This window comes from Pseudomonas nicosulfuronedens (assembly GCF_005877905.1).
Taxonomy (GTDB): Bacteria; Pseudomonadota; Gammaproteobacteria; order Pseudomonadales; family Pseudomonadaceae; genus Pseudomonas; species Pseudomonas nicosulfuronedens.
This window is the reverse complement of sequence record NZ_SWDV01000001.1, coordinates 165,267-219,331: the sequence shown is the minus strand read 5'-3', so window position 1 is coordinate 219,331 and position 54,065 is coordinate 165,267. Positions and strand designations below refer to the sequence as shown.

The 54,065-nt window shown below is 66.0% G+C and carries 59 protein-coding genes (2 of these 59 cut by a window edge); 37 read left to right on the top strand and 22 right to left on the bottom strand.

Annotated elements, in window-relative coordinates; translation table 11 throughout:
* Positions 1-503: the 3' portion of a DUF1826 domain-containing protein gene (locus FAS41_RS01115; protein WP_138519878.1), read on the top strand. The gene continues 130 nt to the left of window position 1, outside the view; only the last 503 of its 633 coding nucleotides appear in the window; the start codon falls outside the window, past its left edge; the stop codon is at positions 501-503.
* A gap of 137 nt (positions 504-640) precedes the next feature.
* Here the strand turns inward: FAS41_RS01115 and FAS41_RS01110 are convergent, their stop codons facing one another.
* A complete protein-coding gene (locus FAS41_RS01110) occupies positions 641-997 on the bottom strand; it encodes an NADH:ubiquinone oxidoreductase (RefSeq protein WP_138519877.1) in 357 nt (118 codons plus the stop codon).
* Between the two features lie 77 nt (positions 998-1,074).
* Here FAS41_RS01110 and FAS41_RS01105 point away from each other — a divergent pair, with 77 nt between their 5' ends.
* Together FAS41_RS01105 and FAS41_RS01100 are read left to right on the top strand one after the other, a co-directional pair.
* Positions 1,075-2,037: a CobW family GTP-binding protein gene (locus FAS41_RS01105; protein WP_138519876.1), complete on the top strand. Its 963-nt coding sequence runs from the start codon at positions 1,075-1,077 to the stop codon at positions 2,035-2,037.
* 85 nt (positions 2,038-2,122) lie between these two features.
* Positions 2,123-3,145 (top strand): energy transducer TonB, encoded by a 1,023-nt coding sequence (locus tag FAS41_RS01100; RefSeq protein ID WP_138519875.1) that lies wholly within the window; start codon positions 2,123-2,125, stop codon positions 3,143-3,145.
* Between the two features lie 66 nt (positions 3,146-3,211).
* Here FAS41_RS01100 and FAS41_RS01095 read toward each other — a convergent pair whose 3' ends face one another.
* The 3 genes from FAS41_RS01095 to lptM all read right to left on the bottom strand — a co-directional run bounded on the left by FAS41_RS01095 (position 3,212) and on the right by lptM (position 5,380).
* Complete coding sequence (locus FAS41_RS01095; protein WP_138519874.1) at positions 3,212-3,718, bottom strand: nucleoside 2-deoxyribosyltransferase; 507 nt, start codon at positions 3,716-3,718, stop codon at positions 3,212-3,214.
* A 2-nt stretch (positions 3,719-3,720) separates the two neighbouring features.
* Positions 3,721-4,803: a calcium:cation antiporter gene (locus FAS41_RS01090; RefSeq protein WP_138519873.1), complete on the bottom strand. Its 1,083-nt coding sequence runs from the start codon at positions 4,801-4,803 to the stop codon at positions 3,721-3,723.
* A gap of 97 nt (positions 4,804-4,900) precedes the next feature.
* Positions 4,901-5,380: an LPS translocon maturation chaperone LptM gene (gene lptM, locus FAS41_RS01085; protein WP_138519872.1), complete on the bottom strand. Its 480-nt coding sequence runs from the start codon at positions 5,378-5,380 to the stop codon at positions 4,901-4,903.
* A 196-nt stretch (positions 5,381-5,576) separates the two neighbouring features.
* Here lptM and FAS41_RS01080 point away from each other — a divergent pair, with 196 nt between their 5' ends.
* Both FAS41_RS01080 and FAS41_RS01075 read left to right on the top strand, forming a co-directional pair.
* Complete coding sequence (locus tag FAS41_RS01080; RefSeq protein ID WP_138519871.1) at positions 5,577-6,527, top strand: adenosine deaminase; 951 nt, start codon at positions 5,577-5,579, stop codon at positions 6,525-6,527.
* Between the two features lie 210 nt (positions 6,528-6,737).
* Positions 6,738-7,418 carry an SDR family NAD(P)-dependent oxidoreductase gene (locus FAS41_RS01075; protein WP_138519870.1) on the top strand — a complete coding sequence of 227 codons (681 nt, stop codon included), beginning with the start codon at positions 6,738-6,740 and terminating at the stop codon, positions 7,416-7,418.
* Positions 7,419-7,546: 128 nt separating this feature from the next.
* On the opposite strand, the gene FAS41_RS01070 is transcribed toward FAS41_RS01075, so the two are convergent.
* On the bottom strand, positions 7,547-8,449 hold the full coding sequence (locus FAS41_RS01070; RefSeq protein ID WP_246084799.1) for a LysR substrate-binding domain-containing protein: 903 nt from the start codon (positions 8,447-8,449) through the stop codon (positions 7,547-7,549).
* A 74-nt stretch (positions 8,450-8,523) separates the two neighbouring features.
* On the opposite strand from FAS41_RS01070, the gene FAS41_RS01065 reads away from it, so the two are divergent.
* Complete coding sequence (locus FAS41_RS01065; protein ID WP_138519869.1) at positions 8,524-9,456, top strand: AEC family transporter; 933 nt, start codon at positions 8,524-8,526, stop codon at positions 9,454-9,456.
* Positions 9,457-9,716: 260 nt separating this feature from the next.
* Here FAS41_RS01065 and FAS41_RS01060 read toward each other — a convergent pair whose 3' ends face one another.
* The 6 genes from FAS41_RS01060 to FAS41_RS01035 form a co-directional block, all read right to left on the bottom strand.
* Positions 9,717-11,246, bottom strand: a complete 1,530-nt coding sequence (locus tag FAS41_RS01060; protein WP_138519868.1) for an APC family permease — start codon at positions 11,244-11,246, stop codon at positions 9,717-9,719.
* A gap of 109 nt (positions 11,247-11,355) precedes the next feature.
* On the bottom strand, positions 11,356-12,372 hold the full coding sequence (locus tag FAS41_RS01055) for a heme-dependent oxidative N-demethylase family protein (RefSeq protein WP_138519867.1): 1,017 nt from the start codon (positions 12,370-12,372) through the stop codon (positions 11,356-11,358).
* A gap of 14 nt (positions 12,373-12,386) precedes the next feature.
* Entirely contained in the window at positions 12,387-13,355 is a 969-nt protein-coding gene (locus FAS41_RS01050; RefSeq protein WP_138519866.1) for a PDR/VanB family oxidoreductase, read from the bottom strand.
* A complete protein-coding gene (locus FAS41_RS01045) occupies positions 13,352-13,951 on the bottom strand; it encodes a dimethylamine monooxygenase subunit DmmA family protein (protein WP_138519865.1) in 600 nt (199 codons plus the stop codon). The genes FAS41_RS01050 and FAS41_RS01045 overlap by 4 nt, the downstream gene beginning before the upstream one ends.
* A 400-nt stretch (positions 13,952-14,351) precedes the next feature.
* Positions 14,352-15,788 carry a sigma-54 interaction domain-containing protein gene (locus FAS41_RS01040; RefSeq protein WP_138519864.1) on the bottom strand — a complete coding sequence of 479 codons (1,437 nt, stop codon included), beginning with the start codon at positions 15,786-15,788 and terminating at the stop codon, positions 14,352-14,354.
* Between the two features lie 10 nt (positions 15,789-15,798).
* Positions 15,799-16,920, bottom strand: coding sequence for a PAS domain-containing protein (locus FAS41_RS01035; RefSeq protein WP_138519863.1), 1,122 nt, complete (start codon positions 16,918-16,920; stop codon positions 15,799-15,801).
* Between the two features lie 362 nt (positions 16,921-17,282).
* Here FAS41_RS01035 and FAS41_RS01030 point away from each other — a divergent pair, with 362 nt between their 5' ends.
* Positions 17,283-17,645 (top strand): PilZ domain-containing protein, encoded by a 363-nt coding sequence (locus FAS41_RS01030; protein ID WP_088415807.1) that lies wholly within the window; start codon positions 17,283-17,285, stop codon positions 17,643-17,645.
* Between the two features lie 199 nt (positions 17,646-17,844).
* Here FAS41_RS01030 and FAS41_RS01025 read toward each other — a convergent pair whose 3' ends face one another.
* The 7 genes from FAS41_RS01025 to FAS41_RS00995 are packed head-to-tail and all read right to left on the bottom strand — an operon-like array spanning position 17,845 to position 24,147.
* The gene (locus FAS41_RS01025; protein ID WP_138519862.1) at positions 17,845-19,941 is read right to left on the bottom strand and encodes a flagellar biosynthesis protein FlhA; all 2,097 of its coding nucleotides are present in this window, start codon (positions 19,939-19,941) and stop codon (positions 17,845-17,847) included.
* A 2-nt stretch (positions 19,942-19,943) separates the two neighbouring features.
* A complete protein-coding gene (gene flhB, locus FAS41_RS01020; protein WP_138519861.1) occupies positions 19,944-21,077 on the bottom strand; it encodes a flagellar biosynthesis protein FlhB in 1,134 nt (377 codons plus the stop codon).
* A complete protein-coding gene (fliR, locus tag FAS41_RS01015) occupies positions 21,070-21,870 on the bottom strand; it encodes a flagellar biosynthetic protein FliR (RefSeq protein ID WP_138519860.1) in 801 nt (266 codons plus the stop codon). Before fliR ends, flhB begins: the two co-directional genes overlap by 8 nt.
* Positions 21,871-21,874: 4 nt before the next feature.
* Entirely contained in the window at positions 21,875-22,147 is a 273-nt protein-coding gene (locus tag FAS41_RS01010; protein WP_138519859.1) for a flagellar biosynthetic protein FliQ, read from the bottom strand.
* 22 nt (positions 22,148-22,169) lie between these two features.
* A complete protein-coding gene (gene fliP, locus FAS41_RS01005; RefSeq protein ID WP_138520029.1) occupies positions 22,170-22,937 on the bottom strand; it encodes a flagellar type III secretion system pore protein FliP in 768 nt (255 codons plus the stop codon).
* A gap of 2 nt (positions 22,938-22,939) precedes the next feature.
* Positions 22,940-23,311 (bottom strand): flagellar motor switch protein FliN, encoded by a 372-nt coding sequence (locus tag FAS41_RS01000; RefSeq protein ID WP_138519858.1) that lies wholly within the window; start codon positions 23,309-23,311, stop codon positions 22,940-22,942.
* The gene (locus FAS41_RS00995) at positions 23,308-24,147 is read right to left on the bottom strand and encodes a FliM/FliN family flagellar motor switch protein (RefSeq protein WP_138519857.1); all 840 of its coding nucleotides are present in this window, start codon (positions 24,145-24,147) and stop codon (positions 23,308-23,310) included. The genes FAS41_RS01000 and FAS41_RS00995 overlap by 4 nt, the downstream gene beginning before the upstream one ends.
* A 473-nt stretch (positions 24,148-24,620) precedes the next feature.
* Between FAS41_RS00995 and FAS41_RS00990 the strand changes: the two genes are divergently transcribed.
* The 17 genes from FAS41_RS00990 to FAS41_RS00910 all read left to right on the top strand — a co-directional run bounded on the left by FAS41_RS00990 (position 24,621) and on the right by FAS41_RS00910 (position 39,261).
* The gene (locus FAS41_RS00990; protein ID WP_246084802.1) at positions 24,621-26,000 is read left to right on the top strand and encodes a sigma-54 dependent transcriptional regulator; all 1,380 of its coding nucleotides are present in this window, start codon (positions 24,621-24,623) and stop codon (positions 25,998-26,000) included.
* 25 nt (positions 26,001-26,025) lie between these two features.
* Entirely contained in the window at positions 26,026-26,361 is a 336-nt protein-coding gene (gene fliE, locus FAS41_RS00985) for a flagellar hook-basal body complex protein FliE (RefSeq protein WP_138519855.1), read from the top strand.
* 9 nt (positions 26,362-26,370) lie between these two features.
* On the top strand, positions 26,371-28,065 hold the full coding sequence (gene fliF, locus FAS41_RS00980; protein WP_138519854.1) for a flagellar basal-body MS-ring/collar protein FliF: 1,695 nt from the start codon (positions 26,371-26,373) through the stop codon (positions 28,063-28,065).
* Positions 28,043-29,083, top strand: coding sequence for a FliG C-terminal domain-containing protein (locus FAS41_RS00975; RefSeq protein ID WP_045213334.1), 1,041 nt, complete (start codon positions 28,043-28,045; stop codon positions 29,081-29,083). Before fliF ends, FAS41_RS00975 begins: the two co-directional genes overlap by 23 nt.
* A gap of 6 nt (positions 29,084-29,089) precedes the next feature.
* Entirely contained in the window at positions 29,090-29,788 is a 699-nt protein-coding gene (gene fliH / locus FAS41_RS00970) for a flagellar assembly protein FliH (RefSeq protein WP_138519853.1), read from the top strand.
* 1 nt (position 29,789) lies between these two features.
* Positions 29,790-31,121: a flagellar protein export ATPase FliI gene (gene fliI, locus FAS41_RS00965; RefSeq protein ID WP_138519852.1), complete on the top strand. Its 1,332-nt coding sequence runs from the start codon at positions 29,790-29,792 to the stop codon at positions 31,119-31,121.
* On the top strand, positions 31,121-31,543 hold the full coding sequence (locus FAS41_RS00960) for a flagellar export protein FliJ (RefSeq protein WP_138519851.1): 423 nt from the start codon (positions 31,121-31,123) through the stop codon (positions 31,541-31,543). Before fliI ends, FAS41_RS00960 begins: the two co-directional genes overlap by 1 nt.
* Positions 31,544-31,724: 181 nt before the next feature.
* Entirely contained in the window at positions 31,725-32,009 is a 285-nt protein-coding gene (flgM, locus tag FAS41_RS00955) for a flagellar biosynthesis anti-sigma factor FlgM (protein ID WP_138519850.1), read from the top strand.
* Complete coding sequence (gene flgN, locus FAS41_RS00950) at positions 32,006-32,446, top strand: flagellar protein FlgN (RefSeq protein WP_138519849.1); 441 nt, start codon at positions 32,006-32,008, stop codon at positions 32,444-32,446. The genes flgM and flgN overlap by 4 nt, the downstream gene beginning before the upstream one ends.
* A gap of 366 nt (positions 32,447-32,812) precedes the next feature.
* Positions 32,813-34,162 carry a flagellar filament capping protein FliD gene (fliD, locus tag FAS41_RS00945; RefSeq protein ID WP_138519848.1) on the top strand — a complete coding sequence of 450 codons (1,350 nt, stop codon included), beginning with the start codon at positions 32,813-32,815 and terminating at the stop codon, positions 34,160-34,162.
* Positions 34,159-34,557 carry a flagellar export chaperone FliS gene (gene fliS, locus FAS41_RS00940; RefSeq protein ID WP_138519847.1) on the top strand — a complete coding sequence of 133 codons (399 nt, stop codon included), beginning with the start codon at positions 34,159-34,161 and terminating at the stop codon, positions 34,555-34,557. The genes fliD and fliS overlap by 4 nt, the downstream gene beginning before the upstream one ends.
* Positions 34,541-34,858: a hypothetical protein gene (locus tag FAS41_RS00935; RefSeq protein ID WP_138519846.1), complete on the top strand. Its 318-nt coding sequence runs from the start codon at positions 34,541-34,543 to the stop codon at positions 34,856-34,858. Before fliS ends, FAS41_RS00935 begins: the two co-directional genes overlap by 17 nt.
* Positions 34,859-34,861: 3 nt before the next feature.
* Positions 34,862-36,025, top strand: coding sequence for a flagellar hook-length control protein FliK (locus FAS41_RS00930; protein ID WP_138519845.1), 1,164 nt, complete (start codon positions 34,862-34,864; stop codon positions 36,023-36,025).
* A gap of 44 nt (positions 36,026-36,069) precedes the next feature.
* Positions 36,070-36,558 carry a flagellar basal body-associated FliL family protein gene (locus FAS41_RS00925; protein WP_138519844.1) on the top strand — a complete coding sequence of 163 codons (489 nt, stop codon included), beginning with the start codon at positions 36,070-36,072 and terminating at the stop codon, positions 36,556-36,558.
* Between the two features lie 6 nt (positions 36,559-36,564).
* Complete coding sequence (locus tag FAS41_RS00920; RefSeq protein WP_138519843.1) at positions 36,565-37,326, top strand: FliA/WhiG family RNA polymerase sigma factor; 762 nt, start codon at positions 36,565-36,567, stop codon at positions 37,324-37,326.
* Between the two features lie 13 nt (positions 37,327-37,339).
* On the top strand, positions 37,340-38,212 hold the full coding sequence (motA, locus tag FAS41_RS00915) for a flagellar motor stator protein MotA (protein ID WP_138519842.1): 873 nt from the start codon (positions 37,340-37,342) through the stop codon (positions 38,210-38,212).
* Positions 38,209-39,261: an OmpA family protein gene (locus FAS41_RS00910; RefSeq protein WP_138519841.1), complete on the top strand. Its 1,053-nt coding sequence runs from the start codon at positions 38,209-38,211 to the stop codon at positions 39,259-39,261. Before motA ends, FAS41_RS00910 begins: the two co-directional genes overlap by 4 nt.
* A 5-nt stretch (positions 39,262-39,266) precedes the next feature.
* Here FAS41_RS00910 and FAS41_RS00905 read toward each other — a convergent pair whose 3' ends face one another.
* From FAS41_RS00905 to lafA, 3 genes are all read right to left on the bottom strand, one after another.
* Positions 39,267-39,755, bottom strand: coding sequence for a hypothetical protein (locus FAS41_RS00905; protein ID WP_138519840.1), 489 nt, complete (start codon positions 39,753-39,755; stop codon positions 39,267-39,269).
* Positions 39,743-40,582, bottom strand: a complete 840-nt coding sequence (locus tag FAS41_RS00900; RefSeq protein ID WP_246084798.1) for a winged helix-turn-helix domain-containing protein — start codon at positions 40,580-40,582, stop codon at positions 39,743-39,745. Before FAS41_RS00900 ends, FAS41_RS00905 begins: the two co-directional genes overlap by 13 nt.
* A 292-nt stretch (positions 40,583-40,874) precedes the next feature.
* Positions 40,875-41,756 carry a lateral flagellin LafA gene (lafA, locus tag FAS41_RS00895; protein ID WP_138519838.1) on the bottom strand — a complete coding sequence of 294 codons (882 nt, stop codon included), beginning with the start codon at positions 41,754-41,756 and terminating at the stop codon, positions 40,875-40,877.
* A 320-nt stretch (positions 41,757-42,076) separates the two neighbouring features.
* Between lafA and FAS41_RS00890 the strand changes: the two genes are divergently transcribed.
* From FAS41_RS00890 to FAS41_RS00860, 7 genes are all read left to right on the top strand, one after another.
* On the top strand, positions 42,077-42,697 hold the full coding sequence (locus FAS41_RS00890) for a CDP-alcohol phosphatidyltransferase family protein (RefSeq protein WP_138519837.1): 621 nt from the start codon (positions 42,077-42,079) through the stop codon (positions 42,695-42,697).
* Between the two features lie 63 nt (positions 42,698-42,760).
* Positions 42,761-44,518, top strand: a complete 1,758-nt coding sequence (locus FAS41_RS00885; protein WP_138519836.1) for a bifunctional alpha/beta hydrolase/class I SAM-dependent methyltransferase — start codon at positions 42,761-42,763, stop codon at positions 44,516-44,518.
* Positions 44,518-45,867 (top strand): phosphatase PAP2/dual specificity phosphatase family protein, encoded by a 1,350-nt coding sequence (locus tag FAS41_RS00880; RefSeq protein WP_138519835.1) that lies wholly within the window; start codon positions 44,518-44,520, stop codon positions 45,865-45,867. Before FAS41_RS00885 ends, FAS41_RS00880 begins: the two co-directional genes overlap by 1 nt.
* Positions 45,857-46,303 (top strand): hypothetical protein, encoded by a 447-nt coding sequence (locus FAS41_RS00875; RefSeq protein WP_138519834.1) that lies wholly within the window; start codon positions 45,857-45,859, stop codon positions 46,301-46,303. Before FAS41_RS00880 ends, FAS41_RS00875 begins: the two co-directional genes overlap by 11 nt.
* A gap of 14 nt (positions 46,304-46,317) precedes the next feature.
* Positions 46,318-46,947 (top strand): lysophospholipid acyltransferase family protein, encoded by a 630-nt coding sequence (locus tag FAS41_RS00870; RefSeq protein ID WP_138519833.1) that lies wholly within the window; start codon positions 46,318-46,320, stop codon positions 46,945-46,947.
* 1 nt (position 46,948) lies between these two features.
* The gene (locus FAS41_RS00865; RefSeq protein WP_138519832.1) at positions 46,949-47,878 is read left to right on the top strand and encodes a phosphatidate cytidylyltransferase; all 930 of its coding nucleotides are present in this window, start codon (positions 46,949-46,951) and stop codon (positions 47,876-47,878) included.
* A 259-nt stretch (positions 47,879-48,137) separates the two neighbouring features.
* Entirely contained in the window at positions 48,138-49,127 is a 990-nt protein-coding gene (locus FAS41_RS00860) for an ATP-grasp domain-containing protein (protein WP_246084797.1), read from the top strand.
* Between the two features lie 91 nt (positions 49,128-49,218).
* Here the strand turns inward: FAS41_RS00860 and flgA are convergent, their stop codons facing one another.
* Complete coding sequence (gene flgA, locus FAS41_RS00855; protein ID WP_171049417.1) at positions 49,219-49,860, bottom strand: flagellar basal body P-ring formation chaperone FlgA; 642 nt, start codon at positions 49,858-49,860, stop codon at positions 49,219-49,221.
* A 242-nt stretch (positions 49,861-50,102) separates the two neighbouring features.
* Here flgA and flgB point away from each other — a divergent pair, with 242 nt between their 5' ends.
* The 6 genes in view from flgB to flgG are tightly spaced (at most 35 nt apart) and all read left to right on the top strand, a layout consistent with a single transcriptional unit that may run on beyond the window.
* Entirely contained in the window at positions 50,103-50,468 is a 366-nt protein-coding gene (gene flgB / locus FAS41_RS00850; RefSeq protein ID WP_138519829.1) for a flagellar basal body rod protein FlgB, read from the top strand.
* 4 nt (positions 50,469-50,472) lie between these two features.
* On the top strand, positions 50,473-50,901 hold the full coding sequence (gene flgC / locus FAS41_RS00845) for a flagellar basal body rod protein FlgC (RefSeq protein WP_045213291.1): 429 nt from the start codon (positions 50,473-50,475) through the stop codon (positions 50,899-50,901).
* A complete protein-coding gene (locus FAS41_RS00840) occupies positions 50,901-51,572 on the top strand; it encodes a flagellar hook capping FlgD N-terminal domain-containing protein (RefSeq protein WP_138519828.1) in 672 nt (223 codons plus the stop codon). The genes flgC and FAS41_RS00840 overlap by 1 nt, the downstream gene beginning before the upstream one ends.
* A gap of 35 nt (positions 51,573-51,607) precedes the next feature.
* Positions 51,608-52,795: a flagellar hook protein FlgE gene (gene flgE, locus FAS41_RS00835; RefSeq protein WP_138519827.1), complete on the top strand. Its 1,188-nt coding sequence runs from the start codon at positions 51,608-51,610 to the stop codon at positions 52,793-52,795.
* A 9-nt stretch (positions 52,796-52,804) separates the two neighbouring features.
* Positions 52,805-53,533, top strand: a complete 729-nt coding sequence (locus tag FAS41_RS00830) for a flagellar basal body rod protein FlgF (protein WP_138519826.1) — start codon at positions 52,805-52,807, stop codon at positions 53,531-53,533.
* 27 nt (positions 53,534-53,560) lie between these two features.
* Positions 53,561-54,065: the 5' portion of a flagellar basal-body rod protein FlgG gene (gene flgG / locus FAS41_RS00825; protein WP_138519825.1), read on the top strand. 281 nt of this gene lie beyond the right edge of the window; 505 of the gene's 786 nt are visible here — the first part of the coding sequence; it begins with the start codon at positions 53,561-53,563; the stop codon falls past the right edge of the window.

Sequence of the window (54,065 nt, the reverse complement as noted above, 5' to 3'; positions counted from 1 at the left end):
CTTTCGCGGGTTGGTTGAGCACCCAGGGACTGGACCTCAGGCAAAGCCTGGAAGTGCTCGATGAGCGCGTCGAGCTGGGCGACCTGCTGTGCCAGTACGCGATGCTCGATGGCTGCACGCTGTTTCGCAGTGACCTGCAATGGCTGGCCGAAGCCTTCGCCTGCCTGACCGGCGCAAGGCGTATCGGTTTGCGCCTGCGTAGCCTGGACAAGGCCATGTGTCCGCGCTTCCACGTCGATCACGTGCCGCTGCGCCTGGTCACTACCTATGCCGGGCCCGCCAGCCAGTGGCTGGAGGAGTGGGCCATGGCCCGTGCGCGGCTGGGCGATGCGGCGGCAGAACCGGTCAGCCGGGCCGAGATACGTCAGATGTCCGCCGGCGACGTGGGGCTGTTCAAGGGCGAGAAATGGGCCGGCAATCTGGGCGCAGGCATCGTCCACCGCTCGCCGCTGCCGGCGCCGGGTGAGCGCCGCCTGCTGCTGACGCTCGACTGGCTCGGCTGAGGTTTCCCGCGGGCAAAAAAATGGGCCACCCGGGGAGAGCGGCCCAATTCACCAAGATCATGTCCGGCGTGGGGTGCCGGGAGGGTGTGAGGTACCCGCCGACAGTAAGCCCGAGCCGTGTGACAGGGCGATGACCGCTACAGTGGTTTGCGCCAGTGGCCATTGCTCTGCTGCTCGCAGAATGGCTGGAGGACGCGCGCGTCGCTGGCTACGCCGTAGTAGTGGATGTCCTGGCGGTAGGGCACGCCCTGGGTCTGGGCGTTCTCGCAGACACCGAAGGCGCCGCTGGGACAATTTTCGGCGTAGGTCACCTCGACCTTCTGGTCTTTCAGCTGCGGCTGGCAGAAGCCCTCGCGGAAGAGTTTTTCCGGGATGGTGCGGTTCTGCTGGCAGACTTTCACGTCGACGTCCTTGCCCTGGGTGTGCACCACGCAGGCCTCGCCGTGGGCAAGCAGGGGCAGGCAGGCGAGGGCGAGGGGCAGCAACAGGCGCATGATCGATCCGGGGGTGGCGTGACGAAGCCGCGACTCTAGCGCTTTTCCCGGCGAGCGTCAGGCGGCACCATGGGCGAATGTTGAAGCAGATCCCGACTCATCTCATTGCCGGCCCCCTCGGGGCGGGCAAGACCAGCCTGCTGCAGGACTTGCTGGCGCAACGCCCGGCAGGCGAACGCTGGGCTGTGCTGGTCAACGAATTCGGCCAGGTTGGCCTGGACGCCGCGCTGTTATCCCGCGACGAGGATGGCATCGCCCTGGGCGAAGTCGCCGGTGGCTGCCTGTGCTGCGTGAACGGCGCGCCGTTCCAGGTCGGCCTCGGCCGGCTGCTGCGCAAGGCCCGGCCGCAACGTGTCTTCATCGAGCCGTCCGGCCTGGGTCATCCCGCGCAGCTGCTTGCGCAACTGCACGCCGCGCCCTGGCAGGGCGTGCTTGCCGTGCAGCCGCTGGTGATGGTGCTGGATGCCGCCGCACTGGCCGCCGGGCAACTCTTGCCCGAAGCGCAGCAACAGGCGCTGGGCGACGCAGCGCTGTTGCTGATGAACAAGTCCGAAGCCCTGGATGGTGCGGCGCGTGCGGCACTGGTGGCGCGCTTGCCGGAGCTGCCGTTGCGCTGGACGACTCAGGGCCGGCTGTCTCTGGATGAGCTGCCGAGTACATCGATCGAAGCGGTGGGCGCTGATTTGCCGCAGGGCACTTCGCCAGGTGAACCGGCGATGCTATTGCGCCGTGAATCGCCGTTGCGCCAGGTGCGCGTCGAAGAGGGCCGACAGGCGGTCGGCTGGCGCTTCCACCGTGACTGGCGGTTCCGCACCGCCGAGCTGGATGCCTGGCTGGCCGGGCTTCCTGGCCTGTTGCGGGCCAAGGCGGTGCTGCACGGCGAGGACGCCTGGCTGGCCTGCAACCGTACCGTCGGTCCGGCGCCGTGGACGCCCAGCGCCTGGCGCAAAGACAGCCGGATAGAGCTGATCCTGGCCGCTGAGCTTGATCCACAGGCCTTGCAGGACGACCTTTTGCGCTGCGCCATCGCACCGATCTGACAGAGAAGGTTGCCCTCGCGTAACGAGTGAATGATAATAATTATCAGCAGATACTGCTTCGTGAACTCTTCCCGCAGGCTTTCTCATGTCGTTACCCCAACCGCGTAAGGCGGCGGACGCAAGTCCTGCCGTAGACGCTGAGGAACAGCTGTTCACTTCCGCCGCGGCGGATGACGGCGCCCATTTGCCCAGCGTGAACGCCCAGCGCGTCAATGAGGCCACCTTGCGACTCGTCAGTTGTGCGGGCCCCCGCCGCGACGAGGAAGTGGTTCCCGAAGAGGTCCTGATCCCCTATGCCGCGCCGGTTGAAGGGGTGGAAGAAGGCGACCAGCCGCCGCCCCCCGGTGGCTGGTGGAAGTCCTCGGGCCTGGCGATCGCCATGCACGTGGCCATCGTCGCCGCGCTGGTCTGGGTGATGCCCACTCCGGCCGAGCTGAACCTGGGCGCCGGCGAAATGCCCAAGGCCATGCAGGTGAGCGTCGTTACGCTGCCACCCAAGCCCGAAGTTCAGCAGCCTCCCGCCGCCGCACCGACCCCGCCGCCGCCGGAACCCGAGCCGCCCAAGCCGATCGAGCCGCCCAAGCCGGTAGAAAAGCCCAAGCCCAAACCCAAGCCGCCCGAGAAGGCTGTGCCCAAGGTGTCGCCCAAGCCCAAGCCGAAACCCAAGCCCGAGCCGGACCCGGAGCCCGCAGAGGAAGCCGCCGCGCCACCGACCCCGGCCGCCCCGCCGCCGCCCGCCGCGCCGACCGTCGGCCAGTTCACCCAGGGCGCCCAGGCTGCGCCGACCGGCTCGCAAGGCCCTGCCGGCCTGCCCACTGGTAGCCTGAACGACAGCGACATCAAGCCGCTGCGCATGGACCCACCGGTTTACCCGCGCATGGCGCTGAACCGCAGTATCGAAGGCCGGGTGAAGGTGCTGTTCACCATCACCAGCGATGGTCGCATCGCCGATATCCAGGTGCTGGAGTCCTCGCCGCCGCGCATGTTCGACAACGCCGTGCGCGACGCCATGGACAAGTGGCGCTTCGAGCCGCGCGTCAGCGGTGGCCGGATCGTCGCCCGCCAGGCGACCAAGGTGTTCTTCTTCAAGCTCGAAGGGCGTCGCTGACGGCCCTTGCGAGCCCAACAAAAAACGCGCCCAAGGGCGCGTTTTTTGTTGTCAGGCGAACGGCTTCTACAGATGTGGCAGCTCCCTTCGAAGGAGTTGCAGCGCCTCGCGCGCCCCGCCCACGGCGATCTTCGCCGGCACGCCGAGCATCAGGTTCAGCGGCAGGCCGAAGCCCTCGATCTGGTTGCCGTCGCGGTCGCGACTCGGCTCTTCGCCTTGCCACTCACAGGGCAAGCGTTCCGCGCAGCTACCGCCTTCGTCGATGTAGCCGAACAGCGGTTTGCCCAGCGCGGCGGCGTAGCCCAGTTCGAAGGCCGTGCCGCTGTCCGGCTCGGCACCGCGGAAGGGGTTGAGGTTGGCCAGCACCGCATCCGCCTGGCGGATCAGTTCGAGGTTCGCCTGGTAGATCCAGCGAGCCTGTTCGACCGGCTCGACGACTCCCTCCGGCACCGAATGATCCAGCGGGTAGAGCCCCTGCACGCCGAATTCGGCGCACAGGGCCTTGAGCCGCTCGCCCTGCTCGAAGGCATCGGGAAGGAACACGTCGGGGCCGGCGAGGTACAGCTTGAGCATGGTCAGAGTCCCATGAACGACAGCATCAGGAAGGTGGCGAACAGCACGAAGTGGGTCATGCCCTCGATGGCGTTGGTCTTGCCATCATGCAGGTTGTAGCCGGCGACCATCAGGGTGATGAACATCATGCCGGTCTGCAGCGGGGTCATCGCCATCTGGATCGGCTGGCCCTTGAACAGCGCCAGGGCCTCGATCACCGGCACGGTGAGGATCACGGTCGACAGCGAGGCACCCAGGGCGATGTTGACCACCGGCTGCATGCGGTTGGCCATGGCCGCGCGCAGGGCGGTGAGGATTTCCGGGCTGGCGGAGATCGCCGCCACCAGCAGCGCCGGCACGATGGGCGGCACGCCGCTGCCTTCCAGGCCGACGTCGAGAGCCTTGGACATCACCTCCGCCAGCGCGCCGATCAGCACCACGCCGACTACCAGCAGGCCCATGGACTGCTTGCTGTTACCGGGGGCCTCGTGGCCTTCGCCGTGCTCGCCGTGGGTGGCGTAGTTGTAGCTGAAGAAGTAGCTGTGCTGGCCGGTCTGCATGCGCAGGAACAGCGCGTAGAGCATGACCATGCAGCCGATGGTGAAGAACGAGTAGAGCTTCCACTGCTCGGCCGGGATCAGCTCCGGCACCACCATGGAGATGCCCACGGCGGTGAGGATCATGGTCACGTAGGTCTTGCCCGAGTCGTCGTTGTACGACTGCTCGCCGTGCTTCAACCCGCCGAGCAGCGCGGCCAGGCCGAGAATGCCGTTCATGTCGAGCATCACCGCGGCGTAGATGGTGTCGCGCGCCAGGGTCGGCGAGTGGTTGTGGCCCATCATGATCGCCAGGATCACCACCTCCACCAGCACTGCCGCCAGGGTCAGGATCATGGTGCCGTAGGGCTCGCCGACCTTCTCAGCGAGGATCTCGGCGTGGTGCGCCACGCGCAGCGAGACGCCAATGATCACCGCCAGCAGCGCACTGGCGGTGATCCCCGCGAGCAGCTTGCCGCCGCCCAGCAGGCTGTGTTCCAGCGGGTACACCGCAATCGCCACCAGCAGGGCGAGGAGGAGGAATTTTTCTTCTTTGAGCGCGCGCAGCATCGAGGGGGATGTCCATTCCGTAAGAGGCGAGTGCGCCATCTTAGGCAATGCTCGGAAGCCGCACCAGCGGACGCCGGTGCGACAGGGCGGCAGCCCCTCAGTGAGGCAGGCTGGTGCGCTCCAGGAATTGCTTCTGCACGGCGAAGATCTGCTCCGGCAGTGCCCGCAGCGTCTGGTAAGCGCTCGCCAGGTCCTGCGCGAGGAGCTCCTTCTGCGCCTTGTCATCGGTCTCCACATAACGCTTGAGTTGCTGGTAGTAGCCGATCTGCAGTTCGTAGTAATGCGAGAGGCTGCTGGCAAACTTGCTGGCTTCTTCGCTGTGCTGGAGCTGCTGCACCCGGTTCAGGTTCTTCTCGAGTTCGACGATGTGGTCGCCGGGGTTCTTCACCGGTGGAGTGGAGGGCGTCGTGCGACGGGTGTCGAAGTCGCCGTTGATCAAGCCCTCCATGTCCCGGTCAATCCGCTGCAGGTCGCGCAGGAAAGCCGAGGTCACCGCCTCGTTGTACTCCAGGTCGCCAGGTTGCCCGCAGGCCGCCAGGGCCAGGGCCAGCAGCAGTGCCAAAAGAATCTTGTTCATCGGATGGGCCGGGTGAAGGAGGAAACGCGATTCTAAGAAGCGACCCGGTCGGAAGATTTCGCGGATATCTGTCTTTTGCGTCAGAATTATCCCTGTCCACAGCGTGATGGGGCTCGCCGCCCCGCTGCCAATTGCTTGCCGGGTCGGCCTGTGTGCCAATGGCGACGCCTGACCCACCCATAACGAGACCTCACCCATGTACGACTGGCTCAATGCCCTGCCCAAGGCCGAACTGCACCTGCACCTGGAGGGTTCGCTGGAGCCCGAGCTGCTGTTCGCCCTGGCCGAGCGCAACAAGGTCGCCCTGCCGTGGGGTGACGTCGAGAGCCTGCGCAAGGCCTATGCGTTCAACAACCTGCAGGAATTCCTCGACCTCTACTACGCCGGCGCCGATGTGCTGCGTACCGAGCAGGACTTCTACGACCTGACCTGGGCGTACCTGCAGAAGTGCAAGGCGCAGAACGTCATCCACGTCGAGCCGTTCTTCGACCCGCAGACCCACACCGACCGGGGCGTTCCCTTCGAGGTGGTGCTGCGCGGCATCCAGGGCGCGCTCAAGGACGGCGAGAAGCAACTGGGCATCAGCCATGGCCTGATCCTCAGCTTCCTGCGCCACCTGTCCGAGGAAGAGGCGTTCAAGACCCTTGACCAGGCCATGCCGTTCCGTGATGCCTTCATCGCCGTCGGCCTGGACAGCTCCGAGGTCGGCCACCCGCCGAGCAAGTTCCAGCGCGTGTTCGACCGCGCCCGTAGCGAAGGCTTCCTGACCGTCGCGCACGCCGGCGAGGAAGGCCCGCCCGAATACATCTGGGAAGCCCTGGACCTGCTCAAGATCGAACGCATCGACCACGGCGTGCGCGCCATCGAGGACGAGCGGCTGATGCAGCGCATCATCGACGAACAGATCCCGCTGACCGTCTGCCCGCTGTCCAACACCAAGCTCTGCGTGTTCGACCACATGCGCGAGCACAACATCCTCGACATGCTCGAGCGCGGCGTGAAAGTGACGGTGAACTCGGATGACCCGGCTTATTTCGGCGGCTATGTCACCGAGAACTTCCATGCCCTGCACGAGCACCTGGGCATGACCCAGGCTCAGGCCAAGCGCCTGGCGCAGAACAGCCTGGATGCGCGGTTGGTGAAGTAATGAGGTCCGGCGTCGGCCTGTAAGACCCTCTCCCCAACCCTATCCCTGAAGGGGGAGGGTTGGGGAGAGGGGCGCGCAGCACCGAAACTCCCCGAGCTTCCTTCCAAAAGCTCCCGTCCCGATCCGTCCCCTCATCTGGCGCCCGCGACCTTTCGCGCAACACCTGCTACCCCTATAAGAACGCCTCTCCCACCGTCACGAGGTAGCAGCATGAACAGGATCGTCGCCATCACCGGCGGCTTCGGCCATCTGGGTAGCGTGGTCGGCCAGGCGTTCGCCGAGGCCGGCTGGCAGGTCGCCCTGCTCGATCGCGCCGTCGGCCCGCGTTATCCACAGGCAGGTGCGCTGTCCATCGGCGGTATCGACCTCACTGATTCTGCCGCCGCACGCGCCGCGCTGGAGCAGGTCAACGAGCATTTCGGCGGCCTGGACGCGCTGATCAACGTGGCCGGCGGCTTCCACTGGGAAACCCTGGCTGACGGCGACGTCGACACCTGGGACCTGATGTACCGCGTCAACCTGCGCACCGCCGTGGTCTCCAGCCAGGCCGCGCTGGCTCACCTGAAGGAACGCGGGCACGGACGCATTCTCAATATCGCCGCGGCAGCGGCGACACGCGCGGCGCTGGGCATGGGCGCCTATGCCGCGGCCAAGGCCGGCGTCATGCGCCTGACCGAGGCGTTGGCGGAAGAGCTGAAGGACGCGCGCATCACCGTCAACGCGCTGATGCCGAGCATCATCGACACCCCGCAGAACCGGGCCGACATGCCCGAGGCCGAGTTCGATCGCTGGGTGAAGCCGGAGCAGTTGGCGGCGACCTTGCTGTTCCTGGCCTCGGATGCAGCGGCAGCCATCACCGGCGCGTGCATACCGGTGACCGGACGGGTGTGATTGCCTGGTTCTACGCAGGGAGCAGCTCTTCGTAGGAGCGAGCTTGCTCGCGAACGGATTTCCCGGCGACTCCAGTGTGTCGGCGGTTCGCGAGCAAGCTCGCTCCTACAGGGGCCGCAGGGCCAGGATCAAACCGCCCCCACGCTACGCAGGAAAGCCGCCAGGCAAGGGTTGTCGTTATGCGGGCTCCAGGCCGCGCCGTATTCCACCTGCGGCGATTGCGCGATGGCGCGGAAGGCCACGCCGGGCAACTGCATTCGGCGCATCGAGTCCGGTACCAGCGATACACCCAGCCCCTCGGCCACCAGGTTGACGATGGTCTGCTGCAGATGCGTCTCCATGCGCACCGCCGGGGCGAAGCCATGCAGGCGGCAGCAGCCCATCACCGACTCGTGCAGCGCTGGCGCAGTGGCCGGCGGGAAGGTGATGAAGGGTTCGCCGGACAGCTCCGCCACGTCCAGCTCCGCTTCCTGCACCAGGCCGTGATCGGCTGGCAGCACCGCGCACAGCGGTTCGCGCTGCAGCGTGCGGTAGAGCCGCTGGCCCGGTTCGCGCTCGGGGAAGGTCAACGCCACGTCCACTTCGCCGCTATCCAGTGCCGGGCCCAGGTCGCGCGGGAGCATCTCGTTGAGCACCAGCTTCACCTCCGGGTGGCCGTCGGCGAAGGCTTTCAGCAGACGCGGCAACAACGTCCACGCGGCCAGCATGGTGAAGCCGATGCGCAGCTCTCCGCGCTCTCCGCGTGCCGTGGCGCTCGCCGAACGCACGGCGAGGTCGAGGCCGGCGAGCAGCGCTCGGGCGTGCTGCTGGAAGTCGCGGCCGGCGGCGGTCAGCTCCACCGAGCGCGAATGCCGGGCGAACAGCGGCGTGCCCAGTTCTTCTTCCAGCGCGGCGATCTGCCGGCTCAGCGGTGGCTGGGTGATGTGCAGCGCCTCGGCGGCGCGGCCGAAGTGCAGGTGCTCGGCAAGGGCGATGAAATAGCGCAACTGGCGGAAGTCGATCATCGATACGGATTGGGTATGAATGGGCATCCTAGTAAGCATTGGACGGTATCGATTGGCAACCCTATGCTCGCCTGCCGCTCCCGCTCTCCAGGTTCCCTGCCATGCACACCGTGTTCGCCGTCGTCCTGCCGATCTTTGCGCTGATCCTGGTGGGCTGGTTGTGCCGGCGTACCAAGCGACTCGGCCCGCAGGCGGCGTCGGAGGTGAACAAGCTGGTGGTCTGGCTGTGCCTGCCGGCGTTGCTTTTCAAGGTCACCGCCACAGCGACCTGGGCGGAAATCTGGCAGCCAGGTTTCCTTGCCGCTTTCACCGGCGGCTGCCTGCTGGTGTTCTTCGCCACATTGGTCTGGCGCCTGCTGCAGGGGCGACCGCTGCCGGCGGCCAGCATCGACGGCCTCAGTGCGTCCTACGCCAACACCGGCTACATGGGCATCCCGCTGTGCCTGCTGGTGTTCGGCCAGGACGGGCTGGAGCCGGCACTGATCGCCTCCCTGCTGGTGGTCTGCGTGCTGTTCGCCATCTCGGTGGTGTGCATCGAGGTCGGCCTGCAGGAGGAAAAGCACATCGGCCGCGCCGTGTGGGTGGTGACCAAGGCGCTGGGCAAGAACCCGCTGGTGGTGTCGCCGATCATCGGCGGGTTTTGGGCGGTGGCGGGCATGGGTCTGCCTGCGCCGTTGCTGCACTTCCTCGACATGCTCGCCGCTGCCACCACACCCTGCGCGCTGGTCTCCCTCGGCCTGTTCCTGGCGCAGCGCCAGGAGGGCGGCGAGCAGGTTGGTGCCTGGCCGCTGGTATTGATCAAGCTGGTGGGCCAGCCGCTGCTCACCGGGTTCCTTGCCTACAAGGTCTTCGACCTGCCGCCGCTGTGGGCGGATTCGGCGCTGCTGCTCAGCGCGCTGCCCACCGGCACCGGACCGTTCATGCTCGCCGAGTACTACCAGCGTGAGGCGGCGGTGGTGTCGCGGAGCATTCTGCTGTCCACCCTGGGGTCGTTGGTGACGCTCTCGCTGTGCCTGCTGTGGATTGCCCGCTGAGCCCTGGCGCAATCGTTCGGGAGGGGATTGATCGTAGGATGGGTGGAGCGCAGCGATACCCATCGATTCGGCGCGCGGACAGCATGGGTATCGCAAGCTCCACCCATCCTGCAAAGCCGCGTCGCCGGGCATAAAAAAACGGACCGGCCATCGCGGGGATGGCGGTCCGTTGCGCAAACGCAGGGGACCGTCACCGGGGAAAGGTGACGATCCAGACGCAGCCCCTCAGGCGTATGGCCCGAATTGCGTCAACGTTGCGATCAAGCCGGTTCGGTCAGCGCGCCCGCAGCGCGCTCGGATCGTTGGCGGCCGGAGATCCGGTGGGCGTCGCCCGCCGGAGCTGTGCCCTTGTCGTAGGGCTTGGCCAGCAGCATGTAGAGCCAGCCCGCGCCCAGCACCACGACGGTGGTGAGGATCATCGAGTAGTTGATGTACCAAGGTGCATCCGGGCTGCGCGGCCAGACCATGTTGACGATGGCGCCCAGGCCGTAGATCAGCGCGCCGACGTTCACCAGCGTGCCCCACGGGCCGAGGGTGAACTGGCCGCCGGGCACCCAGCCCTTGGCACGGGCGATCAGCGCAGCGATCACGATCAGCTGGAAGGCCACGTAGATGCCGATGGCGGCGAAGCCGACGATGGTCGCGGTCGCATCGGCCATGAACAGGCCCAGGCAGACGATGGCCGCCGGCACGACGCCGCTGACCACCAGCGCGGTGGACGGCACATGATTGGCGGACAGGCGCTGCAGTACGCGGCTGCCGACGATCATCTCGTCGCGGGCATAGGCGAACAGCAGGCGGCTGGCGGCGGCCTGCAGGCTGAGCACGCAGGAGATGAACGACACCAGCACCACTGCCATCACCAGGCGCGAGCCCACCGGGCCGAACGCGTTGGCCAGGATCGTGGAGACCGGATCGGTATCCTCGCCGTTGAGCACCTTGTGCATATCCGGCACCGAGAGGATCAGCGCCAGGCAGGCGAACATTGCGGCGGCGCCACCGATGTAGATGGTCATGCGCATCGCCTTGGGAATGCGCTTGCCGGGGTTGGGGGTTTCCTCGGCGACGTCACCGCAGGCCTCGAAGCCGTAGTACTGGAACAGGCCGGCGAGGGAGGCGGCGAGGAACGCCGGCAAGTAGGAGCCGTTGCTGCCCAGATCGAAGGTATCGAACAGCACGCTGAAGCTCTGGTGGCGCTCGAAGATCAGCAGGTAGCCGCCGACCAGGATTGCGCCGATCAGCTCGCAGAGGAAGCCGAACATCGCGACCCGCGCCAGCAGCTTGGTGCCCACCAGGTTCAGGCCGGTGGAAACCAGGATCAGCACCAGGGCAATGTAGATGCTGACGTCGGCGCTCGGCTCGAAGCCCAGCAACGCGGCAAGGTACGGACCGGCGCCGACGGATACGCCGGCAATGGTCGCGCACAGCGCCCAGGCGTAGACCCAGCCGACCATCCACGCCCAACGCTTGCCCACCAGGCGTCGCGCCCAGGGGTAGACGCCACCGGAGATGGGGAACTGCGAGACGATCTCGCCGAAGATCAGGCACACCAGCAACTGGCCCAGGCCGATCAGCAGGTAGGACCAGAACATCGGCGGCCCACCGGCGGCCAGGCACAGGCCGAACAGGGTGTAGACGCCCACGACGGGCGACAGATAGGTGAAGCCCAGGGAGAAGTTCTCCCACAGGCTCATGCTGCGTTCGAAGTTGGAGCTGTAGCCGAGGGCGGCGAGCTGCTCGGCATCTTGATCGGTAACGCCAGCGGCACGCTTGGCAGGGGACCCACTCATCGTTGTTTCCTCTCAGGGGGTTGATGGGCAGAAGGCAATCGGCCGGCGGGCCTCACGACGCCCGCCGGTTCCCTTTTCGGGTTTGTAGTTGTGTGTTTTTGCTAGGCGCTTACTGGCCGTCGTCGTACTGCGAGAGCCACTCCACGGCCTGCTGGTGGTAGCGGGTGAAGCCCTTGTAGTCGACCAGCTGCTGGTCGAGGGACTTGAGCACGCGGTGCATGCGCTTGGCCCACGCCGGGTTGGTGGCGATGTCTTCCAGGCTCAGCAGGTAGGTGCGGATCGGGAACACGATGGCGTTGCTGCGCGGCAGACGGTGCAGCGGTTGCAGCTCGATGCGCAAGTAGACCTTTTGCCCTGCGTTCTCGGCGGTCACCGTGGTGCGGTCCGGCGCCCATTCGGGCAGGGACTCGGCGGACACATCCAGGCGCGGGTTGACGGTCAGCGACCAGTTCAGGCGGCGCACCGGGTGGCCGTTGCGCAGGCGCAGGAGGAACTTCAGCGCGCGGTCGAGCATGCCGGTTTCCTTTACCAGCGGCACCGGGCCGTGGAACTCGTGCCAGGCCATGCCCAGGTTGAAGCGCAGCGAATAGTCGGCGCGCTGGGTGGCGATGCCCGCGCCCCAGTACAGGGTGCCGTCGCGCTCTTCCTGCAGCACCCAGTCACCCTGGGCCTGACGGGTGACGTACTCCATCGGCTCGTAGGGCAGGGTCGACGGATCACCGAAGGTGAAGGTGTCGTCGATGTTCAGCAGCTTGTTGGTCCAGTGCCAGCGGGTGCCGTCCTTCTCCAGGGAGAAGTACTCCGGGTAGTCCTTGGCGTAGGCCTCCATGATCAGCTCGAGCAGGTCCCACTGCGCCTCCATCATGTGCGGCGCGGAGACGTAGTGCATGCCTGGGTCCTTCTCCAGGGTGATCGCACGGTCGCGGCACTCGCTGATGTAGTGCTCGTCGATGTCGAACACCGCGCGGAAGGCGTCATTGCCCACGCTGACGTGCGGCTCCAGGTTCATCGAGTACATGTACTCATCGTCCGGGAAGGGCCAGGGCGCGCGGTCGATGCAGGCCTGGCTGTTGGCGTAGGTGTAGTCGTCGCGGTAGGTTTCGTCGGGGCGGAATTGGATGGTCATGGTCGTTCTCCGGCTCAGCAGTCGATGACCAGCCGCGAGCACTTGGCACGCGACACGCAGGGCATGATCTTGTTGTTGGCGGCCTTGTCCTCGTCGGACAGCCAGTCGTCGGTGTGGAGGATTTCTCCGTCCAGTTCGAGGACGTTGGTCTCGCACATGCCGCAGGCGCCGCCGCGACACAGGTAGGGGATTTCGTGGCCGGCGGCCTCGGCGGCCTCCAGCAGGCTCTGGTCGGGCGACACGTCGATGGTCGCGCCGCTGCGCGCCAGGGTGACCTGGAACGCCTCGCCGACGCTGCCCTGTTCGAGGAAGCGTTCGTAGTGGATGTGGCTGTCGGTCCAGCCGTGGGCATGGGCGGCATCGATGGTCGCCTGGATCATGCCCTCGGGGCCGCAGACGTAGACGTCGCTGCCCAGCGGGCGGTCGGCCAGCACGGCGGAAATATCCAGGCGCTCGCCACGCTCATCGCGGTACAGGCGTACGGCGTCACCGTATTCCTGCAGCAATTCCTCGCCCAGTCGCGCATGGGCATCGCCGCGCACCGCCAGGTGGACTTCGAAGGGCGTGCCGCGCAGGCGCAGCTCGGCCAGTTGCGAGCACACCGGAGTGATACCCACGCCGCCGGCGATGAACAGGTGCAGGCGCGCATGCTTGCTCAGCGGGAACAGGTTCACCGGGCGGAGGATTTCCAGCTCGTCGCCTTCCTTCACCACGTCATGCATGTGCTTCGAACCGCCGCGGCCTTCTTCCACCCGGCGCACGGCGATCTGGTAGGCGCTGGCGTCGTAGGGCGAACTCATCAGCGAGTAGGCGTTGCGGTAGGTGCCGCTGGCGTGGGGCATCAGCACCACGACGTTGCTGCCGCCGGAGAATGGGGTCAGGTGCGCGCCGTCGGTGGAGGCCAGGGTGAAGCGCTTGATCTCCGGAGTCACCTGCTCGATGCGGGTGACGCGGACATTCAGGGTTCCGTTGGACTGGCTCATGTGTCGAGCTCCTCGGCTTCCGGCAGCTCGCCGGGGACTTCGGCGTCGGCCTTCACCGCCTGGAAGGCGGCGAGGCGGCGGGAGTAGTGGTCGCGGACCACCAGGGTGCGGGCGCAATGCGGGCAGTCGAATACGCGCTGGGTGACGTTCTCGGTGTAGCCGTCGCAATGCACGCACCAGACGCGACGCACGAAGGAGCCGGCGTGCTCGCGCAGCACTTCGTCCCTGTTCAGGTTGATCGCGTCGGCGGCCTGCATGGCGGTGCCGATGAAGCTCTCGGAGCCGGCCAGGTACAGGCGGGTACCCATGCGTGACTGGCCCAGCAGGGCGTGCAGGTCATCGACCAGCGCGCGGTTGCTCGGGTAGATCGACAGCTCGATGTCAGTGATGTCGCGCAGCGCGGCGAGGTGATCCTGGCCGGAGAACGATTCGCTGGAATACAGCACGCGGATGGGCGCGGTGCGCGGCATGTCGGCGAGCAGACGGAGCATGGCGCCGCCGCCGCTGCCCTGGCCGGCAATGATGTGGTGGTTGCCACCGGCGAGCGGGCGCAACTGGTCATAGACCGGCCGGCTCTTGATACCTGTGATGAGCATTATTCTTGTGCCTCCAGAACTGCCGGCGCTCTGTGGTCAGAACGCCAGCGCGATTCGAGGACCCGTGCACGGTCGCGGGTCGAAGGAGACAGGGCACAGACTGTGCCAAGTAGTTAAGTTGTTGAAATTAAAGGATAAATATAAAAACTCAAAGTGCGGGTGTAAGCAGAAATGACAACGCCTGTAGGCAGGCTTGCAGCGGTGGATTGTCGCAGGGGCGTTTCTGCAGGAGAGGCGCAAGCCGCGTGACCCATCAGTCGCGCGCAGGCGAGAAAGGAGAATGGATCTTGTAGGAGCGGATCTTATCCGCGATTCGGCCGACAGGCCGGTGATCGAGGCATTGCACCGTGTCGCGTTGATCGCGGAGAAGCTCCGCTCCTACAAAAGCAGCGGCAAGCGCTCAGTCGTCGCGCTGCAACTTGCGAATCAGCGTGCCGACATCGATGCCCAGGTGGATCGCCGCCTTGCGCTTGCTGCCGCACAGGCGCACCGCGCGCAGGATCACCTGGCGCTCGTAGCGTTGCACCTGGGCCTTGAGCGGCTGGTCGTCGATGGCCGCAGCCGGCTCGTCGAGCGCGACGGGGCTGCCGGCTGGCGGTGCGCCGAGCAGTTCCGGCGGCAGGTGCAGCTCTTCCGCCACATCGTCGGCCAGCACGGCGAGGCGCTCGAAGATGTTCACCAGCTCGCGGATATTGCCGGGGTAGTCGTAGGCCAGCAGGCGTTCTCGACAGCCCGAGGCAAGTCGCAGCGGCGGCTGGCGGTCGCGGTTGATGCGCGCCAGGAGGATATCCATCAGCACCGGCAGGTCGTCGCGGTGGGCGCGCAGCGGCGGAATCTCCACCGGCAGTACGGCCAGGCGGTAGTAGAGGTCGGCGCGGAATTCGCCGGCCGCCACCTGGGCGCGCAAGTCCTTGTTGGTGGCGGCGATCACCTGCACCTGGACCTGTTTCGACAGCGGCGAACCCACCGGCTGGATGGTGCCGTCTTCCAGGAACTTGAGCAGCTTGGCCTGCACCTGCAGCGGGATCTCGCCGATCTCGTCGAGGAACAGCGTGCCGCCCGAGGCGCTTTCGATATAGCCGCGCTTGCCCGACTGCAGCGCGCCGGTGAAGGCGCCGCGCTCGTAGCCGAACATCTCCGACTCGAACAGGGTTTCCGGGATGCTCGCGCAGTTCACGTCGATGAAGGGCCGGTCGCCCCAACCGGCGGCGCGGTGGATGTGCCGGGCGATAGCGGTCTTGCCGACGCCGGGCTCGCCGAGCAGCAGCAGGCGCGCGCGGCGGCGGAAGGCGCGCACGCCCATGTCGGCGATGGAGGAGAGCAGCGGCGACATGTGCAGGGCATTGTCCTGCGGGTCGCCCAGGCCCTGCAGGTCGGTGGTCGAAGCGCGCCCGGAAGGGCTGCGCAGGCTGCCGGCGGTGCCCGGCTCGTATTCGCGCTGGATCAGCAGGCAGTAGGGCTTCTCATAGGCCGTCGTCGGCACCGCCTGGGCGCGGGTGAGGAACACCCGGCCATCGCGCGAGCGGGTCAGCGCGCTCTTGCCGCCACGGCGCAGGGCCTGCTGGAAGTCGTCGAACTGCAGCGCCGAGCGCTGGAAGAAGTCCACGTCCGGCAGGCCCAGTACATCGACGCGGGTGACGCGGTTGACGCGTTCTGCCGCGAGGTTGATGAAGCGCACCCGCGAGTCGCCGTCGCAGACGATCAGCGCCTCGCTGAAACTGTCGAGCAGGGCGTGCAGCGCGGGTGTTTCCAGCAGCGCGGAGAGCATCTCCGCCGACGCACTGACCGACGAGCGCATGCCCATGCGCAAGGGCGCGAAGAAGCCTTCTTCGCTCATGCTTCTTTGCTCATGGATGCAGCTCCGTCGCCTTGTTCGCCAAGCGCAGCACGAAGACGCGCCAGGCCACGCCCTCACGGATAAGGATGCGCGAGCAGTGGCTGTTGAAGGACTGGTAGTTGCCGAACTGGTCGGGCAGGTCGAGCACCTGCCAGGTGCGTTCGGGGAGCGGCATGCGGTTCAGCGTCGAGGCCAGCCCGGCCGCGCGAGTGATGCCGAAGGTCTGCTCGAAGGCGGCGTTACGCCATTGCGGCTGGGCCGCCTCGTCGATCACCAGCACGGCGTCGGGCACCGCGTCGAACACTCGGCGCAGCGCTTCAATGCGCTGCTCGGCGTCGTGCTGCATGCGCAGCTCCTGGCTGACGTCGCGCAGGCTGCCCCACATGCGCAGCAGGCGGCCGTTGTGGATGCTGGCGCGCACGTCGTTCTCCACGTAGGCCGGCGAGCCGTCGTGGCGGCGGTCGACCGACAGTGCGCCATCGACGTGGAATTCCGCTTCGATCAGGCGCCGCACGAACTCTTCGTTGGCGGGGCTGCGCGGCCAGTACAGGCGCACCGGTTGCTCGCTGAAATCGACGTCGGCGGGCATCTCGTAGATGTTGGCCATGGCGCGGTTGCACATGCGCCAGTAGGAGCGGTTTTCGAACACCTGGCGGACGATCTCGTCGGGCGTCTCGCGCACGTCCACCGATTCGGCGAACTCGATGCACCAGTAGGCCACCCGTGCGCTGAAGAGCATCTGGCTCATCACTTCGTTGGCGCTCTGCAGTTCGCCCAGGCGGCGGCTGATCGGCCCCAGCGGCATCTTCACCAGGTGCAGGCGCGCCGGCTCGCCGTCGCGCCATTGCAGCACGCCGCTGGCGAGCACCGGCAGCAGGCCGCCGTTGTGGCGGATCAGCGTCAGCTCCAGGTCCTGCACACGCTCGTCCGCCGGCGGGCTGGCGAACAATTGCATCAGCGCGTTCAGCGAGTCGGCGGTGTAGATCAGCTCGGCGGCCTGGCCATCGAGCGAGCCGGGCGCGTAGCCGAGCTGGTCGGTCTGTTCGGCGGAAACTTCGATGAAGCGTCCCTGGGACGTCAGGCTGTCGGACAGCAGCAGGCCCCTGTCCAGCAGCAGTTTCAGCGGGTCCATTTGTCCCTCCAAGGCAGATCTCCGGTGCAAATTTCCAACACGACGGTGCGGCCGCCAGGCGGTCCGCAGGATGAGCAAAGCATGTTGCATGCCAGCCGGAAACGCCCAGACGCCGTGGGGTGGCGTGGAGGGGTGTATGCAAAATCGCAGCACTCTGCGCATTCGCGCAGCGCATCGGGGCAGATTACCTGCTGCGTCATTGCAGCAGCGCGCCGGGCGATGGAAGGCGCGGTGGTTTCGCGCCAAATACTGGCCAGTTGATAGCTTTTGAGTTCGTTTGAGCCGCTGTCGCTGCTAGGATGCGCGCGCGTTTCGTTCCCCGAGGCGCCCGTCCCAGAGCCCGTTCCCTACAAGAGGCCGCCATGCGCAAGCACCGTCGTTTGACCTTCCGCCACATCGGCCAGATCAACGTGACCAACCGCCTGAGCGGCGACCCCATGGGGGTGGTCCTGGACGTCTCGATGGGTGGCCTGCGTCTGGTGACCGAGGAGCCGCTGGCGCCGGGCAGCTGCTACGACATGCGCCTGGAGATTCCGGTGCGCGAGGATCACACCCGCTCGGTGGACATCACCGCAATCTGCCAGTGGTCGAAGAAGGACGCGAAGAACGTGCGCTTCGAACAGGGCTTCAAGCTGGACCGGCCGAGCGCGGCATTCACCGAGCTGGTGACCTCGATGTCGGTGAGTTTCAATCGCAGTCTGCTGGGGCGGGCGCGGTTGTCTTGAAGGGGTAGCCCGGCGCTCGGGCTGGCCCTCTCCCTAACCCTCTCCCTGAAGGGAGAGGGGACTGTCCCGAGCGGGCTGATGCTCTTGCGTTTGCCGGCTGACACCGATTTATCCGAGGATCGCCGAACAGCGCCCTCTCCCTTCAGGGAGAGGGCGGGGGAGAGGGTGCCAAGCCCCGCGCCGAACTCTCAGACAGACATCACCCCAGCGTCCCCAATATCTGCACCCCCACCCGCTCCGGAATCTCATTCTGCGACAGCACATGAAGCCCGGGGCTGAACACCCGTGCATAGCGGGCGAGCAGCGGCCGCAACTGTGGCATCACGGTGAGGATCGGCGGGTGGCCTTCCTTGCGCAGTTTTTCCTTCACCACCGGCATGCTGTGCTGCAGCTGGTTGAGCAGGCTCGGCTCCACCGGGATGTTGTCCAGGCTCACCGGGCCGGCCTGCTGGGCGATGCTCAGGGCGCCGAGCAGGGTGTTCTCCAGGGCGCTCTCCAGGACGAACACGGTCAGCTCCGGGCGGTCGCCGGCAATCGAGGAAACGATGCTGCGGCGCAGCGCATAGCGCACGTCGGAAGCCAGCAGTACCGGGTCCTTGGTGGTTTCGCTGCCTTCGAGCAGGGCGCTGGCGATGGTGACGATGTCCTTCAGCGCGACCTCTTCCTGGAGCAGCTGGCGGAACACCCGGTGCTGCTGCGAATAGGTCAGTTGCGCCTTCAGCGATTCGGCCAGCTTGGGCGCCTGCAGGGTCAGGCGTTGCATCAGGTGCTCGACGTCGTCGTGCTTGAAGATGTCCGGCAGGTGCTCGCGCACCACCTTGTTCAGGTGTGTGGCGACCACGCTGGCACAGTCGATCACCTGGTAGCCCAGGTTCAGCGCACGTGACTTGTCCGCCGGGAGAATCCACACCACCTGCATGCGGTACGCCGGGTCGACGCCGAGGATGCCGTCGATCTCGCCGTAGAGCTCCGGCGAGGGAATCGCCATCAACCGGTCGGCGTGGATTTCCGCGCCGTCGATGCGCTCGCCGTTGATGTGGATGGCGTACTGCGAGGCCTTCAGGCGCAGGCTGTCGCGGATCTGCACTTCCGGCAGGAGGAAGCCGAGGTTCTCCGACAGCGTCTGGCGTACCCCGCGAATCCGTTGCGGCAGCGGCGCGCCACTGGCTTCGTTGACCAGGCTGACCAGCTTGTAGCCCAGCGAGATCGACAGCCGCTCCACCAGCGGGATGTCTTCCCAGCCCAGCTGCTGGGCGCGCTCCTGGTCCATGGCGTGCGTCAGCGCCTGGGTCTGCTCCAGGGTCTGCGCCTCGATCGGCGGGCCGGCCAGCGCCAGGCGCCAGGCGATGAAGGCCACCAGCGCGGCGAAGGCGAAGAACGCCACGTGCGGCATGCCCGGTACCAGGCCGAGCACCACGAGTATGCCGGCGACGGTGTAGAGCAGCGACGGCGAGGCGAGCATCTGCTTGCGCACCAGGCTGGTGATTTCCGCCGATTCGTTGACCCGCGTGACGATGATCGCTGCCGCGGTGGACAGCAGCAGCGCCGGGATCTGCGCCACCAGGCCGTCGCCGATGGTCAGCAGGGCGTAGCGCTGGAAGGCTGCGCCGGCCGGCAGGTCGTAGACGAACACGCCGATGGCCAGGCCGCCGAACAGGTTGATCAGCAGGATCAGGATGCCGGCGATGGCGTCGCCCCGGACGAATTTGGAGGCTCCATCCATCGCGCCGTAGAAGTCGGCTTCCTTGGCCACTTCCGAGCGGCGGCGCTTGGCTTCGTTCTGGTCGATCAGGCCGGCGTTGAGGTCGGCGTCGATGGCCATCTGCTTGCCGGGCAGGGCGTCGAGGGTGAAGCGCGCGGTCACCTCGGAGATGCGCTCGCCACCCTTGGTGATGACCATGAAGTTGATGATCATCAGGATCACGAAGACGATCAGGCCGACGATGAAGTTGCCGCCGATCACCACGTGGCCGAAGGCTTCGATCACCTTGCCCGCCGCGCCCGTGCCGGTGTGGCCGTCGAGCAGCACCACGCGGGTGGAGGCGACGTTCAGGGTCAGGCGCAGCAGCGTGGTGACCAGGATCACCGTGGGCAGCAGCGAGAAGTCCAGCGGGCTCTTCGACGATACGCTGACCAGCAGCACCAGGATCGCCACCACGATGTTGAAGGTGAACAGGGCGTCCAGCACCAGCGGCGGCAGCGGCAGGATGATCATCGAGAGGATCGACAGGATGATCAGCGGGATGCCGATGCGGCCGCTCTGGAAGGTCGGCAATAGTGACTGCAGTAGGCGCATGGTCAGACTCTGTTCAGCAGTTCATCGGGAATGGGGACGTTTCGGATCAGCTCCGGGCGTTCACGGCGCCCGGAGCGCCAGGCCTTGAGCTGGAGGATGTAGGTGAGGACGTGGGCCACGGCCTTGTACAGCTGCGCGGGGATCTGCTGGTTCACCTGGGTGGTGGCATAGATCGCGCGCGCCAGCGGCGGCAGTTCGAGCACTTCCAGGTCGTGGGCCTTGGCCATCTTGCGGATGTACAGCGCGGTCTCGTCCAGGCCCTTGGCGACCACGTAGGGCGCCTGGGCCTTCTTCGGGTCATAGCGCAGCGCCACGGCGAAGTGCACCGGGTTCACTATCACCACGTCGGCGGTCTTGATCGTCTTGCTGATCTGCCGGTGCACCAGCTGGCGCTGCAACTGGCGGATGCGCGCCTTCACTTCCGGGCGGCCTTCCTGGTTCTTGTGTTCTTCCTTGCGCTCCTGCTTGGTCATGCGCAGCTTCTTCTTGAAGAAGAAATACTGGATCGGGATATCGATGACCGAGAACAGGATGAACACCACCAGCAGTGAAAGCGTGATGTCGTAGAAAGTGCCGAAGGCGGCGGCGATGGCGCTGTGCACGTTGCTGCGCTGCAGGGCGAGCAGGCCGGGCAGGGCGCCATGCAATTGGTAGACGGCGACGACGATCAGCACGGCGATCTTCAGCAGCGACTTGGCCAGCTCGGTCCAGTTCTGCAGCGAGAAGATGCGCCCCAGCCCGGTGATGGGGTTGAGCTTGGACAGCCTGGGCATGAAGTTCTTGCTGGAGAAGATCCAGCCACCGGGGATCATCGAGAACAGCACCACCAGCAGCGGCGTGACCAGCAGCGGCAGCAGCGTGGTGATGAACAGCACCAGGTGATGGCCGAGTACGAGCGGCAGGTCGTCCAGGCCGATCTCGCTATTTCTGAGGTCGATGAAGGACAGCGCGAAGCCTTGCTTCAGGCCTTCATAGAAATGCTCGACGCAGAACTTCAGGGCAACCAGCGTGGCCAGCAAGGAGAGGGTGGTGGAGAGGTCCTTGGAGCGGCTGACCTGGCCATCCTCGCGGCTCTTTTTCAGCTTCTGCTGGGAGGCTTCTTCGGTTTTCTCCTGGGCGCTGTGCTGTTCAGCCATGGCGCCCCTCGCGGAAGATCACACCGATGGCATCGAGCAGCTGGCGGGTGAGTTTCAGGTAGTTCTCGGGGATGTCCGGCAGGGTCAGCCAGATGCACGCCAGGCCCGCCAGGATCGCCATGGGAAACCCCAGTGAGAACAGGTTGAGCGCCGGCGAGATGCGGTTGAGCAGGCCGAAGCAGAACTGCACCAGGGTCATGCAGAACACCACCGGCAGGGTGATCAGCACCGCGGCGGAAAACACCCAGGCGAGGCTGCCGGCCACCGACTCCAGGCCCAGGTAGTGCAGCCCGCTGCCCACCGGCCAGTAGACGAAGCTCTGGTAGAGGATGCTCACCACCAGCAGGTGGCCGTCGATGGAGAGGAACAGGAACACCAGCAGGATGAAGTACAGCTGGTAGAAGATCGAGGACGACGACACGCCGTTCATGGGGTCGTTGTATACCGCCATGCTCAGGCCCAGCTGGGTGGAGATCACATCGCCCACCAGGGTGAACACGGTGAACACCAGCATCAGCGAAAGCCCCAGCATCAGGCCGAAGGCGATCTGCTCCAGCGCCACCAGCAGGCCCTGTGCGGACAGCGGATCGATGGCCGGCGGGCGCGGTAGCGCGGCGCCCAGGGCGACGGTCAGCGCCAGGCCGAGGAGGATGCGCAGGCGCATGGGGATCGCCTTGTGGCTGAAGATCGGCGCCAGGGCGAACACCGCCATGATCCGGCAGAAGGGCCACCACCAGGCCTGCAGTGTCTGCAGATAGTCGAAGGCCTGCAGGAAGGATGCGCCGTGCTGCATGGCATCAGCCGACCAGGCGGCCCGCCTGGTGGAACGACTGGATGAACAGCTCCGACAGCGTGCGCAGGATCCAGTGGCCGGCGAACACCAGCATCCCCAGGGTGATCAGCAGGCGCGGCAGGAAGCTGAGCATTTGCTCGTTGATCTGCGTAGCCGCCTGGAAAATGCTCACCAGCAGGCCGCCGATCAGGCTTGGCACGATCAGCACGCAGACGATCAGCGCAGTGATGTGCACGGCGTTGGAGACGATGTCGACGGCGCTTTCCGGAGTGAGCATGGCGTGGTTTCCGTCAGGGCCGCTAGAACGGCTGCACACTGCTGGTCAGCGTGCCCATCATCAGGGCCCAGCCGTCCACCAGCACGAAGATCATCAGCTTGAACGGCAGCGAGATCATCATTGGCGAGAGCATCATCATGCCCATCGCCATCAGCACGCTGGCCACCACCAGGTCGATCACCAGGAACGGGATGAAGATCATGAAGCCCAGCTGGAACGCCGTCTTCAGCTCGCTGAGCACGAACGACGGCAGCAGCAGGGAGAAGTCCAGGTCTTCCAGTTTCTCCGGCACGGTTTCGCCGGCCAGGGAAACCATGGTCTCCAGCGAGGTGCGGTTGGTCTGCGCCAGCATGAAGCGGCTCAGGGTCTGCTTGGCGTGCCCCAGGCCGTCTTCCAGGCTGATCTGGTCGGCCTCGAAGGGCTGGTAGGCGTTGCTGTAGATGTCCTGCCAGACCGGGCGCATCACCATCAGCGTCATGATCAGCGCGATGCCCACCAGCACGTTGTTCGGCGGGCTCTGCTGCAGGCCGATGGCCTGGCGCAGGATCGCCAGCACGATGACGAAGCGGGTGAAGCAGGTCATCAGCATGAGCATCGCCGGGAGGAAGCCCAGCAGGGTCATGACGATGAGAATCTGCAACTTGACGCTGAAGGCCTGGCCGTCCGCCGTGTCGTGCAGGTTGAACAGCGTGACCTCGCCGCTGGCCGCCTGAGCGAAGAGTGGGCAGAGTGCGGCGATGAGCAGGCCAAGCGCGGCCAGCGATCTGCCGGTCAGGGAGCGGCGCAACATCATCAGGCAGTCAGGGCGTCGAGGCTGGCGCCGCACAGTTCGAGCACGCGCAGGCCGTAGTTGCCGTTCATCACGACCACCTCGGCCTTGGCGAACAGCGCGCCGTTGACCTTCACGTCCAGCGGCTCGCCGGCAAGCTTGTCGAGGATGATCACGCTGTTGGCGTCCACGTCCATCAGCTCCTTCAGGGAGATCTCCACCGAGGCGACTTCCAGGGTGACGTTTACCGGGATCTTGCCGAAGAAGCTCAGGTCCTGCTGCGGCAGCTGCGCGCGTGCAGGCTCGGCGGGGATGTCGGTGACGTCCTGGGTGAGGCCCAGGTCGCCGTCGTTGATCAGCGACTCGAACTCGGAGTCGGAGAGAGAACCGGTCATGGGTTTTTCACGCTTTCCAGGGAGGAGAGGAAGAGGGTGCCGTCGTCTTCGAAGATGGCGCCGCGGAACAGCTTCTGCTGGTTGACCCGCACTTCGACGCGCTCCAGCGGGCGGATCGTCAGCACATCGCCTGGCTCGAGCCCGAGCACTTGCGAGAGCGGCATCCTGGCCGCAGCGATCACGCAGTCCAGGCGCAGGGGCAGGTGCTTGATGTGCTCCACCGGGTTGCCGGTGAGGCGCGGTGGCGGCGGGCCGGCGAGGCGGCGGGTCAGTTCGTCCGCCAGCGGGTTGTCCAGGTAGAGGTAGAGCGACGAGCGCTCGCCGGTCAGGTGGCTGACGTAACTGAATTCGGCGACGTACTCCCACTGCACTTCTTCATAAGTGGGGTCGATCTGCTGCAGGCGGCCGACCGATTCGCCCATCAGCAGGGCGCGGCCGAACAGGTCCACCACGTCCAGGCCGAGGCGGTCGAGCATGCGCTGCTCGGAGCTGCTGATCGGCGGCGTGTCGCGATGGGCGACCACGGTGCCGCCGTAATAGCACTCGATGACTTCGGTGAGCAGGGCACGGTCCATGGCGAAACCGAACTTGGCCAGGGGGGAATCGAATAAACATTCCAGATCACGAGGAAGTTCCTCGTGAATCGTCAGGTTATCCAGTTCCAGATTGATTCGATAATGCCGCAGGAAATAGTCGCTGATGATCCTCGGGTATTTGCCGGAGATCTCTTTGATGTACTGCGGGATCTTGTGATAATGCCGGCCGAGTTTCTGTGGTTTCAGTCGAATCAGACTGTCGGCGGGCACGCCATGGTGGACTTTTGATTTACCAGTCATGCTCAGCGTCGTACTTCCAGGTTCGATCTGCCATCTGCCCAAGGACACGGGAGGTGTCATGACCGCCGGAATCGGCTGATCGTTGCTCGCGGCATGCTCTGTCTGCCAGGAAGCCCATGACTGCTGCGTCACAGGCTGCTGACGTGGCGCAATGATAGCGATCTGAGGTCGTCCGATTAAATCAATAGATATCAAATGCTGTTTTTGACGGAACTTTTTGTCTATTGATTTAAATTAATCGGCGGGAAGCTATGGCGTAGTGCTGGCACTTGTTAGTGTGGGTGAGTTAGTTACAGGTTGCAGTGACTTCAGTTGTGACGGAGTTGTTGCAATGCCCCCCGTAAGAGAGCCGATCCGTAAACAAGTTCCGCAGTCGCCGATATTATTTTTCGGCCGATACTGGCGTTGAACGAGGGAGGGTTTTCGAACGCACTAGCGAATGGAAAGTTGCGGTGAACAGTGTAAGCCAGTCGATCGATCAATTATGTGAAACGCTGCTCGAAGAGCGGCCGGCGCAGAAAAAAGTTGCGATCATCGGGCCGTCCTCGGACGCCGCTCACGCCCTCCTTTTGCAGACGCTGCTGGCCGAAGGCTGCCGTGTCGAGCGCTTCTCCGGCTTCGCCGAACTGGCCCGCGCGCGCAGTGACGCCTCCCTGCTGTTCATTCTCGCCGGCGCCTTCCCCGCCCCTGACCTTTATGCCCAGGTCGGTGCGCTGCTCAGCGATGGCCGCGAGCGCGACGTGGTGCCCATCGTCGGCTATGAAGAGCAGGACAAGGCCGCCACCCTGCTCGACCTGGGTTGTGTCGACTACCTGCTGTCACCCTTCGGCGCCGGCCAGCTTGCCGCGCTGCTGCGTCGCCAGGAGGCTTCCAGCGCCGCCCAGGAACTGTTCGTCTCGCGCTCCCAGGCCGGCCGCCGCCTGCTGGCCATGGCGCAACGCGTCGCGCAGACCCGCGCGCCGATCCTGATCACCGGCGAGACCGGTACCGGCAAGGAATTGCTGGCCCGCTACATCCACGGCATCGCCAGCCCGGACGCGCCCTTCATCGCCGTGAACTGCGCGGCGATCCCCGAGGCCATGCTCGAATCCATCCTCTTCGGCCACGAACGCGGCGCTTTCACCGGCGCGGTGAACGCCCAGCCGGGCAAGTTCGAACTGGCCAACGGCGGCACCCTGCTGCTGGACGAAATCGGCGAGCTGCCGCTGGCCCTGCAGGCCAAGCTGCTGCGCGTGCTGCAGGAACAGCGCGTCGAGCGCCTGGGCGGCCGCCGCGAGATCGAACTGGACGTGCGCATCATCGCCGCTACCAACCGCGATTTGCAGGCCGAAGTCGGCGAAGGGCGCTTCCGCGCCGACCTGATGTTCCGTCTCGACGTGCTGCCGCTGCACATCTCGCCCCTGCGTGAGCGCAAGGAAGACGTATTGCCGCTGGCGCGTCGTTTCATCCGCCAGTACGCGCCGCAGGACGCCGAGCATGACCTGCTCACCGAATCCGCCAGCCGCGCGCTGCTGCAACACGACTGGCCGGGCAACGTGCGTGAGCTGGAGAACACCCTGCAGCGCGCCCTGGTGCTCCGCAACGGCCTGTTCATCCAGCCCCGCGACCTCGGCCTGGCTGCGCCACAAGCTCCGGTGGCCACTGTCGCCGCCATCATTCCGCTTGCGGCTGAAGGCGGCCGTGCCGCGCTGCGCGCCAGCGGCAAGCTCGCCGAGTACCAGCACGTGCTCGATACCATCCGCCGCTTCGGCGGGCACAAGACCAAGGCCGCCGAAAGCCTGGGCATGACCACCCGCGCGCTGCGCTACCGGCTCAACGCGATGCGTGAGCAGGGCGTGCAGGTGCAGTTCTGATTTTGTCTTCCGGGGGAGACCTTCCATGAGTTCCATCGTGCAGGTGCAGCAGGACATGCTGGACCGGATGAACCGATACGCCGACCTCGCCAGCGGCCCGGCCGTGCGGCCCGCCGCGCAGCTGTCGGGCAATGCGCCGGCGCAGGGCATCGGCGCCAGCTTCGAGCAGGCGTTGCGCTCGGTGGATGCCGAACAGCACAAGTCCAGCGCCGCCATGGCTGCGGTGGACAGCGGCCAGAGCGAAGACTTGGTCGGCGCCATGATCCAGAGCCAGAAGGCCAGCGTGTCGTTCTCCGCGCTGCTGCAGGTGCGCAACAAGCTCACCGGCGCCTTCGACGAAATCATCCGCATGCCGCTGTAAGGACTGACAGTGCTGCAGAATCTCAAAGGGCGCCTGCCGCTCGACAAACTCAAGCTCGACCCGCGTTTGGGGCTGCTCGGCATCGCCCTGGGCGCTGCCCTGCTGGCTGCCGCCGTGGTCTTCTACCTGTGGCGCGACCAGGGTGCCTATCGCCCGCTTTATGGCGCCGGCGAAGCCTACCCGGCCGCTGACGTCATGCAGGTGCTGGACGCCGAAGCCTTCGACTATCGCCTGCATCCGCAGAGCGGCCAGGTGCTGGTGCGCGAGGAAGACCTGGCGCGCGCTCGCATGCTGCTGGCGGCCAAGGGCGTGAAGGTGTCCCTGCCGGCCGGCTACGAGCTGTTCGACAAGGACGAGCCGCTGGGCACCAGTCACTTCCTCCAGGACGTGCGCTTGAAGCGCAGCCTGGAAGGCGAGCTGGCCCGCACCATCATGGGCCTGAAAGGCATCGAACAGGCGCGCGTGCACGTCGCTCGCGAAGACAGCAACTCCTTCGTGGTCGGCCGTCGTGATCCGGCCAAGGCCTCGGTGCTGCTGCAACTGGCGCCCGGCCAGCGACTGAGCCCGGAGCAGGTCGGCGCCATCGTCAACCTGGTGGCAGGCAGCGTGCCGCAATTGAAGCCCGAAGATGTCAGCGTGGTGGACCAGAACGGCGTGCTGCTGTCGCGCGGCATCAGCGGTGTGGGCGGCCCCTCGCAGAACTGGCAGGCGGTGGACGAATACCAGCGCAAGGCGGTGGGCAATGTCGAGGAAGTGCTGGCGCCCGTGCTCGGCCTGGGCAACTACCGCATCAGCGTGTCCGCGGACATCGACTTCAGCCAGAAGGAAGAAACCCTGCAGGCCTACGGCGAAGCGCCACGCCTGCGCAGCGAAGTGCTGCGCAACGAGAGCTCGCTGGACCAGCTCGCTCTCGGCGTGCCCGGCTCGCTGAGCAACCGCCCGCCGGAGCCGCCGCCGCAACAGCAACAAGGGCAGAACGCCGCCCAGGGGGCGAATCCGCCCGGCAACGGCAAGGTCGCCAGCACCGATAACAAGGCCGCAACCTCGACCCGTGAGGAAGCCACCCGGCAGAACGACTTCGACCAGAGCGTCACCCACATCAAGTACCCGGCCTTCGCCCTGCGCCAGCAGAGCGTCGCCGTGGTGATCAACGCGTCCACCGCGCCCGAGGGCGGCTGGACCGACAAGGCCCGCGCCGACCTCGAAGCCATGGTGAAGAGTGCCGTGGGCTTCAACGCCCAGCGCGGCGACCTGATCACCGTCAGCGTGTTCCCCTTCGCCGCCACGGCGGTGGAAGCGTCTTCCGCCAGCTGGTGGGAGAGCAGCGCCCTGCAGTCGCTGGTGCGGTACACCGTGCTCGGCCTGATTGCGCTGTTGCTCCTGCTGTTCGGCGTACGCCCGGCAGTGCGCAGCCTGACTCAGCGCGCGCAGCCGACAGCGATTGCCGAGCTGCCCGAAGGCAGCGCCGAGTACCCGTTGGCGCTGGACGCCGAGCGGCGCCTGGCGCTGGGCAGCGAAAGCGTCGGCGGGCTCAACGTGCTCGGCGAGCTGAACCCGCTCTCGGAAATCCGCCTGCCGGCGCCGGGCTCGGGCCTGGAACACCAGATCGAGCATCTGCAGATGCTGGCGAAGAACGACCCGGAACGGGTCTCGGAAGTGATCAAGCACTGGATTGGCCGCAATGACCGACACGAGCCTGCCTGAAGAAACGAAAAAGCGCGGCCCGCAGATGCGCGCCGTGAGCTCCCTGGAACAGGCGGCGATCCTCATGCTGAGCATGGGCGACGAAGCCTCTTCGGGCATCCTGCGCAACTTCAGCCGCGAGGAAATCGTCAGCATCAGCCAGGCGATGGCGCGGTTGTCCAACGTCAAGCAGAACACCGTCTCCGACGTGATCGGGCGCTTCTTCGACGACTACAAGCTGCAGTCCAGCATCAAGGGCGCCTCGCGCTCCTACCTCGCCGGTATGCTCGGCAAGGCGCTGGGCAGCGACATCACGCGCAACCTGCTGGACAGCATCTACGGCGAGGAGATCCGCGCCAAGATGGCGCGCATGGAGTGGATCGATCCCAAGCAGTTCGCCGCGCTGATCGCCAAGGAACACGCGCAGATGCAGGCGGTGTTCCTCGCCTTCCTGCCACCGGGCATGGCCACTGATGTGCTCGAAGCCATGCCGCCCGAGCGCCAGGACGAGCTGCTGTTCCGCATCGCCAACCTGAGCGAGGTGAACAGTGATGTGATCGCCGAACTTGAGCAACTGATCGACCGTAGCCTGCGCGTGCTCTCCACCCAGGGCTCGCAGGTGCGCGGGGTCAAGCAGGCGGCGGACATCATGAACCGCTTCAAGGGCGACCGTAACCAGATGTTCGAGCTGCTGCGCGCCCACAACGACGACCTGGTCGGCAAGATCGAAGACGAGATGTACGACTTCTTCATCCTCTCCCGGCAGAACCAGGAAGTGCTGCAGACCCTGCTGGAAGTCATCCCGCTGGATGAGTGGGTGGTCGCCCTCAAGGGCGCCGAGCCCGAGCTGGTGCGCGCCATCCAGGGGGCCATGCCCAAGCGCCAGGCGCAGCAGATGGAGTCCATCAACCGCCGCCAGGGCCCGGTGCCGTTGAGTCGTGTGGAGCAGGTGCGCAAGGACATCATGGGCGTGGTGCGCGAGCTGGCCGCCGAGGGCGACCTGCAGGTGCAGCTGTTCCGCGAGCAGACGGTGGAGTAACCGGGCATGGCGATCAAAGTCATCAAGGCTGACAGCCGCGCCTGGCGTCCGTACCGCTTCCCGCCGCGTTGCGCCACCGCCAGTGCCGACAACCATGGCTGGGACAGTGACCCGGCCGCGCGTCAGCGCGCCATCTCCGAAGGCTTCCAGGAAGGCCTGGAAAAGGGTTACCAGGATGGCGTCGGCGAAGGCCGTGAAGCCGGCCTGCGCGAAGGCTTCGAAGCCGGTCGCCAGGACGGCCTGCGCAAGGGCCGCGAGGAGGGCCGTGCCACCGGCCGCCAGGTGTTCGATGAGGCCAGCGCGCCGCTGCAGGCTGCCGTCGATGCCTTCGGCGAGTACCACCAGGCCCTCCAGCGCAGCCGCCAGAAGGAGCTGCTGGAGCTGGTACAGAAGGTCGCGAAGCAGGTGATTCGCGTCGAGCTGACACTCAACCCGACGCAACTGCTGACGCTGGCCGAGGAAGCCCTGGCCGCCATGCCGGGCGAGCAGGGCGACGTGCAGATCCTGCTCAACCCGGAAGAATGCGCGCGCATCCGCGAACTGAACCCCGAGCGCGCCGCCAAGTGGCGACTGGTGCCGGACGAGCGCCTGGCGCTGGGTGAGTGCCGCGTCGTCACCGCCCAGGCCGAAGCCGACATCGGCTGCCAGCAGCGCCTGGACAGCTGCATGGAAGCGCTGAGCGCGCACCTGCAGGACGCAGACTGAGATGGCCCTGGGCGACGGCTTCAAGCTCGAAGAAGCGCTGCGCTCGCTGGACTCGGTCCAGCTGGCGCGGGTCAGCGGTCGCCTGGTGCGGGTCTCCGGCCTGTTGCTGGAAAGCCTCGGCTGCCGGCGCATGACCGGCCAGCGCTGCTACGTGGAAGTCGCCGACGGCGAGCGCCTGGAGGCGCAGGTCGTTGGCTTCAACCGTGACATCACCTACCTCATGCCCTTCAAGAAGCCCGTCGGCCTGACCTCCGGCTCGCGGGTCTTCCCGGCGCCGGACGAAGCCGTGCTGCATATCGATCATTCCTGGCTGGGGCGCGTGGTCAACGGCCTCGGCGAACCCCTGGACGGCCTCGGCAAGCTCGCCGGTCGCCACCCGTTGCCCACCGAGCTGCCGCAGGTGAACCCGCTGCGCCGGCGCCCGGTGTCGGAGCCGCTGGATGTCGGCGTACGGGCCATCAACGGCCTGCTGACCCTGGGCAAGGGCCAGCGCGTAGGCCTGTTCGCCGGCAGCGGCGTGGGCAAGAGCGTGCTGCTGGGGATGATCACGCGGCAGACCAAGGCCGACGTGGTGGTGGTCGGGTTGATCGGCGAGCGTGGCCGCGAGGTGCAGGAATTCATCCTGCATTCCCTCGGCCCGGAAGGCTTGCAGAAAGCCGTGGTGGTGGTGGCGCCAGCCAACGAGTCGCCGCTGATGCGCCTGAAGGCTACCGAGCTCTGCCACAGCATCGCTGCGTATTTCCGCGACCAGGGCAAGGACGTGCTGCTGCTGGTGGATTCGCTGACGCGCTACGCCATGGCCCAGCGCGAGATCGCCCTGGCGCTGGGCGAGCCGCCGGCCACCAAGGGCTATCCGCCGTCGGTGTTCGGCATGCTCCCGGAACTGGTGGAAAGCGCCGGCAACGGTGAGGGAGAGACGGGCAGCCTGAGCGCCATCTACACCGTGCTGGCGGAAGGCGACGATCACCAGGACCCGATCGTCGACTGCGCCCGCGCCATCCTCGACGGGCACATCGTGCTGTCGCGCCGGCTGGCGGACGTGGGGCATTACCCTGCCATCGACATCGGCGCCTCGGTCAGCCGCTGCATGAGCCAGGTGGCGGAACCCACGCACCTCTCCGCGGCGCGGCAGTTCAAGGAATTCAGCGGCACCTATGAGCGCATCAAGGAGCTGATTCCGCTGGGCGGCTATACGCCGGGCATGGACGTGAAGACCGACCGCGCCGTACAGCTGGCGCCCATGCTGGAGCGCTACCTGCGCCAGGAGACCGCCGACGGCGCCGAGCTGGGCAACAGCGTCGCCACCCTGAAAAGCATCGTCGGGGGTCGCTGATGAAGGCGCAGATCGACATGCTCGGGCGCCTGGCCGACGTGCGCGGCGGCAAGGTCCGCGAGCTGCTGGGGCGCGTAAATTACCAGCAGAACCTTTGCCAGCGCTACCGCAACAACATCACCGGGCTGGATCGCCTGTGCGGCTTCAGCGTGGCCACCAGCACGCCGCTGCAGCGCCACAACCAGCAGCAGTACAAGGCGACCCTGCACAAGATGCTGCAGTTGCAGCGCCGCGAGCTGGAGGTTGCCGAACAGACCCTGGCGCGTATCCAGGGCGAGCTGATGGCGGCCTTGCGCAGCGAGAAGGTGCTCACCCAGGTGATCGAGGCCAAGGTCGGCCAATGGCAGGCGCAGCTTGCGCAGCAGGAGCAGAAAATCCAGGATGGCCTCGCCGCGCAGTCCTGGTGGCGCGCGCGGGCGTGATGGCAATGGCGGATAACTCGTTCCGAGTTATGCGCCCTACGTCGGGGAGGCGATCTGTAGGGCGAATAACCGCTTGCGGTTATCCGCCGTCTGTTCGGCGAGCACGAGACCCGGCATTTAAGTTTTCCTCCGGGGCGGTCGCCCTCTGAGGGAAAGCCCAGAAAATATTCGGATACCCACCATGGAAATCACCCGGCAACTGACCAGCCTTGCGCTGGCCACCGGCGAGTCCGCCAAGACCGCGCGCAGCGAGCGCGCCGCCCCGGTGGCGGAGACCAGCGCGAGCGCGCCGGTCAACGATTCGCTGCGTCTGGACGAAATGCAGGAAACCCTGCGCGCCATGCCCGACGTGGACCAGAACCGCGTCGCCGAAATCCGCCGCGCACTGATGAATGGCGAGCTGCAGAACGACACCAGCGTGCTGGCCACCAGCATCCTCTCCTACCATCGCGGCAGCGACGCATGACCCAGCGCGCGCGGCTGCTGCAGGTGATCGAGCAGGACATCCAGCAGGATGGCCGCGATTGCCTGGCGCTGCGCGAGCGCCTGCAGGAGCTGTATCGCCACCTGCTGGCGCGGGACAGCGCACAGATCGAAGCGCTGAACCCGGACATCCAGGCACTGCTCGAATCCGTCGCCGGCCGTGCCCAGCGCCGCAGCCGCGTGCTCCGTGCCTTCCATCTGCCCATGGACGCCGACGGCATGCGCACGCTGCTGTCCAACTACCAGCCGCCGCGTCGCGAAGAGCTGCAGCAGGAATGGCAGCAACTGGGCCAGCTCACTGCCCAGTGCAAGCGCCTCAACGAGCGCAACGGCAAGCTGCTGGCGATGCACCACGACATCCTCAGCCAGCTCATGGGCGATCCGCGCGAACAGTCGGTGTATTCGCGGCAGCCCTACTGATCCGCGCTTCATCTTTCGGGCGCGGTTTTCCCGGGTGGGCTCTGTTCGCGAGCAAGCTCGCTCCTACAGGGGGACGCCGACGCGCTCTTCGTAGGAGCGAGCTTGCTCGCGAACCGCGCGGCACCCATCCCGGCCATTGCACGCGAAAACATCCCACCAAAACGGCTTAACGAATCCCTCCCCACGGTCGCCCTTTCCCTGCATCAAGGCGCATTTCCGGCAGGCGGAAACACCGCTTCCCGCTGCGCGCCAAAGCATGCCGGGCGGAAGTGAAACTTCTCCCCGCTAATCCCGAAAAGCCCCATATGACGGGCCTTCCGGCATTGGCACCGTAATTGCTCTTCCGACCCAAAGAGGTGGATTCAGATGGCGACCATAGATTCCGATTACGTCAAAAGCATGGCCCAGCAGCTGGCCACGTACGAAGTGCAGAACGGCCTGAACAAGGCTGACCGCAACAAGTCCTCGTACCAGTCCCAACTGACTGCCGTGACTTCCCTGGAGTCGGCGCTCAAGACCTTCTCCTCGGCGGTGAAGAGCCTGCAGGGCGTGACCGGCAGCAACACCAGCATGCTGGTGAACAGCGCCACCACCAGCAAGGACGGCTACCTGACCGCCAAGGTGGACAAGAACGCCGTACCCGGCAGCTACGACTTCTTCGTCGAGCAGCTCGCCACCAGCCACCAGCTGTCCTTCTCCGGGCTGCAGTCCGGCGATATCGACACCCAGGGCACCCTGACCCTGACCCAGAACGGCAAGTCCTTCGACATCGACCTGAGCAAGATCGACACCGACGGCGATGGCGCCAATTCGCTGGACGAGCTGGCCGCCGCGATCAACAAGGCCACCGACAACACGGGCGTGAAGGCCACCCTGGTGCGCAGCAATGGCCAGGTATCGCTGGTGCTGGGTGCCGAGAAATCCGGCGCGGACAACGCCATCAGCCTCTCGCTCAGCGGTACCGACAGCGCCAGCAGCGCTTTCGAGAACGCCATCGGCAACCCGCAGGAACTGTCCAAGGCGCAGGACGCCCGCGTCCGTCTCGGCGGCGAGAACGGCATGCTGCTGACCAACGCCAGTAACACCTTCGACAACATCATCGACGGCGTCAGCGCCACCTTCACCCAGGCGCAGAAGTCCGGTGAACAGGCCATCCGCCTGACCGTCGCCCAGGACCAGAGCGAGACCAAGAAGAAGGTGCAGACCTTCATCGACGCCTTCAACGCCCTGGCCAGCACCATCGACAGCCTGACTGCCGCCGGCGACCAGAACGGCAACGCCCGCGGTGCCCTGGCCGGCGACTCCAGCGTGCGTTCCATCGAGAACGCGCTGAACCAGATGGTTCGCACCAGCTTCGGCGGCGCCAACCTGATCAACCTGGGCATCAGCGCCGACCGCAGCGGCAAGCTGACCCTCGACGCCACCCGCTTCGAGAAGGCCATCGCCAGCGACCCCGAGGCCCTGGACAAGCTGTTCATGGGCAAGGGCAACCTGCTCGACAGCCTGGACAAGGGTGTTGCCGTCTACACCAACAGCACCAACGGCGTCATGAAGAACCGCAAGGACGCCCTGAACAACAGCCTGCGCCGCGTCGACGACGACTACGACAACCTGCAGAAGCAGTACGACACCTACTACGCGCGCTACCTCAAGCAATACACCTCGATGATGCAGACCATGCAGTCGATGGACCAGACCAGCGGGATGTTCGGATGACCGCCTACGGCATGAACGAAAACTACGACAGTTACCGGATGATCGACCTGGAATCCAAGGCCGCCTCGTCCTCGCCCTATGAACTGGTGCTGGTGCTGTTCGACGGCCTGCTCGACGAACTGGCCCGCGCCCGCGGACACATCGAGCACAAGCGCTACCAGCAGAAGGGCCGCTCCCTGGAGAAGTGCCTGAACATCCTCAATGGCCTGAACGGCGCGCTCGACTACGAGAGCGGCGGCGAGACCGTGCAGGGCCTGGCGCGTCTCTACGACTACTGCATCTACCGTCTCTCCGATGTCAGCGTGTCGCTGGAGGTCGCTGGCATCGACGAAGTGGTGCGCCTGCTGGGCATTCTGCGTGAAGGCTGGGAGGGCGTGAGTGCCGCCCGTGGATGATCGCCAGCGCCTGCTGCAGCTGTACGAACGGCTGGGTAGTGCGCTGCAGCGCAAGGACTGGAAAGCCATGGGTCAGGTCGACCTGGCGATCCGCGCGCAGCTGGTGGCTATGTCGTCGCAGGCCGGGCTGGCAGCCGATGTGCTGCTGGCCAAAAAGCACCTCAAGCGCCTGCACGAGCAAGCGTCGCAGGCCTGTGCCGAGGAGTGCGAGCGTCTGCGCCGCCTCCTGCTCTCGCACCTGGAGTATGCCGAAGGACGCTCGGCGTACATGCAGGTGGATACGTACCAGGAGGGTCGATAGACCGTGATCCAGCTACCGACCCAATCCCTGCCGACCACCGTGCGCGATACGCCTCCGGTGGCCGACGCACGTCCGCAGGATTCGCGCCGTGATGACGCCGGCGTTGCCAGTGCCTCCGGTTTCCGCGCGCCACAGCCGGCCCAACCGAATGCTGGCGAGCGGACTATTACCGTGCAGTCGTTCCTTGCGCAGTTCGATACGGCACAGGTCGATGAATCGCTGCCGCAGCCCAGCCTTGCCTTGCCCGTCCTGCCGGAGGCGCTGCCCGCGGATAGCCGCGACAGCGATGTGCAGGGCCAGCAGGCGGAAGAAGCTTCGCCTTCCGGGGCCGAGAGCTGGCTCGCCGGCATGCTCAGCCAGGCGGGCCTGGTGGTACAGGCGCGGGACAATCCGTCCGAGCAGACCAGCGCCCGCGTGGCCGGGTTCGCCACCCAGGCGGCCGGTTCGTCTGCGCAGCCGACGCCCTCCGCCGTGAAGCCGGAGGATATGTTGCTGCCGCCTGCCGAGCTTTCCGAGGAGCCCGCCAAGGCCACCGCGCCGGCACCCCGCGAGGCGACCCAGAGCCAGGCGCAGACGCTGCTGCAACAGCACCTGGCCGCTGCCGTGCAGGCACCGGACTCCAGCGTGCCTGCACTGCCGGCCGCCGCGCTCGATCCGCGCCTGCCCGCCGCCGCTGACGGCAACGCCCAGCCCTCCGCCACGACGCCGGCCTCGCCGTTGTTCGACAGGCCGCTGCACCTCAAGGGCAACAACGAGGCCCACTGGGGCGAGCAGATGGTCAGTGCGCTGCGCGACAACGTCGAGTTGCAGCTTGGCCAGCGCGTGCAGAACGCCACGATCCGCCTCGATCCGCCGGAACTGGGCGCCCTGGAGATCCTGGTGCGCCATGAGGCTGGCCAGCTCAACGTGCAGATCTCCGCGTCCAATGGCGACGTGGTGCGCATGCTGCAGAACACCAGCGAGCGCCTGCGCCAGGAACTGGTCGGGCAGAACTTCCTGCAGGTCAACGTGCAGGTTTCGTCCGATGCGCAGTCCGGCCAGCAGGGCCAGCAGAACCGCCAGCGCTTCGCCGAGGAGCAGCTTGCGGTGGCCGCCAACCCACGCGATGCGCAGGCGAGCGATCGTTCCGCGCCCCGAGGCGACAGCGACGTGCTGATTACCGTGTAGGCCGCCAGCGGCCCGCACTCCCACAGGATTTTTCGAGAAACCCCATGACCACGCCGCGTCTCGTTCTACTGATGCTCATCGTGAATATCGCCGTCGTGCTGGGTGGCGTGTTCGTCAACTACCAGATGATCAAGTCCGCCAGCCTCAACCCGGCCGCCGCTGCCTCCGACAAGGAGGGCGGCAAGGAAGACGGCAAGGAGGAGGAAGAGCAGGAGAGCGCCGAATACCTCTTCGTGCCCGTGGAGAAGATCATCGTCAGCTCTCGTGGCGAGGACCGTGAGCACTATTTCGTGATCGACCTGGTGCTGCAGGCCAAGGCCGATCAGGAGCGCAAGAAGCTGGAGAGCGTCGCGCCGATGGTGCGCAGTTCGGTGGTCGCCAACCTGACGCCGGAGAAGTTCGAAGTGCTGCGGGCGATGCCCATCGGCGATGTGCAGGCGCGCCTGGAAAAAGCGGTGATCGACGACTTCGCCGCGCGCAAGGTGGTGGTGCCCTTCGAGCACGTGATGCTCAGCAAGATGATCGTCCAGTAAGCCGTCATGCACGCCTTTCGCGATCCTGCCCTCAGCTATGCCAGTGGTGTCGGCGGCTACGCCAGCCCCGACGGCGGCCATGCGCGCCTGTCGCCGGCGGCCGAGCAGCGCTGGATGATGCAGTACCTGCCGCTGGTTCGGCGCATCGTCAGCCAGCTGTCGCTGCAGGCCAACCAGGTGCTGGATCGCGAGGACATGGAGCAGATCGGCCTGATGGGCCTGCTCGAAGGGTTGCGCCGCTATGGCGAGCCGGACGAGCAGTTCGGCCGCTTTGCCGCGCTGCGCATTCGCGGCGCGATCCTCGACGAATTGCGTCGCCAGGACTGGCGCCCGCGCCAGGTACGGCAGCAGGCGCACAAAGTGCGTGATGCGATCCGTTCCCTGGCACGCCAACTCGGCCGCGTGCCCAGCGACGAGGAAGTGTTCGCTGCTACCGGCCTTGACGAGGCGGGCTACCAGGATTACCTGCGCGCCGAATCCTCCGAGGCTATTGAGAGCTTCGACGCGCTTTTGCAGAACGGCCACGACGGCGTGCAGGGCAGCGGCGACGCGCTGGAAGAACGTGTGCTCAAGGAGCGCCTGCTGGCCCAGGCGCTGGAGCGCCTCAACGAGCGCGAGCGGCTGATCCTCAATCTGTACTACCAGCACGAACTCAACCTGAAGGAAATCGCCCTAGTGCTGGAGCTGACCGATGCGCGCATCTGCCAGCTGATGAAGCAGGCGATCGGCAAGTGCAGCCGTTTCCTCCAAGACCCCGACACCCCCTGAAGAATCCTGACCTATGCAGAAAATCATCGGCGCCCTGATCATCATCGCCTGCGTGCTCGGCGGCTACGCCATGGCCCACGGCGAATTACGCGCGCTCTGGCAGCCGGCGGAGATGATCATCATCCTCGGCGCCGGCCTGGGCACCCTGGTCGTCGCCAACCCGCGCGAAGTACTGCTGGAGATGTGCTCGCAGATCAAGGGCGTGTTCGTCTTCAAGCGCCGTGGCGAGGAGTTCCAGCGCCAGCTGCTGATGCTGCTCTACGAACTGCTGGAGATGGTCGACGTCGGCGGACTGAAGGTCCTCGACGCGCACATCGAGGAGCCGGAGCAGAGCGACCTGTTCGCTCGCTACCCGCTGATCCTGCAGGAAAAGAACCTGATGGCATTCATCGCCGACAACTTCCGCCTGATGGCCATGGGCAAGATCAGCGCCCATGAGCTGGAAGGCTTCCTCGAACAGGAACTGGATGCCATGGAGCACGCCCTGCTGCAGCCGTCCAAGTCGCTGCACAAGGTCGGCGAGGCGATGCCCGGCTTCGGCATCCTCGCGGCGATCCTCGGCATCATCATCACCATGGGCAACATCGGTGGCTCGGTGGCCGAGATCGGCGCCCACGTGGCCGCTGCGCTGGTGGGTACCTTCTTCGGCATCTTCGTCTGCTACTGCCTGATGGACCCGCTGTCCAACGCCATGTCGCAGCGGGTGAAGACCGAACTGTCGGCGCTGGAATGCGTGCGTACCACGCTGGTTGCCCATGTCGCCGGCAAGCCTACGCTGCTGGCGGTGGACGCCGGTCGCAAGCTGATCGAACAGGACGTGAAACCGGCCTTCAAGCAGCTGGAGACCTGGGTCACCCGCTATGAGGAAGAGCGGGACGCAGCATGAAGAAACGCGCTGACAAGCACAGCGAAGTCATCATCAAGCGCCGCAGCAAGAAGGGCCACGATGACGAGCACGGCGGCGCCTGGAAGGTAGCCTTCGCCGACTTCACCCTGGCGATGATGGCGCTGTTCATGGTGCTGTGGATCGTTCACCCGCAGACCGAGCCGCAGCCGGTGGCGGTGGGCGACCAGGACGCCAACCCGGTGGTGGATGGCGGTGCCGGCGTGTTCGACGGTGCCAGCCGCACGCCCATCGAGCTGGATGGCATGCCGCAGCCGGTCAAGACCCCGGAAAAGCCCGCGCCGCAGCTCGCACTCGACTCTGGTAAGCAAGGCAAGGCTGGCGAGCAGGCGAAGGATTCGAGCGTGCAGCAGGACGGCGAGGGCCGCCAGTACGACAGCAACGAAGACCTGCGCGAGCTGGCCGAGTTGATCCGCGAGGTGTCCGGCAAGGTCGATGCGCTGGCCAACATCGAGGTGACCGTGGTCCCGCAGGGGCTGCGTATCCTGATCAAGGACGACCAGCAGCGCTTCATGTTCGCCCGTGGCCAGGCCACCCTCGACCCGCATTTCCAGACCCTGCTTGGCGCGTTGTCCGGTGTGCTGGCGAAGGTGCAGAACAAGCTGATCTTGAGTGGCCATACCGACGCCGTGCAGTACCGCCGTCCCGATGGTTACAACAACTGGAACCTCTCCGGCGACCGCGCCCTGCGCGCACGCAACGTGATGGTCGACAGTGGCCTGCCGGCCGCGCATGTGCTGCAGGTGGCGGCCCAGGCCGACGTCATGCCGCTGCGCCCGGAAGACCCGGAGAACGGCGCCAACCGGCGGATCGAGATCCTCCTGCTGACCCAGCGCGCGGAGAGTCTGTACCGGGAAATCTTCGGCGAGAGTTATGCCCAGGTGCACTATTCGGCGTCGGGCGCGAAACTCGTCGAGCCACAGCCACAGCCACAGCCACAGCCACAGCCACAGCAGGCACAGGCGCCCACGTCAGCGGCAGTCGAGGCACCAGCTCCCGCGGCGAAGGCGGAGCCGACGTTGAAGCTGTGAGGGGCTCAGCGGTTGCGCGGATGGCGCGGACAGAAAACCTGGCGTGTCTCCACGCCGTAGAGGCAGCCGCCCAGGGGTTCGAGGGTGATGCGGGCGCCGCGCTGGCGGCCATAGAGCAGGTTGAAGATCAGTTCGCTGTCCAGGCCGCTGTCGGCCTGCAGGTTGCTGATGCTGTTCTCCTCCACCTGCAGCTGGAAACGCCCGCCCAGGTCGCTGCCGACCAGGCCGGAAACTTCGAGGATGTTGGCGTCCTGCTGGATCATCGAGTAGAAACGCCCCTCGTGGAACATGGTGGTCTGGGCGATTTCCAGCACCTTGCCATTGCCCAGCACCACCTGCCCGGAAGAGGCGTAGCGGCCATCGATGGCCGAGGTGCTGTGGGCGTGCCTCCACAGCATGCCCAGCGCCAGGGTCAGGCAGGCGACGCCGAACAGCGAAACCACCAGGCAGCGGCGGGCCGCGCCGACCTGGCGGCGTAGGTTCAGTTCAGGCACTTGCGCAACTGCTCCTGGGGAGTCCGGGCGACCTGGCTCTCATGGATCAGCAGCCAGTTGGAATTGCCTTCGGGTTGCACGCAGACCAGCTCATAGAAGCCCGAGGTCATGTGCAGCATGAGGCCGATGGGGCGGCTGGCCAGGTCGGCCAGTTGATGGGCCAGGGGGCGAGTGTTGCTGATCAGCCGTTGCAGGTCCTGTTCGTTGTCTTCGACGTAGGTGATCTGCAGGGAGCCGACATTCTGTTCGGCGGTCAGGACCGGACTGCGGACCTGGGTGTAGTAGATGGCGCCGGAGAGGACCAGCAGGCCGAGGATGCAGAGGCTCGCGGCGGCGAGTTTCAGGCGCCGTAGATTCGGCGGTCGCAGTCCGGGGGAGGGAGCGACGCTCTCCAGCGGAATGACTTCCGGAGTCGCGTCGGCGACCTCCGCGTCCGGCTCGCTGGCCTGGTCGATCAGGTACTGCGGGTTGAACATGTAGCCGCGGCGCGGCAGCGTCTGGATGATCTGCCGCTGCTTCTCGTCCGCCAGCACCTGGCGCAGGGTATAGATCTGCTGGTTCAGGCTGCCCTGGCCGACCACCCGATCGGACCACGCATGGGTCAGCAGTTCATCGCGGGCCACCACGTCTCCCGGACTCTGCAGCAGGCGTTCGAGCACGCGGCTGCCGGAAAAGCCCAGGTCGATACGCTCCACCTGGCCGTCACGGTCGAGGTCGAGTTGATAGAGCGCGGGATAGAACTGCGCGACGCAATCGGAACGCCCGGTGCGGAGGGTCAGGCAGGCGATCGGCCGACTGTCCGTTGGCGTGGAAGTGAGTGTGTTCATCTTGCCCTTGCGAGCCGCTCCCTTGACGGTCGCGGGGAAACTCCATTTGTCCATGGAGGCAGAGGCATTATTTTGACGTCAGAAAAATGTGGGTGCAAGTTCTGAATTTTGCACACTCGTGCTTGCAATTTTCACACGAGCCTCGAAACCACTGGCGTAGAGGGGCTGCGCCGCGACCGGTGGTCGCAACGCCGTCTGTCAGCGTACCCGCAGACAGCACAACGCCCCACCGGGGCGGGGCGTTGGCGGATCAGGGCGCGCGACGCGGGGGGCGCCTCACGCTGGCTGGGGCTTAGCCCAGCAGGCCCATGATCATGCTGGGCATCTGGCCAGCTTGCTTGAGCATGGAGATGCCCGACTGCATCAGCATGGAGTTCTTGCTCATGTTGGCGCTTTCGACGGCGAAGTCGGCGTCCATGATGCGGCCCTTGGACAGGTCGGTGTTGTCCTTCATGTTGGCCAGGTTGTTGGAGGTGTGCTGCAGGCGGTTGATGTTCGCACCGAACTGCGCGCGCAGGCTGCCGATGGCGTCCAGGGCATCGTTGGCCAGGTCGATGGAGCCGTTGGCGCCAGTGATGGTTTCCAGCTCGTTGCCGTCAGCGCTGGTGGCCTGGAACTGGCTGGTCAGGGCGGTGAAGGCGTCGGTTACGGCTTTCAGTTCAGTGGTGACGTCGACGTTCAGGGTCTCGGCCTTGTCCGAACCGATCTGGAAGGTCACGCCACCGGTGGCGCCGAACTTGCCGCTGGCGCCATCGACGCCGAACAGCGCATCGCCACCGAACTTGGTGTTGGCAATGATGTTCTTCAGTTCCTTGCCCAGTTCGTTGAACTCGGCGGACAGGGCCTTGCCGTCGTCGGTGGTGTTGGTGCCGTTGGCGGCCTGGGTGGACAGGTCCTTCATGCGCTGGGTGATGTCGGTCAGTTCGCTGAAGGCGCCGTCGGCGGTCTGCATCAGGGAGATGGCGTCGCTGGTGTTGCGCATGGCCACGTCCATGCCGCGGGACTGGGCGTTCAGGCGGGTGGCGATCTGCAGGCCGGCGGCGTCGTCGGCAGCGGAGTTGATGCGCAGGCCGGTGCCCAGGCGCTGCTGGTTGGTGGCCAGCAGGTTGTTGGTCTTGCCCAGGTTGGTCTGGGTGATCAGGGAGGAGTAGTTGGTTTGAATCGACAAGGCCATGGTGGACTTCCTGTATGAGCTGAATGAAGCCGGCGTTGTGCCTGCTGAAGGGGTAAGGCGACAGCTCGCGGGGAAGGATTAAGAGCGGAGGGAAAAAATTTGGCGCGGGAATTCCGGCGATACCGGCCGGCGCCGCGCAGACATCGCCGTCTTGCCGCATGTGTCCTTTTGCTCAGGAGCGGTCATCTATGTTGTTGAGACATATCTGACAGCCCTGGCGCCGGGGTGCGGCTAAGCTCCCTGGGTCCACAAGGCTGTGGATTGTTCGTCCGAACGCCTTGTTCCGGGCTTTGTGCTCCGAACCTTGAGAAAGGAACCTCATGATCTCCGTCTACCAGCTCAAGTCCCGTTTCCAGAACCTGCTCCGCCCCCTGGTCACCCGCCTGTACGAGCGCGGCGTCACGGCCAACCAGGTGACGCTGGCCGCCTGCGGCCTTTCGCTGCTGGTGGCGCTCACCGTCGCGCTGCTGGCCGGCCACGCCTGGATATTCCTGCTGATCCCCCTGTGGATGTTCCTGCGCATGGCACTCAACGCCATGGACGGCATGCTTGCCCGTGAATTCGGCCAGCAGTCGAAGCTGGGCGCCTACCTCAACGAGCTCACCGACGTGATCGCCGACAGCGCGCTGTACCTGCCGTTCGCCCTGCTGCCGGGCGTGATGCCGGCGCTGGTGGTGCTGGTGGTCCTGCTGGCAGTCATCAGCGAGTACGCCGGCGTGCTCGGGGTGATGGTGGGGGCTTCGCGGCGCTACGACGGCCCCATGGGAAAGAGCGACCGCGCGCTGTGCTTCGGTGTCTTCGGTGCCGGTGTGGCCAGCGGACTGTTGCCGCTGAGCTGGCTCGACCCGTTGCTGGTGCTGCTGGCACTGCTGCTGGTGCTGACTATCGTCAACCGGGTGCGCCAGGGGCTGGCCGAGCAGAAGGAACAAACGGCCGGCTGAGCCAGGGCCGCCATGTCAGGACCGGGACCGGACAGTCCCGCAAGCCATCGAACAGAGGAAGTTATGCGCGAGTCTTCGAATCACCACTTCGTTACCCATGACGGCGTCGAGCTGTTCTACCGCCACTGGCCGGCTGCTGCCGGCAGCGAGGAGCCGCGCCGCGCCGTATTGCTGTTCCATCGTGGCCATGAGCATTCCGGGCGCATCGGCCACCTGGCCGACGAGCTCGAGCTGCCCGGCTTCGACGTTTTCGCCTGGGATGCCCGCGGCCACGGCCAGTCACCTGGCGCGCGCGGCGACAGCCCGAGTTTCGGCACCAGCGTGCGCGACGTGCAGACCTTCGTCGAGCACATCGCTTCGACCTACGGCATCGCCATCAGCGAGATGGCGGTGGTGGCGCAGAGTGTCGGCGCGGTGGTTGCCTCCACCTGGGTGCATGACTACGCGCCGCCGATCCGCAGCCTGGTGCTCGCCTCGCCGGCATTCAAGGTCAAGCTCTACGTGCCCTTCGCCCGGCCGGGCCTGAAGCTGGCGCGCTGGTGGCGCGGCAACTTCTTCGTCAACAGCTATGTGAAGGCGAAATTCCTCACCCACGATCCCGAGCGCATCACCTCGTACGACAGCGACCCGCTGATCGCCAAGGCCATTTCAGTGAACGTGCTGTTGGGCCTGTATGAGGCGGCCGACCGCGTTGTAGCCGACGCCCAGGCGATCCAGGTGCCGACACAACTGCTGATCTCCGGCTCCGATTTCGTGGTGCACCGCAAGCCGCAGCAACGCTTCTTCGACAACCTCGGCACGGCGCGCAAGGAGCTGCACATCCTGCCCGGCTTCTTCCACGACACCCTCGGCGAACTGAATCGCGAGCAGGCGACCACGCGGGCGCGGCGCTTCATCCTCGAGTGCTTCGTCCGTGAACCCGAGCGTGCGGACCTGCGCAATGCCGACCGTTTCGGCTACACCTGCGCCGAGGCGGAAGCCCTGGCGACGCCATTGCCCACCTGGTCGCTTCGCGATCTCTACTGGCGCGCCACGCGCGCCAACATGCGCCTCGGCCGGTTGCTTTCCGACGGCATCAATCTTGGCTTCCAGACCGGCTTCGACTCCGGCAGCACCCTGGACTACGTCTACCGCAACCAGCCCGCCGGCGCGGGGCCGGTGGGGCGAATGATCGACCGCACCTACCTGGAGTCCGCCGGCTGGCGCGGCATCCGCCAGCGCAAGGTCAACATCGAGGAATTGCTCCGTCTGGCCATGGCCAGCCTGCGCGAGCAGGGCCGCGAAGTACGCATCCTCGACATTGCCGCCGGCCACGGGCGCTACATCCTCGAAGCGCTGCAAGGCCTCGAGGCGCTGCCCGAAAGCGTACTGCTGCGCGACTACAGCGAGCTGAACGTGCGCGAAGGCTCGGCGCTGATCGAGCGCCTGGGCCTGAAGGAGCGCGCCCGTTTCGTGCAGGGCGACGCCTTCGATGGCGCCGACCTCGCCGCCGTGGAGCCGAAACCGACGCTGGCGGTGGTCTCCGGTCTCTATGAGCTGTTCGCCGACAACGCCATGGTCAGCGGCTCGCTGGCCGGCCTGGGCGAGGCGGTGGAAGAGGGCGGCTACCTGATCTACACCGGGCAGCCCTGGCACCCGCAACTCGAACTGATCGCCCGTGCCCTGACCAGCCACCGTGCCGGTCAGGCCTGGGTAATGCGCCGCCGCACGCAACTGGAGATGGACCAACTGGTGGCTTCTGCCGGCTTCCGCAAACTGGCCCAGCGCATCGACGAGGACGGCATCTTCACCGTCTCCCTGGCTCGCCGGGAGCGCAGCTGATGACGCCGCTGCCAGCGCGTGATCCCGGTGTCCTGCGGCGCGCGGTCATCTGGCTGCTGTTCCTCGGGCCGTTCTTCTTCCTCAGCTACGGCTTCGCCAACTGGGTAGCGGCGCAACGCGAATCGGTCGGCGTGCTGGTGTTCGACTGGGAGCGCGGCACGCCGCTGTGGCCGTGGACGATCATCCCGTACTGGTCCATCGACCTGCTGTACGGGCTGTCCTTCCTGCTGCCGCGCACCAAGCGCGGGCTGGATTGCCACGCCTTGCGCCTGCTCACCGCACAGGTCGTCGCGGTAGCCTGCTTCCTGCTGTTCCCGCTGCGATTCAGCTTCGAGCGACCGATGCAGGAGGGCTTCTTCGGCGTGCTGTTCGACCTGTTGATGGGTTTCGACAAGCCGTTCAACCAGGCGCCCTCGCTGCATATCGCCCTGCTGGTGATCCTCTGGGTCGCCTATGGTCGCTACGCCAGCGGAGCATGGCGCTGGTTGCTGCACGGCTGGTTCGCGCTGATCGGCCTGTCGGTGCTGACCACCTGGCAACACCATTTCATCGACGTGCCGACCGGTGCGCTGCTGGGCTTCCTCTGTGTCTGGCTGTGGCCGCGGGAGGTGCGCTCGCCGCTGCAGGCGTGGAGCCTCAGCGCTGATCCGCAGCGGCGTCGGCTGGCGGCAATCTATGGTGTCGGGGCGCTGCTGTGCCTGGTGCTGGCGCTGGCCGGCGGCGGCCTGTGGCTCTGGTTGGGCTGGCCGGCTGTATCCCTGGCGCTGGTTGCACTCTGCTACCTCGGGATCGGCACGGTGGGGTTCCAGAAGCGCCTGGACGGTCGCCATTCCGTGGCGGTCTCCTGGTTGCTGGCGCCCTACTGGTTGGGCGCGTGGCTCAACGCGTGCTGGTGGACGCGCCGCCATCCGCAGCCGGACGAAGTGCTGCCGGGTCTCTGGCTCGGGCGCCTGCCGGACTGGTACAAGCCCCGGCACCTGCCGAGCCTGTCAATCCTCGACCTGTGCGCCGAGCTGCCCTGCACCGCGCTGACCCGTCGCTACGAATGCCTGCCGCTGCTCGACCTGGTAGCTCCGAGTGTCGAGCAATGCCGGCAAGGCGCGGACCTGATCCAGCGAATGCACGCCGAAGGCCCGTTGCTGGTGTGCTGCGCACTGGGCTACTCGCGCAGCGCCACGCTGGTGGCGGCGTGGCTGCTGATATCCGGCCGTGCGGCCACGCTCGAGGATGCGCTGGCGCAGATTCGCCGCGCCCGTCCGCAGGTGGTGCTGAAGGCCGAACAACTGGCGGTGCTGGCGCAGATCGCCGGCCAGCCGAACCTGTCACAGGAGGTGAGTCATGTCGGTTGATCCGGGCCTGATCCTGGTGGCCAGCCTGTTGCGGCGCGGCAGCAGCCTCAATGGCCTGTCCTCGGCGCTGACCGTGCTGGCGCTGGCGCTCGGCTTCTACGGCGTGCTGATGGCCAGTGCCACCCTGGCGTTCAGCCTGAGCATGGCATTGCTGGTGCTGCTCGGGCTGGTGCAGAAGTTCTATGCCATGCGTGTAGCGCTGGATGCGGACCTGTTCGAGGCCATGGCCAATGCCGGCGAGGCGCTGCCGGAAAAAACCCGTCAGCTGGATGACGCACTGGCCACCTATGTGGGTGTGCCGGAAGAAATGTCCGGTCGCACCTGGAGCGAGCGCAGCCGTGGCGCGCTGAAGCTCCTGCGTCGGCAGGTAGTGCTGTGTGCGGTGCAGTGGCTCGTTGCGCTGCTGTGCCTGATCACCCTGACCTTCCAATCCTGAGGAACCTACTCGCAATGCTGGAAAGACTCTGCGCCTACGCCATCATCGCCGGCGCCCGTGCGGTGACCGGTCTGCGCAGCCTGTGGATCGGTACCACTCCGACCCCGGCGCAGCGCATCTACTACGCCAATCACAGCAGCCATGGCGATTTCGTCCTGCTCTGGGCCTCGCTGCCGCCGGAGCTGCGCTCGCGTACGCGGCCGGTGGCGGGCATGGACTACTGGGGCAAGGGCGGCCTGCGTGGCTTCATCATCAACCGCGTGTTCCATGGCGTGCTGATCGACCGCACCCGCGGCGCCGAGGGCGGCAACCCACTGGAGCCGGTGGAGCGCGCCCTGGCCGATGGCGACTCGCTGATCCTCTTCCCCGAAGGCACCCGAAACCTCGACGAGGAAGTGCGCCTGCTGCCGTTCAAGAGCGGCATCTTCCACCTGTCCAAGGCCCATCCGCAGGTGGAGCTGGTGCCGGTGTGGCTGGACAACCTAAGCCGTGTGATGCCCAAGGGCCGCGCGCTACCGTTGCCGCTGCTGTGCACCCTGAGCTTCGGCGCACCGCTGGTGGTGGAGGAGGGCGAGGCCAAGGAAGCCTTCCTCGAACGTGCCCGCGAGGCGCTGCTCAGGCTTGCCGCGCCGGAGGGTCGCTGAGATGAACCAGACCTGGCTGCTCTTCGGTGGTATCGGCGCCATCCTGGTCCTCGCCTCGTTGGTGGGCGCAGTGCTGCGCTGGCGGGCGCCGCCCGGCCCCCACGCGGTGATCGACAACCTCAACGCGCGGATCAACGCCTGGTGGGTGATGGTCGCGGTGATCGGCTGCGCCTTCGCCCTCGGCTACTGGGCAGTGATCCTGCTCTTCTACGGGGTCTCGTTCTACGCCCTGCGCGAATTCCTCACCCTGATGCCGACGCGCCGCAGCGACTATCCGGCGCTGGTGGCGGCGTTCTACTTCGTGCTGCCGATGCAGTACCTGCTGATCGGCATCGGCTGGTACGGGCTGTTCTCCATCTTCATCCCGGTCTACGTGTTCCTGCTGCTGCCGATCCTCGCCTCGCTGGGTGGCGACTCCAAGCACTTCCTCGAGCGAGCTTCGAAGGTGCAGTGGGCGCTGATGCTGGCGGTGTTCTGCATCTCCTACGTGCCGGCGCTGCTGACCCTGGAGATCGCCGGCTACGAAGGACGCAACCTGCTGCTGATCGCCTTCCTGGTGATCGTCGTGCAGCTGTCCGACGTGCTGCAGTACGTCTGCGGCAAGCTCATGGGCAAGCGCAAGATCGCGCCGAACCTGTCGCCGTCCAAGACCCTCGAAGGCTTCATCGGCGGTGTGGCGCTGGCCACGCTGATCGGTGGCGCGCTGTGGTGGATCACGCCCTTCACCTTCTGGCAGGCGCTGCTGATCGCCCTGATGATCAACATCCTCGGCTTCTTCGGCGGGCTGGTGATGTCGGCGATCAAGCGCGACCGCGGGGTGAAGGACTGGGGCCACATGATCGAAGGCCACGGCGGCATGCTCGACCGCCTGGATTCGGTGTGCTTCGCCGCTCCGGTGTTCTTCCACTTCGTCCGCTACTGGTGGACCTGAGCCCCGTCGGAAATCCCCCCAGCGCTCCGGGGTAACCACTCCGGAGCGCCGGTTCGCAGCTACGCTTGCTCTATTCCCTCGGAAGTGTCGTATGGCAACGGAGTGTTTGGGCGTAAGCAGTCGAATCTTTACGGGGCCATGAAGCAATGGACACTCTCTTTCCGCGAGTCACCGGCGGGGCCGCGTCTTGAGCGGCTCGGCGGGTAGTTTTCCGTTCACCTGCCTGGTTACCGCCATCGGCTCGTACTCTGCCGAATCGGTGATCGCATCGTTACGCGAGCACTGGGGCGCGCGGGTGGTGGGGACCAATACCCAGCCCCGCGACTGGTGCGCCACCTCGGCCTTGCTGGATACCTTCCATCGGGTTCCGGCGGCGAGAAATGTTACCGAGTATGTGGAACGCATCCTCAGGATCTGCGAGGCCGAGCAGGTGACCCATGTGCTGCCGCTGATCGACCCCGAGGTCGATGCCTTCGCGCTGCACCACGAAGCCTTTACCGAACGCGGCATCACGCTGTGCATGCAGCCGCTGGAGACCATTCGTGTTGCCCGCGACAAGTGGCGGGTGCACCAGGCCTTCGGTAATGATCCGCTGATCCGCACCATTCCCACCTGGCGCCTGGAGGATCTGCCCATGGCAGGGCTGGACCTGCCGCTGATCGCCAAGCCACGTGACGGGCGCAATTGCGAAGGCTTGATGCAGGTGCGCGATGCGGATTTCCTGCACTACGTGCGCCGGCGCTTCTCGGACCGCGACTACATCGTGCAGCCGCTGCTGCCGGGCGATGTCTGCGTGGTGGACGTGGTGCGCCAGCAGAGCAGTGGAGCCTGGGCGGCCATGGCGCGCCAGGAGCTGGTGCGCACGCCGACCGGGGCGGGTCTGACCGTACGAATGCTGGCCGACGTTCGGCTGGTCGAGATGGCCGGTCAGGTCGCCCGCGTGCTGGGCGTGAACGGCTGCATCAACGTGGAATTCCTCGTGCAAGACGGCGAGGCGTTGCTGATGGACGTCAACCCACGCTTCTCCGGAGGGATTGCCTTCAGCCATCTTTCCGGCTACGACATGGTCGCCAATCACCTGCGCTGCTTCCGCGAGGCGCCGCTGGATGCGTCCGTGCTGCCCGCGCCGAGCATCCACGCGCGGCGGCTGGTGGAGGTGACCACCTTTGCCGCGCCGGCGGCTTCGCCCGATCCCGTTATTGTGCTGCCGGGCTCTCAGGGCAGCGTCGCTTCGCAACCGCTCGGCTGACTGACGCGTCTCCCGGCAGAAGCGGATCCCGCCCGTGATGGGGCGCTTGGCGCGCTCCTGTAGAGGCGTTCAGCCGTGAGCGAGGGCAGCATCAGAAGATGCTGCTCACCTCGCCTGATGCCGTCACCTTCGCCTCGATGACCTTCTGGCTGCGCAGGTTCCTTACACGGATCACTTCGTCCTGCTTGCCGTTGGCCATTGCCTCGCCGACGGCGCTGGCCTGGATGCCGTCCTGGCAGGCGACGATCTTCACCTGCTGGCCGCGACGCACCAGCATCGCGCCATCGAGCAGCGCAGGCGTCAGCGGCTGGTCGGCGCGGATGCGGCGGCGGGCCGTCTTGCCGGCCACCTCGGCGATGTCGGTGAAGTAACCCCGCGAACTCTTGCCGATTTCCACCGGTGCGAGCTTGAGCTGCGCCCTGTCCAGCGTCTGGCCGCGCTCGATCTCGCCGCTGGCGACCACCGTTGGCAGGTACACGGTGGGTTGGCTGATAAAGGTCACCGGCCAGCCGGATTGGCCCGCGCAGGAGGCTTCGAAGCGTCGTCGCGCGGTAACCGCAGCGGGGGCTTCGAGTATGCGCAGCTGCGGGCCGCCAGGGCAGGCGGTGAGTTTGCCCAGGCTGTTGGGCAGGTTGTTGTTCACCGTGAAAGTCATGCCTTTCCAGCCGGCCTTGCGTGCGGCTTCCTTCAGCTCGGCGGCGACCTGCTGCTGCGCGGCGGCGTCGAGTTGCACGCGTGCATCCTGGGCGTGCGCGAGAGCGGGAAGCAGCAGGAGGAAGCAGGCGGAAAGGGCCTTTCCGCATCCTGGCGCGCGGTGCGTCGAAAGCGGAAAAGCCGCGTTGCACGCACTGCTCTGCTCTTTGAGTAAAGCCTTGTAAATCAACGACATGAAGCGATATTCCAGGATGGGCATGCTTTGTGCTCTGTCGCTGCGCACACCGAAAGACGGCCGAACGACGAGAGAGGGTTGCGCGAATGAGTATACGGTTTGACGACACCCTGGGTATCCACGAGAGAGCCCTCTCGCTGCACATGCAGCGCAGCGAAATCCTGGCCTCCAACCTGGCCAACGAAGACACCCCCGGCTTCAAGGCACGGGACATCGATTTCGCCGCCGAGATGCAGCGCCAGGACACCTCCAGCGTCCTGCTGGCCAGCACCAGCGCCGCGCGCCCGGACCTGAAGTACCGCATCCCCAACCAGCCCTCGCAGGACGGCAACAGCGTGGAGCTGTCCACCGAGCAGGCGGAGTTCTCGCGCAACGCGATGGATTTCCAGACCAGCCTGACCTTCCTGACCCTGAAATTCCGCGGCCTCAAGCAGGCCATCGAGGGACGCTGACGCCATGGCATTCGATTCCATCTACCGCATCGCCGGCTCGTCGATGAACGCACAGACCGTGCGCCTGAACACCGTGGCCAGCAACCTGGCCAACGCCGACTCTGCCGCCAACAGCCCGGACACCGTGTACCAGGCGCGCAAGCCGATGTTCGCCGCCGTCTACGAGAACGACCAGCTCACCCGTGGCGCCGGCATGGGCGGGGCCCATGTGCAGGTGCTCGACGTGGTGACCTCCGGCCGCTCGCCGCAACGCCGCTACGAGCCCGGCAGCCCGCTGGCCGATGCCACCGGCTACGTCTACTACCCCGACGTCAACGAGATCGAGGAAATGACCGACATGATGTCCGCCACCCGCAGTTTCGAGACCGGCGTGGAAGTGCTCAACCGCGTGAAGAGCATGCAGTCCAGCCTGTTGAAACTGGGAGACGCCTGATGAGCACGGTCAACAACGACACCAGCTCCAGCGGCACCAGCAGCACTTCGTCCGACACGCCCAAGCAGGCGGTCAACCTCGGCGAGCTGACCGACATGGAGAACAGCTTCATCACCCTGCTGGTCGCCCAGGTGCAGTACCAGGACCCGACGAAGCCGGTGGACAGCACCGAGTTCATCAACCAGTACTCGGCGATGGCGCAGGTGAAGAGCATGCAGAACATGACCACCCTGCAGCAGAACAACCTGGTGCTGATGGACAACCTGCAGACCCTCACCGCTGCCGGCCTGGTCGGCCAGGAAGTGAAGGTCAGCGCCGACAGCCTGCAGCTGGACGGCGACAAGGTCAGCGGGCAGATCACCCTGGAGCACGCCTCGGCCACCACCGTGCTGCAGCTCACCGACGCCAACGGCGTGCGCACCGACATCACTCTCGGCCCGCAGGAAGCCGGCTCCGTGCCCTTCACCGTGGACCCCGAAGCGCTCGGCCTGAAGCCCGGCAAGTACAGCCTGGCGGTCAAGACCGAGAGCGGCGAGACGCCGGGCATCGAGGTTTCCGGCCTGGTGCACAACGTTCGCGTCAGCGCCGACGGCCCGGTGCTGGAAGTCGAGGGCGCAGGCTCGGTGCCCTTCTACAAGATCGTCGAATTCAGTCAGGGCCAGGCCGCCTGAGCGCCTGTTCCCCCCTCCTAGGATGAGCTAACGCCATGAGCTTCAACATCGCCCTGACCGGCCTGAACGCCGTCACCCAGCAGCTGGACACCATCAGCAACAACATCGCCAACTCCGGTACCGTCGGCTTCAAGTCCTCGCGCACCGAGTTCGGCAGCGTCTATGCCGACAGCAAGGGTATGGGCGTGGAAGTCGCCGGCACCACCCAGAGCATCAGCCAGGGCGGTTCGCTGGTGTCGACCAATCGTGCACTGGACCTGGCCATCTCCGGCGGCGGCTTCTTCGTGGTCAAGAGCGGCAACGGCGACACCCAGTACACCCGTGCCGGCGTGTTCAGCCAGGACAACGCCAACTACCTGATCAACGCCACCGGCCAGCGCCTGCAGGGCTACCCGACCGACGCTGCCGGCAACCTGCTGGTGGGCACCGTCTCCGACCTGCAGGTGAAGACCGCCAACCTGCCGGCCAAGGCCACCGACAAGCTGGAGTTCGTCGCCAACCTCGACTCCAACGAGAAGGTGCCGAGCGTCGCGCCGTTCGATCCGCAGAAGGTGGAGACCTACAACTCCACCTACACCAGCAAGATCTACGATTCCCAGGGCAAGGAACACACCCTGACCCAGTACTTCGTGCTGACCGGCACCAACACCTGGGACGCGCACTACGCGGTGGACGGCAATGCCGTCGGCGCCACCCAGTCGCTGACCTTCGCCCCGGACGGCTCGCTGTCCTCGCCGATCGCTTCCGTACCGGTGAGCTTCACCCTGCCGGGCGTCGATCCGATGAACATCGCGCTGGACTACACCGGCACCAGCCAGTACGGCTCGGACTTCGTCGTCACCACCAACCGCACCACCGGCTACGCCGCCGGCGAGCAGACCGGTATCGCGGTGGAGAACGACGGCAAGGTCTACGTCAACTACAGCAACGGCCAGCGCATGCTGCAGGGCCAGGTCGCCCTGGCGAACTTCATCAACACCGGCGGCCTGCAGAACCAGAGCGGCACCGCCTGGACCGAGACCTCCGCGTCCGGCGCCCCGCTGATCGGCGTGCCCGGCATCGGCCAGTTCGGCTCGCTGTCGGCCGGCAACCTGGAAGGTTCCAACGTCGACATCACCCAGCAACTGGTGGGCCTCATGGAAGGCCAGCGCAACTACCAGGCGAACACCAAGGTGATGACCACCGACAAGGAACTCACCCAGGTCCTGTTCTCGGCCATCTAAGGACTCGCCATGGATCGCCTCGGCTACACCGCAATGACCGCCGCCAGCCGCAGCATGGCGGCGCTGGACGTGCGTGCGAACAACCTCGCCAACGTCAACACCCCCGGCTTCCGTGCCGACCTGGAGCACGCAACGGCCGTGGACGTGAGCGGCGCCGGCTACGACAGCCGCCACCTCGCGCGCATCGAAAGCAGCGGCGTGGACATGAGCGCCGGCACCCTGATGGCCACCGGGCGCGACCTCGACGTTGCCATCCAGGGTCAAGGCCTGCTCGCCGTGCAGAGCGGCACCGGCGAGGCGTACACGCGCCAGGGCAACCTGGAGATCGATGCCGACCGCCAGCTGATGATCAACGGCCGCGCCGTGCTCGGCGAAGGCGGCCCGATCACCCTGCCCGAATACGACGCCATTGCCATCGGCAGCGACGGCACCATTTCGGTGATGCCGCGCGGCGATTTCATGATGACCGACGTCGACCGCCTCAAATTGGTGGATGCCCCGGCTGCGTCGCTGGTGAAGAACGCCCAGGGCCTGCTGGTGAGCAAGGACGGCCAGAACGTCGCAGCCAGCGACGATGTGCGTCTGGTCTCCGGGCACCTGGAGCAGAGCAACGTCTCGGCCATCGACCAGCTGGTGGGCACCATGAGCCTGAACCGGCGGTTCGAGGCCCAGGTGAAGATGATGAAGGCCGCCTCGGATCTCGCCGAGGCCGGCGACCGCATGATCCGTGGCGGCTAACGCGCGGCGCGCAGACAGGAGCACAACATGAGTTCGGCACTTTGGGTCAGCAAGACCGGCCTGGCAGCCCAGGACACTGCGATGTCCACCGTGGCCAACAACCTGGCCAACGTCAACACCGTCGGTTTCAAGAGCGACCGTGCGGTGTTCGAGGACCTGTTCTATCAGGTGCAGCTGCAGCCCGGCGCCCAGGCGGACCAGGTCAACACCGTGCCTTCGGGCATCCAGCTGGGCAGCGGCGTGCGCGTCGTCGGCACGCAGAAGGTGTTCACCGAAGGCAGCATGCAGACCACCGGCCAGCCGATGGACCTGGCCATCGTCGGCAGCGGCTTCTTCCAGGTCGAGGCGCCCAACGGCGACACCTACTACACCGAGAACGGCCAGCTGCAACTGAACAACGAAGGCATCGTGGTCAACGCCCAGGGCCTGCCGCTGACGCCGAACATCGAAGTGCCGGCCGGAGCCAGCCGCTTCACCGTGGGCAGTGACGGCATCGTCACCGCTGTGCTGCCGGGCGAGACCCTGCCCACCG

What these genes read in the sequence shown, in the direction of transcription:
- FAS41_RS01110 (WP_138519877.1), bottom strand. Translation starts at nt 997, where the DNA reads ATGCGCCTGTTGCTGCCCCTCGCCCTCGCCTGCCTGCCCCTGCTTGCC.
- FAS41_RS01105 (WP_138519876.1), top strand. Translation starts at nt 1,075, where the DNA reads ATGTTGAAGCAGATCCCGACTCATCTCATTGCCGGCCCCCTCGGGGCG.
- FAS41_RS01100 (WP_138519875.1), top strand. Translation starts at nt 2,123, where the DNA reads ATGTCGTTACCCCAACCGCGTAAGGCGGCGGACGCAAGTCCTGCCGTA.
- FAS41_RS01095 (WP_138519874.1), bottom strand. Translation starts at nt 3,718, where the DNA reads ATGCTCAAGCTGTACCTCGCCGGCCCCGACGTGTTCCTTCCCGATGCC.
- FAS41_RS01090 (WP_138519873.1), bottom strand. Translation starts at nt 4,803, where the DNA reads ATGCTGCGCGCGCTCAAAGAAGAAAAATTCCTCCTCCTCGCCCTGCTG.
- lptM (WP_138519872.1), bottom strand. Translation starts at nt 5,380, where the DNA reads ATGAACAAGATTCTTTTGGCACTGCTGCTGGCCCTGGCCCTGGCGGCC.
- FAS41_RS01080 (WP_138519871.1), top strand. Translation starts at nt 5,577, where the DNA reads ATGTACGACTGGCTCAATGCCCTGCCCAAGGCCGAACTGCACCTGCAC.
- FAS41_RS01075 (WP_138519870.1), top strand. Translation starts at nt 6,738, where the DNA reads ATGAACAGGATCGTCGCCATCACCGGCGGCTTCGGCCATCTGGGTAGC.
- FAS41_RS01070 (WP_246084799.1), bottom strand. Translation starts at nt 8,449, where the DNA reads ATGCCCATTCATACCCAATCCGTATCGATGATCGACTTCCGCCAGTTG.
- FAS41_RS01065 (WP_138519869.1), top strand. Translation starts at nt 8,524, where the DNA reads ATGCACACCGTGTTCGCCGTCGTCCTGCCGATCTTTGCGCTGATCCTG.
- FAS41_RS01060 (WP_138519868.1), bottom strand. Translation starts at nt 11,246, where the DNA reads ATGAGTGGGTCCCCTGCCAAGCGTGCCGCTGGCGTTACCGATCAAGAT.
- FAS41_RS01055 (WP_138519867.1), bottom strand. Translation starts at nt 12,372, where the DNA reads ATGACCATCCAATTCCGCCCCGACGAAACCTACCGCGACGACTACACC.
- FAS41_RS01050 (WP_138519866.1), bottom strand. Translation starts at nt 13,355, where the DNA reads ATGAGCCAGTCCAACGGAACCCTGAATGTCCGCGTCACCCGCATCGAG.
- FAS41_RS01045 (WP_138519865.1), bottom strand. Translation starts at nt 13,951, where the DNA reads ATGCTCATCACAGGTATCAAGAGCCGGCCGGTCTATGACCAGTTGCGC.
- FAS41_RS01040 (WP_138519864.1), bottom strand. Translation starts at nt 15,788, where the DNA reads ATGAGCGAAGAAGGCTTCTTCGCGCCCTTGCGCATGGGCATGCGCTCG.
- FAS41_RS01035 (WP_138519863.1), bottom strand. Translation starts at nt 16,920, where the DNA reads ATGGACCCGCTGAAACTGCTGCTGGACAGGGGCCTGCTGCTGTCCGAC.
- FAS41_RS01030 (WP_088415807.1), top strand. Translation starts at nt 17,283, where the DNA reads ATGCGCAAGCACCGTCGTTTGACCTTCCGCCACATCGGCCAGATCAAC.
- FAS41_RS01025 (WP_138519862.1), bottom strand. Translation starts at nt 19,941, where the DNA reads ATGCGCCTACTGCAGTCACTATTGCCGACCTTCCAGAGCGGCCGCATC.
- flhB (WP_138519861.1), bottom strand. Translation starts at nt 21,077, where the DNA reads ATGGCTGAACAGCACAGCGCCCAGGAGAAAACCGAAGAAGCCTCCCAG.
- fliR (WP_138519860.1), bottom strand. Translation starts at nt 21,870, where the DNA reads ATGCAGCACGGCGCATCCTTCCTGCAGGCCTTCGACTATCTGCAGACA.
- FAS41_RS01010 (WP_138519859.1), bottom strand. Translation starts at nt 22,147, where the DNA reads ATGCTCACTCCGGAAAGCGCCGTCGACATCGTCTCCAACGCCGTGCAC.
- fliP (WP_138520029.1), bottom strand. Translation starts at nt 22,937, where the DNA reads ATGTTGCGCCGCTCCCTGACCGGCAGATCGCTGGCCGCGCTTGGCCTG.
- FAS41_RS01000 (WP_138519858.1), bottom strand. Translation starts at nt 23,311, where the DNA reads ATGACCGGTTCTCTCTCCGACTCCGAGTTCGAGTCGCTGATCAACGAC.
- FAS41_RS00995 (WP_138519857.1), bottom strand. Translation starts at nt 24,147, where the DNA reads ATGACTGGTAAATCAAAAGTCCACCATGGCGTGCCCGCCGACAGTCTG.
- fliE (WP_138519855.1), top strand. Translation starts at nt 26,026, where the DNA reads ATGAGTTCCATCGTGCAGGTGCAGCAGGACATGCTGGACCGGATGAAC.
- FAS41_RS00975 (WP_045213334.1), top strand. Translation starts at nt 28,043, where the DNA reads ATGACCGACACGAGCCTGCCTGAAGAAACGAAAAAGCGCGGCCCGCAG.
- fliH (WP_138519853.1), top strand. Translation starts at nt 29,090, where the DNA reads ATGGCGATCAAAGTCATCAAGGCTGACAGCCGCGCCTGGCGTCCGTAC.
- fliI (WP_138519852.1), top strand. Translation starts at nt 29,790, where the DNA reads ATGGCCCTGGGCGACGGCTTCAAGCTCGAAGAAGCGCTGCGCTCGCTG.
- FAS41_RS00960 (WP_138519851.1), top strand. Translation starts at nt 31,121, where the DNA reads ATGAAGGCGCAGATCGACATGCTCGGGCGCCTGGCCGACGTGCGCGGC.
- flgM (WP_138519850.1), top strand. Translation starts at nt 31,725, where the DNA reads ATGGAAATCACCCGGCAACTGACCAGCCTTGCGCTGGCCACCGGCGAG.
- flgN (WP_138519849.1), top strand. Translation starts at nt 32,006, where the DNA reads ATGACCCAGCGCGCGCGGCTGCTGCAGGTGATCGAGCAGGACATCCAG.
- fliD (WP_138519848.1), top strand. Translation starts at nt 32,813, where the DNA reads ATGGCGACCATAGATTCCGATTACGTCAAAAGCATGGCCCAGCAGCTG.
- fliS (WP_138519847.1), top strand. Translation starts at nt 34,159, where the DNA reads ATGACCGCCTACGGCATGAACGAAAACTACGACAGTTACCGGATGATC.
- FAS41_RS00925 (WP_138519844.1), top strand. Translation starts at nt 36,070, where the DNA reads ATGACCACGCCGCGTCTCGTTCTACTGATGCTCATCGTGAATATCGCC.
- FAS41_RS00920 (WP_138519843.1), top strand. Translation starts at nt 36,565, where the DNA reads ATGCACGCCTTTCGCGATCCTGCCCTCAGCTATGCCAGTGGTGTCGGC.
- motA (WP_138519842.1), top strand. Translation starts at nt 37,340, where the DNA reads ATGCAGAAAATCATCGGCGCCCTGATCATCATCGCCTGCGTGCTCGGC.
- FAS41_RS00910 (WP_138519841.1), top strand. Translation starts at nt 38,209, where the DNA reads ATGAAGAAACGCGCTGACAAGCACAGCGAAGTCATCATCAAGCGCCGC.
- FAS41_RS00900 (WP_246084798.1), bottom strand. Translation starts at nt 40,582, where the DNA reads ATGAACACACTCACTTCCACGCCAACGGACAGTCGGCCGATCGCCTGC.
- lafA (WP_138519838.1), bottom strand. Translation starts at nt 41,756, where the DNA reads ATGGCCTTGTCGATTCAAACCAACTACTCCTCCCTGATCACCCAGACC.
- FAS41_RS00890 (WP_138519837.1), top strand. Translation starts at nt 42,077, where the DNA reads ATGATCTCCGTCTACCAGCTCAAGTCCCGTTTCCAGAACCTGCTCCGC.
- FAS41_RS00885 (WP_138519836.1), top strand. Translation starts at nt 42,761, where the DNA reads ATGCGCGAGTCTTCGAATCACCACTTCGTTACCCATGACGGCGTCGAG.
- FAS41_RS00880 (WP_138519835.1), top strand. Translation starts at nt 44,518, where the DNA reads ATGACGCCGCTGCCAGCGCGTGATCCCGGTGTCCTGCGGCGCGCGGTC.
- FAS41_RS00875 (WP_138519834.1), top strand. Translation starts at nt 45,857, where the DNA reads ATGTCGGTTGATCCGGGCCTGATCCTGGTGGCCAGCCTGTTGCGGCGC.
- FAS41_RS00870 (WP_138519833.1), top strand. Translation starts at nt 46,318, where the DNA reads ATGCTGGAAAGACTCTGCGCCTACGCCATCATCGCCGGCGCCCGTGCG.
- FAS41_RS00865 (WP_138519832.1), top strand. Translation starts at nt 46,949, where the DNA reads ATGAACCAGACCTGGCTGCTCTTCGGTGGTATCGGCGCCATCCTGGTC.
- flgB (WP_138519829.1), top strand. Translation starts at nt 50,103, where the DNA reads ATGAGTATACGGTTTGACGACACCCTGGGTATCCACGAGAGAGCCCTC.
- flgC (WP_045213291.1), top strand. Translation starts at nt 50,473, where the DNA reads ATGGCATTCGATTCCATCTACCGCATCGCCGGCTCGTCGATGAACGCA.
- FAS41_RS00840 (WP_138519828.1), top strand. Translation starts at nt 50,901, where the DNA reads ATGAGCACGGTCAACAACGACACCAGCTCCAGCGGCACCAGCAGCACT.
- flgE (WP_138519827.1), top strand. Translation starts at nt 51,608, where the DNA reads ATGAGCTTCAACATCGCCCTGACCGGCCTGAACGCCGTCACCCAGCAG.
- FAS41_RS00830 (WP_138519826.1), top strand. Translation starts at nt 52,805, where the DNA reads ATGGATCGCCTCGGCTACACCGCAATGACCGCCGCCAGCCGCAGCATG.